Source organism: Paraburkholderia nemoris, from assembly GCF_905221015.1.
Taxonomy (GTDB): Bacteria; Pseudomonadota; Gammaproteobacteria; order Burkholderiales; family Burkholderiaceae; genus Paraburkholderia; species Paraburkholderia nemoris.
In genome coordinates this window covers 57672-115342 of record NZ_CAJNBO010000014.1, presented here as the reverse complement: position 1 = coordinate 115342, position 57671 = coordinate 57672, and the positions used below count along the sequence as shown (strand labels likewise).

Below are 57671 nucleotides of genomic sequence, written 5' to 3'. Positions count from 1 at the left end.
CGGTTTCGATGTAGCGCACGCACTTGTCAATCCACGCGCAGGCGTGGGTCTGCGCAATATGCGCGAACGGCTGGACGCATTGGGCGGCAAGCTCTCGCTCAACTCGCAGGCCGGTCATACGATCGTGACCGCGCGCGTGCCGGTCGTTGCCTCTGCGCATCAATCGCCGGCCTTGCAGGAAACCTCACTATGAACGACATGTCACTCGCTATCGCACGTCTGATTCTGGTCGACGACCACCCGCTGGTACGCGACGGCTTGCGTGCGAGGCTCGAAGCCGTGCGCAACATCGAGATCGTCGGCGAAGCGGGCAATGCGCAGGAAGCACTCGCGCTCGCCGCCAGCCAGGAACCCCATCTGGTGCTGATGGATGTTGGCATGAACGGAATGAACGGCATCGCGCTGGCCGGCATGTTTCATGAGCGCTTCCCGGCGATACGCGTGCTGATGCTCTCCATGCACGACAACCTCGAGTACGTGACCCAGGCGGTGCGCGCGGGGGCCAGCGGCTATGTGCTCAAAGACTCGCCCGCCACCGAGATCATTCAGGCAATTGGCGCGGTGCTGGAAGGCAAAACGTTTTTCAGCGCGGGGCTGGGTGCGCGATTGATTCAGGCATCGGCGACGCAATCTCCCATTGAAAGGCTCACACCGCGCGAGCGCGATATTCTCGATGCACTCGCGGAAGGTCTCTCGAGCAAGCAGATCGCTCAACGCAACGACCTCTCAGTGCGCACGGTGGAGACGCATCGGCTGAATCTGAAGCGCAAACTCGATATTGAAGGCCAGGCTGAGCTGATCAAGTTCGCCGTTGAAAATCGTCGCAAGAGTCAGTGAAGTTCTGGGCCGCCGCTGCATAATCTCGACTGGGTAGTCGAGAATCAAAACTGCCGATCCGTCTGCCCCACGCTCAAATCCCGGAGCCCAAGACGATGAAACGCCTGATCCAACAGCACCTGGCGAGTCTGCTGATCTGCATGGCCACGACGTATGCCCAGGCGCAAGCACAAGCACCGCGCGTCAATCGCGGCCACGATCCGTTCTTTCAGATATCCAAAGCAATCAACGACTGCCCGGTGCCCTTAGGTCCACTCGAGACCGAGCAGGAATGGCTCGGCGATAGTCATTACCGGATCGAGCGCGGCAATAGCTGCTGGGTGGAGGGCCGTTGCCGTCTGTCGAACGCGTACCTCTACGACGTGGAAATCGCCGATGCCGTCCAACGGCGCCTCACCAACATCAATTACGCCACCCACTGGCGCGAACAGTCAACGCTGTGGCTCACGCTGCAACGTCGTTTCATCTACGTGCAAGGCTGCGTTGCACCAGGCTTCGACAAACAGACGTTCCTCGCGGAAATCGCGAAAACTGCGGACGTCGATCGCGTGATCGACGACACCACAACCAACCCGCACGCAGCGTCACTACCTTATAAAACGCTGGCAGATCCGGACAAACCTGTGATCGACCCGGGCAACTAGCCGCGCACGAAAAACACACGAAGCAGCACACGGAGTTGCGTCGTGCGTTATATCGCCCATCACGCTTTAACACCTATATCGACAATCGAACATAGCAACGCAGAAATCGATCTTTGGCCACTCTGGCGTCATTGCTAACATCGGCGACCCGACATATCCGGTCAGCACAACAATGACAACACAACGATCGCAACGCCCCACTCTTCGTCTCGGCATAATCGGCGCGGCCGTCGCCAGCCTCGTCGTACTCGCTTCCTGCGGCGACGACAAGCTGCCCGGACCGACGGCGTCTGCGCCGGTGGCCGCGCAAAAGCGGCCGAACATTCTGTACATCATGGCCGACGACCTCGGCTATTCCGACATCCATGCCTTCGGTGGCGAAATCAATACGCCCAACCTCGACGCTCTGGTCCAGTCGGGCCGCATCCTGACGAATCACCATACCGGCACCGTCTGCGCGATCACGCGCTCCATGCTGATCTCCGGCACTGATCACCATCTGGTCGGAGAAGGCACGATGGGTGTGCCGACCGACGAACGCAAAGGCCTGCCCGGCTATGAGGGTTATCTGAACGACCGCGCGTTGTCGGTCGCGCAATTGTTGAAGGACGGCGGTTATCACACGTACATGGCCGGCAAGTGGCACATCGGCTCGGGCATAGTCGGCAGCACGACGGGTGGCGGGCAGACGCCGGATCAATGGGGCTTCGAGCACAGCTACGCGCTGCTCGGTGGCGCCGCGACCAATCACTTTGCTCACGAACTGGCGAACTCGCAGAACTACACCGAAGACGGCAAGTACGTGCAGCCCGGTCAGCCGGGACAACCGGGCGGCGCAGGCGGCAGCCCCGCCGTGTTCTATTCAACAGACTTCTACACGCAACGTCTGATCTCGTACATCGACTCGAACAAGGGCGACGGCAAGCCGTTCTTCGCCTACGCGGCCTACACGTCGCCGCACTGGCCGCTACAGGTGCCCGATCCCTATCTGCACAATTACGTCGGCAAATACGACGCCGGCTACGACGTGATCCGCAACGCGCGCATCGCGCGGCAAAAAACGCTCGGCATCATTCCGAATGACTTCGTGCCGTATGGCGGCGCATCGGAAACGCTCGTAGCGACAGCGGCCACGGCAAACAACGGCACTGCCAACGCGAAATATGTAAGCGCCGTGCATAGCGCCGCGCAAGGCTATACCGACTACGGTCCCGGCACCGTGAACAAGACATGGGCGAGCCTCTCGCCAGCCGAGAAGAAAGCCCAGGCGCGTTACATGGAAATCTACGCGGGCATGGTCGAAAATCTCGACCACAACATCGGCCTGCTGATCCAGCATCTGAAGGACATCGGCGAATACGACAACACCTTCATCATGTTCCAGTCGGACAATGGCGCCGAAGGCTGGCCGATCGACTCCGGCGCAGACCCGACCGCCACCGACACAGCGAATGCCGCCGACCCGGTCTATTCGACGCTCGGCACTGACAATGGCAAACAGAACGCGCAACGTCTGCAATACGGTTTGCGCTGGGCTGAAGTGAGCGCCACGCCGTTCCGTTTGACGAAGGGCTATTCGGGCGAAGGTGGCGTATCCACGCCATTGATCGTCCATCTGCCGGGTCAGACCGCACAGAAGCCCACGCTGCGCAATTTCACGCATGTGACCGATAACACTGCTACGTTCCTCGCCGTCGCGCAGATCTCGCCGCCCACGCAAGCCGCGCCGCCCCTGATCAATACGCTCACCGGCGTCGATCAGAACAAGGGCAAGGTGGTCTACAACAACCGCTATGTGTATCCGGTCACCGGACAGTCCTTGCTGCCTTTGCTGAACGATCAGACCACCGATGCCGTCCACACCGCTTCGTTCGGCGACGAAGCCTACGGCCGCGGCTATTTGCGCAGCGCCGACGGCCGCTGGAAAGCCTTGTGGACGGAACCGCCGCTGGGTCCGGTGGATGGTCACTGGCAACTGTTCGACATGAGCGCCGACCGCGGCGAAACGCAGGACGTGTCAACGCAGAATCCGTCGGTAATCGACGGCCTCGTGCAGCAGTGGAACAGCTATATGAGCAGCGTCGGCGGTGTCGAGCCGTTGCGTCCGCGCGGCTACTACTGAGTCCGCTATGTCCGTCCGATTCAAACTGAAAAGCACCGCGGCGTTGTACGGCGCCTATGCCGCAATCGCCACGGTCGCTTTTACCGCGGCTTTTACCGCCGCGATGGCCGCCTCGGCGGCATCGAGCGGCGGTAAGCAAAGCGCATTCGACAAGCTGAACCGCTCGCGCGCTTTAGTGGCGCTCGGCTCCGAACAGCAATGCGAGCGCTATGCCGGCCTGCCTTCGCGCTGGCGCGACGATCCGAAAGCCGGCATGGTGCATCTGCATGGCGGCAACTTCGTCTTCGGCAGCAAACTCGGGTATGAAGACGAGCGCCCTGCCGGCGACGGCCAAACCCACGTCGCCGGCTTCTGGATCGACCAGACCGATGTGACGAATGCGCAGTTCGCCGCATTCGTGAAAGCCACGGGTTACGTCAGCGATTCGGAGCGCCAGGGCGGCGCCGTGGTTTTTCATACGCCGACGCGCGAAGAACTGAACGCGCGTGACCTGGCGTGGTGGACGTGGGTCAAGGGCGCCGCGTGGAATCATCCGACGGGGCCCGGCAGCCATCTCGATGGCCGCATGAACCAGCCGGTGACGATGGTCACGCAGGCCGACGCGCTGGCCTACGCGCGTTGGCTCGGCCGCGATCTGCCGACTGAAGCCGAGTGGGAATATGCGGGCAAAGCCGGCCACGAAGGCGCGGATCTCGACACTGCACCACGCGACCAACGCGGCAAGCCAAGCGCGAATTATTGGCAAGGCGTGTTTCCCGTGCTGAACACCAATGAGGATGGTCACATTGGCCTCGCGCCGGTCGGCTGCTATGCGGCGAATGATTTCAAGCTCTACGACATGATCGGCAACGCATGGGAGTGGACCCGGGACGTCTACAGCGGCCCGCATCAGTCGCACACCAATGGCGATACGGCAGCAGTCGCGCCACCCAGCCGCAAACACGACACGCCGATGGTCATCAAAGGCGGCTCGTTCCTCTGTTCGCGCGACTATTGCGTACGCTACCGTGCGGCGTCCCGCGAACAGCAGGAAGCGGATTTACCGGCCTCGCATATCGGTTTTCGTACAGTCTTGAGGGATGCATCGTGAAGTCACGCGCGTTCATCGCAGCGGCGCTGCTGATTGCGGCTTCGTGGGTGCATCCTGCGCACGCCGCCGCATCGCAGGTAGTCAGGATCGGCGTCACCGCCGGTGCCCACGCACAGATCATGGACGAAGTACGGCGTATTGCCGCCACGCAAGGCCTCACGCTCGACGTCGTCGTCTTCGACAAGCCCGATGGCATCGACGCCGCGCTCGCCGCAAAACAGATCGATGCAGCGAGCTTCGAAGACGGGCCGAGCCTCGCGGCGCAGCGCAAACAACACGGCTATGCCTTGACGAGCGTCGCGACCACCGTCACGTTTCCGATCGCGCTGTATTCGCGCAAATTAACGAACCTCGGCCAGTTGCGGCGCGGCGCAACCATAGCGATTCCCGACGATCGTGAAGGCACTGCGCGCGCCTTGATCCTGCTGCAAAACTTCACGCTGCTGACGTTCAAGGACAGCGCCGGCTTGCATGCCACGCTTCCCGACATCACGAGCAACCGCTTGAACCTGAAGATCCGTCAGGTGCCGCGTGCTCGCCTGTTCGACAGCTTGAACAGCGTGGCCTTCGCCGTGATCGATAGCGGCGATGCGGCACGCGTGGGTCTTTACCCGGCACGCGATAGCCTCGGTCTCGAAGACGCGCGCTCGCCCTATGCCAACGTCCTGACCGTGCGCGACGGCGACCGCACTGAACCGTGGGTCGCGCAACTGGTCGGCGCCTATCACTCACCCGAGGTCGCGCATTTCATCCTGACGCACTATCAGGACTCGGTACGCCGGCCATGGTGAACACGTTTTCATTCGCGTGCTCGGCGTGCGGCAAATGTTGCAACAGTCCGCCGGCGATGTCGTTGCCGGAACTGTTCCGACATCGAGATCGGTTCATCGGCTGCATTGCAATTGGGCGTGTGCCCCGCAAGCGATTGCGTGAAAAGCTTCGGGTCGGCAAATACGAAACCGTACTCGAGGAGACTGACGTCGCTGCCTTCGATGCCATCGCGGATACGCTGCTGCATCGCGCGGGCGACACGTTCAGCCTCACGACGCAGGGTTACGACTACCCTTCTCTTGCACGCTGCCCAGCGCTAGAAGAGGATGGACGCTGCGCGATTCACTTTGACGGCAAACCGCTCACGTGCGAAGTCGTCCCGCTCGATCCACTCGTGCCGGATACGTTGCAACACCTGGTATTGGCCGGGCGCAATCAAAGTGCAGCCTATCTCGGTACCGATTGTATTCAGGAGGGCCAGCGCGCCGACGGCAAGTTGATGGTCACAGAAGGCCGCATTGAAGACGCGGCCGCGAGAGATGCACTCGCACGCCGCCGTGAGTCACTCGCAGCCGAAAGCAAGGTATGGGGCAAGGCCGTATTCGAAGCGCTGCGCAAAGAGCTATTCGAGTCGCCTGCGGCGTTGGAGCGCATTCCCGCGAGTGGCTTTCTGAGCATTTCGATCGTGCCGGCGCTATTGGCTGTAGCAGGTGTTTCAGTACGCTGCCGCCAGTTGTCGCTCGACTATATCGACAGCCAGCTCGCCTTGATCGAACGCTCGATTGCACAAGCGCTGCTACGCCGCCGGCTGGATGACCGGCCGATTACGCAGGAATTGCGAGGATTTGCCGGCGCTTATCAACGCGCGAAAACCATTCTTGCCGTACCTGTCCGCCCTGGCGACGAGAGCAGCAATCCGGCTCAGGTATCGGCGGTCGAAGCGTATCTCAGCGGTGCAGATCGCTAGTCAGCAGCACCGCCACGGTCACTATTGTCCCGAATGATTTGTGCGATCAGCGCATCGGCATCGCGCGAGACGTTATCGTGAACGCGGGTACTCTGCGTGGCCGCCGGCGTATCGTTGCCGATCAGATGGCCGCTGCGCACATGCGTATCCACCGACACCTGCATCGACAGCCCGAGCCGCAATGGATGCGCCGCGAGTTCGGCCGGGTCGAGCGAAATCACGATCGGCACGCGCTGCACGACCTTGATCCAGTTACCGGCGGCGTTCTGTGACGGCAGCATCGAAAACGCACTACCCGTGCCAGCCGAAAAACCCTCCACATGCCCCTGATACACCACTTGCGAGCCGTACACATCCGACACGATGCGCACCGGCTGCCCCACCCGCATGCTGCGAATCTGGCCTTCCTTGAAATTCGCCTCGACCCACAGACGCTCGAGCGGAATGATCGACATGAGTGCGAGCCCCGGCCCGACCTGCTGGCCGATCTGCACCGAACGCTGTCCGACCGTGCCGTCGACGGGAGAAACGACTGTGGTGCGTTGCAGATTCCGGTAAGCGAGCCGCAATTGCGCCGCGGCTTGCAGAACCGGCGGGCTGGCTTCGACCGGGAATTTGCCGCCGAGCGCGCGGGCGGCGTCGAGTTGGACTTGCGCCGAGGCGAGATTCGCTTGCGCGACTGCTACTGCTTCACGAGCGCGTGCCAACTCTTCCGGCGACACGACTTCCACCGACGCATGATCGCGCGCCGCCAGCGCACGTTGCGCCAACGCGAGTTCGGCGCGGCGTGCGTCGATCGATTGGACGTAGAGCTTGCGTGAAATCGTCGCGTTCGCTACCTGTCGCACGGCGAGCGTCAGTTGCGCTTTGGCCTGCGCGAACGCGGCGGCCGCTTCGGCATCGTCGAGTTTAACGAGCGGCTGGCCTGCGCGGACCTGCCGTGTGTTGTCCACCAGAATATCGGTGACCGTGCCGGGTATCTGCGCGGCGATCTGCACGACGTTGCCTGCCACATAGGCGTCGTCGGTCTCTTCGAAGAAGCGCGCCCTTAAGCCCCAGTACGTCAGCCACGCCACACCGGCGAGCGCCACCACGCCGAAGAAAACGGCAAAACGCCGCCGGCGCGCCGTACGTTTCGCATCATGCGCGTCGCTTGTTATGCCTGGCGCGTTTGCCGGGTTTGCCTGCTCCTCGGTCCAGCCCGCAGCATGTTGTGCCTGTTTATCGTTGTGCATTCAATCGAAGTGCGTATCCGTGATGCGTGCGTGGGAGGAAAAGGTGGTCTGATAGTGAGAAATCGGTGCGCCGCCCACCTTGCGTACGTCGAAGCCGCCACCGAGTGCGCCGACCAGCGCGACCTGCAGCATTCTGCGGCGGCCCTGCAAATCCACTTGCTGCGCGCGTTCGTCGAGCAAAGACAGATCGGCCAGCGTCACGTCCTTCTGCATGCCAATGCCGCGGCGATGCCGCTCTTCTGCAATTGCGACGATATGCGAAGCCGCTTCTACCGCACGCGTCTGTTCGGTCGCGAGCGTATCGACGGTGCGTAAGGAAGTCAGTTGGCGCGCGACCTCGCCGAGTGCTTCGTCGACGGTCTTGTTGTAGAGGCCGATCGCGGCATCTACATTCGCATAATCGCCGCCTAGTTGCGCGTGCAAACGGGTCCGGTCGAAAATCGGCAAGGAGATCGCCGGCCCCACCGAGCCGGTCAACGCCGCGCGCGAGAAAAGCGCGCCGGGCGTCAATGCTGTCAACCCGGCAAAGGCCACCAGATTCACGTCCGGATAGAACTGGGCTCGTGTGGCATCGGTGTTGGCGAGCGCCGCTTCAGCCCGCAAGCGCGCTGCCACGATGTCGGGCCGGCGGCCCAGCAGGTCGACCGGCAATTGCGCAGGCATCGGCGCATCGGCCGCCGCGGCCAGTTGCGGACGATGCAGCGACAAACCCCGCTCTGCGCCGCGTCCCGTCAACACACCGATCTGCAGCTCGGTCAACTTGATGCGCTCGTCGTTGAGCGCCTGCTGTGAGGCGAGCCGGCTTCGCTTGAGCGAGGCGTCCGCCGAGTCGTACGCGTTATCGATGCCGCGCGCGCCCCGCTCGCGCAAGACCGCATCGACCTTATCCGCGGCCTGTTGCTTCTGCAGCAGAATGTCCTGCATCGCGAAGGCGCGGTCGAGCTCGCAGTAGAGCGTCACGAGCGCGACCGTAAGCGTCAGCCGTGCCTGCTCCGCATCGATTCGTGCGGCGTCGCGCGTGGACAGCAGGCTGCCGGTCAACGCGGCATTTTTGCCCCAAAGGTCGAGCTGGTAACTCAGACCCGCGAACAACGCGGCCGGCGACACCACCGGATCGTTGAACAACTGCACTGGGATCTGCTGGCCGCCGACGGATACATTCGCAGCATCGTTCGGCTGCGGTAAGCGCGCCTTGCTCACCGTCGCGCCCGCCGTGCCGGTGAGGCCGGTGAGCGAGGCAAATTGTTCGAGTTGCGCCTGCGCGGCGCCCACTCGCGCCTTGGCAATCTGCAGGTCGGGATTGTTTTGCAAAGCTTCAGCGGTCAGCTCATCCAGTTGCGGATCGCGGTAGCGCTTGACCCAATCGGGCGCGGGCCATGTGCCGTTCGCACCTGGTCCGATGGTCTGCGAAAGCGCATCGGCGGATGGCTTGAGCGGTTTGACGTTCGCTTGCAGACCCGCATCGCTCACGCAACCCGTCAACGACGCAGCAATCAGCAGCAGCGACAGCAGTAACGGCAAGGTGCGTGGCGTAGAGAATTGCATAGACCGTCTCATGAGTGCCGGGTAAGGGACATTGCAGGTTCTCCTGCTACCGGCGTATTCGTCTCGCCTAGCCTTGCCGGGTTAGCGGCATTAACCGCATTCGTGGTCCTGGCCACTCTGGCCACTTTGGCCGCGAATCGAGGACGTGTCCGTTCGAGCGGCCCCATTCGTCCGAAGAACCCATCGAACAGGCCCAGCGCAATCGCGTTGAGCTTGGCCAGCTTTTCCTTTTCCAGCAGCACGATCTGCAGGATTTGCCAGAGCGTGAGTACGTTCGGCACGATGGCGACCGGCAAGCGCATTCCATATTGCAGCGCAAGCTGCATTGCGTTTCGCGCACTGTAATAGCGACGGAAACCGGGGTGGTTCATCGTCGTCATTTCCAGAGAACCCAGTTTGTGACGGCGCCGTGAGCCGATCCGATGCAGCAGCACGAGTGAAGGCACCACGTACACCGGCACATTACGCAGCAACGCACGCAGACAGTATTCGGTGTCGACGTGGTCGATGAAAAGCGTCTCGTCGAAGCGGCCGAGCCGCGCGAACGCCTCGCGCGAAATCACACAGCCGGACGAAATCAGAAACGCGCAGCGCTGCATCGCGGCGTCGGCGTGTATCGACAGCCGCTCCACCGCCAAACCACTCGTCGCGAGTTCAGGCAGGAAGCGTTGATCGTTTTGATCGAAAATGCGCGGGCCCGCTAAAAATGCCCGGCCATTCATCGACGTGCACCGGTCACGCATCACAGTAAAGTAAGCCTCTGGCGCCTCAGAATCCTGGTCGAACAGCGCGACCGCATCCGCGCCTGCGTCGAACAGCGCGCTCAAGCCGCAATTGAAGGCGCCAGCAATGCCGTTGCGATTGCCGTGATGCAGCAACGCGACGCCCGCCTCGCCCAGCACCATCGCGGCGCGCGCGTCCGGCAACGGCGAGTTGTCGACCACCAGCAAACGGTCGCACGCCGAACGCATCGCCGCCGCGCGCGCGAGCTGCTCTTCACTCGGATGAAACAGGATGATCAATGCGCCCAGGATCGTCATTCGAAGTTCCTCAGTGACCTAAAGCCATCGCCGCGCCGCGCTTGGGACGCGTGAGCCACATCATCGCGGCGAGCACGAGGCAGGTGATGCTTGCCATGTAGAACATGTCGCCGGTCGCCATCATGTAGGCCTGTTGCTGCACGACGTGATGCAAGGTGGTGAGTTCACGCGCGCCGTCGATGCCCATGCCGTGCAGACTCTGAACGAAGCGCTGCGTATTGCCGGACGATTTCGTCACGGACTGCGCGACGACGTCGTAGTGATACAACGCGCGGTTATCCCATAGCGTGACGCTCATCGCCGTGCCGAACGCCGCCGACAGCGTGCGCAAAAAATTCGACAGACTCGAGGCCGCGGCAAGCTTGTCGTCGGACACGCGCGAGAGCGTTGCAGCGGTCAACGGAATGAAGAAGCACGGCAAGCCGATGCCCTGAATCAGACCCGGCGTGATGATTTGCGTGAAGGTCATGGTCAGCGTGAAATGCGCATCCCACCACAGCACGCCCGCGAACACGAGAAAGCCGAAAGTCGCGAGCACGCGCGCGTCGAAGCGGGCCGCATAAATGCCGACCAGAATCGAGAACACCAGCGCGAGCACGCCAAGCGGCGCGGTGGCGAGGCCGGCCTGGTACGCGGTGTAGCCCATCACAGCCTGCAGCCAGAGCGGAAAGATCACGCCGACTACCGAGAAGCTCATCATGCCGAGCGAAATGATCAACACGCAGAACGAAAACGTGCGATCGCGGAACAGGCTCAGATCGATTACCGGATGCCGTTCGCCCGCCTCCCAGATCAACAGCGACACGATCGCCAGGCCGGCGACGATCGCCAGCGTCAGGATCAACGGCGAATCGAACCAGCCGCGGTCGTGACCGAGATCCAGCACCGTCTGCAGCGAGCCCACGCCGACGATCAGCAAGATAATGCCAGGCAGATCGATCGGCACCGCCTTGCCGACGGGTGCATCGCGGCGCAGCAGCGTCATGCACACCGCAAACGAGAAGATGCCGATCGGCAGATTGATCAGGAAGATCCACGGCCACGAAAAATTGTCGATGATCCACCCGCCCACCACCGGGCCGAAGATTGGCGCGAGCAGCACCGTCATCGCCCACAGCGCGAGTGCCACGACACGCTTATCCGGCGGAAAGGTCCGCAGCAGGATCGTTTGGGAGAGCGGCACCATCGGCCCGGAAAAGAGCCCCTGCAATGCACGGCATACCACCAGAAGATGAAAGTCGCCGGCCACGCCGCATAGCAGGGACGTCAATGTGAAAAGGATCACCGCGCCGAGGAACAGCCGCGTTTCACCGACCCGCCGCGAGAGCCAGCCCGTCAAGGGCACGGCGATGGCGGCGGCCACCGAGTACGAACTGATCACCCACGTGCCCTGGCTGTTGGACACGCCGAGGCCGCCGGAAATCGCGGGTACCGCGACGTTGGTTACCGTCGAATCCAGGACCTCGATGAAGGTGGCCAGCGAGAGCGCGAACGTCAGCAAGGCGAGCCGCGCGCCACGCATTCCGGGTGCGTTGCGCTCGTTGGCGGGGCCGGGGCCGACGCCATGTGCCTCGTCAGCCGACGCGGCGCGCTTTGGCAACGGCGTGGCGGCGCTCATACGCTCTGCCCGCTGTCTGCGAATGCCGGCACAGAAATGCGGCTGAGGGTCTGCGCACGCACGCCGGTGGGCATGAAACCTTCGATGTAGCGTGCGGCCGCCTCGCCACCATCCGGCGACGACGCGAGCCGGTCCTGCACGCGTCCGCACTGCGTCGCAATCGACGGGCTACCGAGCAAATGCCTCAGCGCACGCGCAAGCGCCTGCGGCTCCAGTGGCTTATCGAGCCGAACGCCGCAACCGCTCACGACGACACGCTGCGCGTTATCGAACTGATCGTGCGCAAACGGCGTCACCACTTGCGGAATGCCGGCAGCATACGCAAGCGCCGCCGTGCCGATGCCGCCGTGATGCACCAGCGCGCGGCAGCGCGGCAACAGCTTTTGCAGAGGCACGTAACGCCGCTTGAGCAGCGTGCGCTGTGCGTCTGTCGGTGCGTCGGTTTGAGTGGCCGGCGCCTCCGGCGTCAAAAGAATCCCACGCAACCCGCTTTCCGCCAGCGCCGCGCTCACCGCATCGGTATAGCGCGCCTGATCGATCAGGGTCGAACCCGCAGTGAAAACCACCGGCCGCTCTCCCGCGGCCAGAAAAGCGTCGAGTTGCGGATCGGCCACCTGCACGCCCGTGTCGTTGAACAGCGGAAAACCGCTGAGGCAACGCGGCGACGGCCAATCCGGCTGAGCTTGCGCGAACCAGTCCGGAAAGAGACACAGCACCCCGTCGGTCGAATGCAGCCACTCGCCGAAAATGCGCCGCGCCGGTGCGAGCCCCAGTTCCACGCGCAACGTATTCAATGCGGGGCCGCAGATCTTGTCGAGCACCTGGCGCTCGATCAGTCGCAGCAGCGCCGTTTTCACAGCCAGCGGCAAGCCGCGCGGAATCGTCAGCCGTGGGTGAGTGGGCGGCGCATGCGCGGAGAGCAGCGTCGACGGCGAGACCTGCACTGACACGAACGGCACCCGATACAGCTCCTGCATCAACCGCGCGGAAAAAGCCCACAACGTGCCGACCAGCACGGTGTCGCTATCGGTCAGCGCAACCAGCGTGTCGAAATGCGGACGCAGCGTCGGCGCAATCACCGCCCACAGCGTGCGGAACGACGTACGCGGATGCCATAGCGCCGGGTTCGCCATCGCCGCTTCATATTCCGCAGCGGTGCCGATCGGCACGAATGCGAAACCCTGGCGCGAGACAGCCTCCGCGAACGGCGGATGCGTGCAGAAGACGATCTCGTGACCGCGCGCAGCCAATGCTGCGCCGATGCCGAGCAAAGGATGCACGTCGCCCGCCGAGCCGATCGCGGTGATGATGACTTTCGTCATTCAGGTCGCTCAGAAGAGACCGGGAATCAGCGCGGCGACATCGCGACGGTACTGCGAATACGCACGGCCGAAGTGACCGGTCAGCCAGCTCTCCTCGACCCGGACCTTGTACGCGAGCGACGCGAAAATCAGCACCAGCCCAGCCACGCCACGCCACTGCGCGCCGATCAGCACAGCGCCGAGCAGCGCCAGCAGGCAGCCGGTATAGATCGGATGACGAACCAGTCCATAAGGTCCGCTGCGCACCAGTTCGTGGTCTTCCTTCAGCGTGACCGACACGCTCCAGTTGGTGCCGAGATGCAGGCGCGCCCACACGGAAAACGCAAGACCTGCCAGCAGCACGGCGAGGCCTGCCAACTGCAGCGGCCCGATCGCATGCGGATCGAAGGTCAACGCCGCTGTGTTGAAGTCCGGCAGGATGATCAACGCGCCTCCGCCGATCAACGGAATCGACTGAAACGTGCGCGACAGCGACGCCTCCTTGCGCGCGGTTTCCTTGACGCGGTTCGACGTCGCGATCCAATACAGCAACCACAGCGTCCACGGTACGACGATAGCGATGCTTTGAGCGATATTCACGGTGTTTCGACCTGTTGGAACGAGTGATCGGCGGTGGCTTGCAACGCGACATTCGCGACGTTCGCGATGGCGGGTTGTTGCACCGGCATGATGGGCGTGCGGGCAGCGAACGTGTCGAAAGCATCGAGTCCACGGCCTGGCGCCTGCACCCGCGCGGCGCCGAAGTAGTCGAGAATGGCCGTCCGAACCTGGCGCAGCGCGGGCCGCCCTTCGAGATCGAGGAAATGCCCGGCCTGCTCGATCGTGAGAAACTCGGCGCGCTTCAGATGCGCGCTAAGCGAGCGGGCGTCCTCGGGCGTGGTGTAGTCGTCGAGCTCGCCGTTGAGGAATTTCAGGCCGCACTCGATGTTGCGGAACTCGTGCAGATAGTCCTCTGGACGGATAGCCAGAATCTGGTTGACGTGAAAGGCCACCTGGTCCTGCTCATCGCGCGGCAGCGTGGAGAGGTAGCGGTAGTTATAGAGCTTCATGATGCGCGGCAGATGCTGGCCAACGGTATCGTTAAGCAACTGCGCGGCCTTCAAATTTTCGCCCGCGGCGATGTGGTCGCGTGCGGCAGTCACGTACGCGGTCATCGCTGCGTTGAGCCGCGGCGAGAACGACGCAATCACCGCGCGCCTCACGCTGGTGCGCGCCCGCGAAAGCGCCAGCAGCGACGCCACCCCGCCCCACGACACCGATAACAGGAAGCTCGGCTCGAATAAGCCTATTAGATGCAGCAGAATGTCGACTTCATCGTCCTTTGTCAGAACGAAGTCGCACACGTTATGCGTTTTCGATTGACCCGCATAAGGTAAATCGAAACAAATTGGGTTATAGCGTTCGCCGAGGTATTTGATTGTCTGTCCGAACGACGCCGTGGTGGCCAGCGCGCCGTTGATCAGAATGACACTCTCGAAGGCCGGATCGAATACGTGACGTTCAACGTAGACTTTCAGGCCCGCCGGTAGCGGAACAAGGAGTTTTTCGATGGGCATGGCGTATTCGCATGCACTTGCGCAACGCAAATGCGTACCGATACCGCGCCCGCACTCGCGGACGCCTTGCGGCCGTACTACCGGGGATCAGGCCCATGCGATTTGCCTTTACGTACCATCAGGTATCTTGACGCCGGCAAATCCGATCCACGACGACCGCTGCTGCACCGAAAACACGTACCACTCGACGTGATACCTGCCGGCTCTTCCTGACGCGCGCCTGAACTCAGGTCCGCTTCAATCGAGCGTTCGATGCCTCGTAATATATTTATATGTAATTTCGAATGCGTTGCTTCAATCTCTGCGGCACGCCATTCGTTGCTGCCACTCTGCCCTCACTGCGTGAAGACTTCATGTCAATATACGATGACGGAAAGCTTTTTAACATGTTTCAAAAATAAAAGCTAAAAAAAGTCATTGAGCATATGTTCGAAATTGACGGGAAAATGTTATTGAAAGGAAACGGCAGCGCGTTGCGCAGTCATCGCATCACAGTTGCGCATCCAGCAGCGACGCGAACTTCTCGATCAGCTTCTCCGAGAACGGCCGTCGCAGCCATGCGTCGAGCGTGACCTGGCGCGACTGCCTGATGTCGTCTGCGAAAGTTGCGGTTTGCAGCTTCGCGAAGTCGCGGTCGTAGATGTTCAGGTTCGCTTCGTCGTTGAGTTTGAACGAGCGGCTATCGAAATTGGTGGAGCCAACCGAGACCAGGTACTCGTCCACCACCAGCAACTTGCAATGAAACATGGTCGGCTGATACTCGAACATCTCGACACCCGCCCGCAGCATGTCGCCCCAACAGGCACGCGACGCTTCACGCACGGTATGGGTGTCGATACGTTTTCCGGGCGTGATGATCTGTACTTTCACTCCACGCCTTGCCGCCTCGACGATCGCATTGATCGTCAGCTTGTCCGGTACGAAGTAGGCACTCGCCAGATGAATGGAGCGGGTCGCCGCAGTGATCGCCATCAGATACATCAACTGCATGTCATCGCTGCCGCCTGAAGGCGAGCTGCTGAACATATGGGCGAGGCCATCGCCGACGCCCTCGACTTCTGGAAAGTAGTCGGGCCCATGCAGCACATTGCCGGTCGCTTTAACCCAGTTATCCATGAACACGGCTTGCATGTGGCCAACCACCGGACCGGCCACACGAAAATGGGTATCACGCCAATGTTTTTCGTCTTGTGCGTGGCCAGTCCACTCGGGTGCAATGCCCACACCACCGGTAAAGCCGATATGCCCGTCAATCACCAGCAGCTTGCGGTGAGTGCGATCGTTCATTCGCCCAAGACCGGTCCAGTGCGGCTTGTGATACTGGATCACTTGCGCGCCCGCATCGTGCAGCATGTTCAGATAACGCTTGTCCATTTTCGACGAGCCCACCCAATCGAGCAGTACATGCACGGCGACGCCTTCGCGTGCTTTGTCCGCCAGTGCGTGGGCGATCTGCTCGCCTATCTCGCCGGACCAGTAGATGAAGGTTTCAAACGTGATGGTTTTACTTGCGGAGCGGATGCCTTCGAGCATCGACGGAAAAATATGTTCGCCGTTCAGCAACATCTCGAAGCGGTTTCCGGACACGACGGGCGGCCCGAGCAGCAGACCCATCGAACGGAGAAACTGCGGGTCGTCACTCGCATAAAGCCGATCGATCTTGTGTTCGATCTTCTTTTCGCCACTCGACAGATTGGCAATCACCAATATGATGACGAGCGTGACAAAGGCGGTAATTGGAATCGTCAGCATGCGTGGCCTCGATGCTAATCGGCAGAACGCGCCGGGTAGGTACCCTGCGGTTTGGGGTTTGCCGTTGGGTGAGCACGCCGGAACCTTAAGCCCGGGTTTTTACTACCTGAGCAGGACGCATTGCGCGTGCCCGTTGTCAGGACCGCGTTTTGCTACGCAGTGTGCCGATTGACTTGAGAGGCAGGCATTGGAGCGCCTGAACGTTGCACGAGGCGAGCGTTCAGGCGATAGGACAGACTGGAAAGAGGCAGCATCACCCAGCGGCAATGAGCGGCAATAAACCGCAATAAACGGCCATAACTGCCAGGACGATTAACGGATCAGCGAGAAGGCTTCCCGGCAAGCGATCTCACCTGCGCCAAACACGCCAACCACCGTATAGTCAGACGCCACGCATTCGAACGTCGCGCCCTGAAACGTGATGACGAAATGGCGTTGCACAGGACCAGGCGACGTGACGTCCGAAATCTCGGCGGCCAGCGACGAATTCATGACTTCGTGAACCGAGTACCCAGTGAGCCCTTGCGACGCGAGGGGATGGATCTCGAGATCGACATCGCCGGGCGGCCCAAGACGATGAAACACGGCGTCGGGAAATAGCACCGTGCAAAACGGATCATCGTCGGAATCGAATGGTCCGAACCGTTCGAAGTCGGATTCAGCAATCGGATAAGCCAGAATCACCCGGCGGTCGCTGGCGACAATGAATGGTTCGGCGGCGTCGGCTGCCGGATGAGGAACGGAATCCAGCAGGACGACATGGTCCTCCTGCTGGGGTACTTCGAGCATGCTGGTCATCTACTTCGCGACTCCGTTGCGCTCACGCGCCGGCTTGCACCGTCGAGGTTTGCGGCGCTGCGGCAGCGCTCGTCACGCCAGCTTTGCCTCTACCGCCGGCCTTGCGGCCCGGCGCTTTCTTAGCCGTTGCGGTTTTCTTCACAGCAGTCTTCTTTACCGCGGCTTTCTTCGCAGCAGGTTTAGCCGCACTTTTCTTTGCCGCAGCCTTTTTAGTCGCCGCAGTACCCTTCTTCGCAGCTGCTTTGGACGCCACTGCCTTTTTCGCCATCACGACTTTTTTGGCAGCGACATTGCTGGTAGCCGCGGCGCCATCGATCAGGAATTTGGTGCGATCCTTGACCGTGGCAAGCCATGCCGGCGCCGGTCCGCGTCCGCTCCAGGTCGCACCGGTTTTCGGATTGAGGTACTTGGGCGGCTGTGCGCCTTTAGGCTGACCTTTACTTTTGCCTTTGGTCTGAGTGACCGCTGCCTTGGCCACGGACTTCAATTCGCTTGCACCTGCAATCAGGAATTGAGTCCGGTCTTTCACTGCAGCAATCCAGGACGGTGCACGCCCGTGACCTGTCCATGTCGCGCCGGTTTTATGGTCACGGTACTTCGCCACAGACTTACCCGCGCCGGTGGCTTTCGCCTTGCCAGGTGCAGCATGACCATTCAAGCCGCGCGCGGCGCGTCTCGCCTTTGCCTTTGCTTCGATATCTGCGGTAGTGAGGCCGTGCTTGAGCATCAGGTCGCGAATCTGGTCGACCGCGACTTGTGCTTTCCTGGCAATAAGGACGTCAGCTTGCGCCTGGAGCTTCTTAAGCTTCGCCTGGATTTGCTCTAACGTGGGCATTTGATTGCTCCTTATGTGGTAATCGAACGCACTATGCCATGAATAGCGCGAGAAAGGCAGATCTACGCGCCTATAACGGCATCAGGTTTACGCGGGAATGTATCCCGTGGAGTACGAACCTTTCGAGCTCGCTACTCGATAGCCGCATTCTTTAACCTTTCCAATTGCCGGCCAGCCGCTCAAATAGGAGTAAAAACGACAACCTGGCGGTCGGCGATATACCTCACACTGCGCATGAACCGATACTGCTGATCGTCGGCAGTTATCCGGTTGAGTCCCAACTGGGTCAGCGCCAGCATCTCGTCGGCTTGAAAGGCGGCCACTACGCCATGATCCGTCAAATCCTCAAGCGCGCCGGACGGATTGCCGACATAAATACTGCGCACCTGCGTGCCGATCCGCATCAGAACCACGCTTTCTCCCTCGTCGAGCGCCAGTTCGAGATAGGTGGCAAGGGTTCGTAATGAATCCGGCGTGCAAGCCTGAGCCTGATAGATCGCAGCATTCGATGGCGTCATTTCTGTTTCCCCGTCACCCATGTCAAGAGAAGCCGGCCGCCGTGCAATGCGGCAATAGTTGCTTCTACTATAGGCAAGCATCCGCAGATTCAAAGGGCGGCAGTTCATTTTTTTGCCGGTAACCCCACGTTACCAATCCCGCAGCGCTGTTTTAGCTGTGACTGGCGCGCGCGTGAGTGGCGCGAACGCCGGGAATGGTGTGAACACGAATGGCGTCGCGAGCAATGGCGCGAGCACGAATGGCATGAATGCAGCCGCGAGGCGGCTATTGAAATGACGCGCAAAAGCGTCTTCTTTTCAGGCGATCCGTAATCCGCGAGCCGGCAGAATCTCCTGCGTAATCACAAAACGGTGCTCTTTGACCGCGTCGTGAAAGCGCCGGTAATCACTTTTCTCAAAGATGTCGCTCCACCGGGGGCGATCCCCGCTGTCGTCGTCGGACTGCAAACCGGTGGCCTTATATTTCCAGGAGCCGAGCCCCTTGGCCACATAGTCGGGAACCGACTCCGACAGGCCCGGAATGACCTCGGTTTTCACCGCTTCGCAAATGGTCTGCAGGCGCTTGTTGTCGTCCAGGTTCCGATTGGTGTCGAGAAGCTTCGTGAGTGCGGCTTTGACATCTTCCGGCAGGCCGGGCTGGGATTCAAAATCTTCCCGTCCCGCGACATAGCCGCGCACCGCACGGCAAGTCATCTCGGCCGCCTGCATGAACTCCGGCAGATTGTGCCTGTCGACGCGCTCATTTCTGCCGTCGGTGTAATGCCATTTCGCCCACGGCTGATCGGGATAGTGCAAAGCGGCCCCATGACCGACGGGCAGCGCAAGCGTCAGCACATCTTCCTCGACGTGTTCGACCAGATGCCGGGTGGCGCGGGTAAGACGGGCAAGCCAGCTTTCCTTCGTGCAATCTTCCGCCTCCAGCATATGAACGCGGTTCATCGGGCTTTCGATACCGGCGAAGCCCTGGTGGGCCCACGTATCGACGTACGCGTGAAGCGTCACACCCAGGCGGTGCAATGCCGTATCGGTGCCCCGCTGCCGGATCGCCCGGCGTACCACCTCGCGCGCAACCGCGCTATCCGGCCGGCACACCGCTTTCTCTTCAAGCGTCTCCCCCTCGCCGGCAGGCAGAAAATGAAATGGCGTCCACACCAGACGGTTCTGGTCGTCTTCCGTATTGGTGTAGTCGAATAGCTTGTGCGCCGTAGCAAAGCGCTCGAAAGTCTCGCCACCGGCAAAACGCAGTATTCCTGAAGTGGTCGCGTCGTCGACATACTGGCAGGCATGGGCCACCGTGAGCGCCTCAGCGGGCGCCATCCCGCCGATACGGGCGACGATGTAGACCACCCCGTAGTGAAAGTCGATATTCATGGAAAACGCTCCTGAGGCGCGACGAATGACGAATGACAGCTAGATCTTCCGGAATGCGCCAAGCGGCGATTGCAGTGTCGCCGCACGCGCAGAGGGTAAACGACCGAGTGCAACAGGACTTTAAAAAGAACGACACTACTTTTTAGCGGAACGCATACGCCACGCCGACCCCATACGTGATCTGATTGCGCGTGCCGCGCTGCGTGACGACCGGACTTTCGGCGACCGGGTGAAGCGAGAACTTCCTTTCTTTTAGAAGATCCAGTCGATCGGCAATATGTCAGGTTCGATCATCGCGAGAGTAGCTCGACTTTTATCGCAAACGGATTTCAGTGAGCAAATGCAGTGCTCTGAAAAAGAAAAACCCCGCTTCGATCTCCGGGCGGGGTTCAGTCTCAGCGCATTTCGTACGGTATTACTTGACGATACCTACGAGTTCGACTTCAAACGTCAGATCGCTATTCGGCGGAATCGGGCCAACGCCGCGCTCGCCATAGGCCGTGGCCGACGGGCAGGTCAGCTTGGCCTTTTCGCCGACCTTCATCTTTTGCACGCCTTGCGTCCAGCACGGAATCACGCGATTGAGCGGGAAGGTTGCCGGACCGCCATGCTTCGCCGAGCTATCGAACTCGGTGCCGTTAGCGAGCGTGCCGCGATAGTTGACCTTGACGACATCGTCTGCGGCCGGCTGGGCACCCGTGCCCTGCGTAAGATGTTCAACGATTACACCGGAAGGCAGTTTCTCAGTGGTGGAAGCGGCCATCGCCGTCGAAGAAAGAACAGCCGCGGCGACCAAAGCAACGATAGATTTCAAAGCGAGTCTCCAGGTGGGTAGTGCGTGTCATTGTAGCGGATGACATGTTGCATGCCACCGACCGTCGATACGACGGCAATCACAAACGCAAAGGCAGTTGAGCGACAAGGCCCGTGGCACAGAGAATGCTACTTCCTGACGAGCGGCACGCAGGGTCGCCACCCGGCGCGCACGCTATGGAGGCACCTCAATACGGTTCCTTTCGCAGGCGGATGCCATGACCACTGAAAACCTGGAACCGGAACTTGTCGTTGAAGATATCGCCGAACGCTCGTGGATGAGGCGGCTAGGTCCCGGCCTGATTACCGGCGCCGCGGACGACGATCCGAGCGGCATCGCCACCTATTCGCAGGCCGGCGCGCAATTCGGCTTCGGATTGCTATGGACGTTGCTCATCACCTACCCGCTGATGGTGTCGATACAACTGGTCAGTGCGCGCATGGGACGGGTAACGGGCAGCGGACTCGCAACCAATCTGCGCCGCCACTACCCTGCTCCTCTTTTGTATCTCGCGATACTGGTACTGCTCGCGGCCAACACCATCAATATCGCGGCCGATCTCGCGGCAATGGGCGCCGCCGCCAAGCTGGTGATCGGCGGCCCGGTCCAACTCTACGTCGCGTTGTTCGGCACGGCGTCGCTTCTGATGCAGGTATTCATTCCCTACGAACGCTACGCGAGCATTCTCAAATGGCTGACACTTGCGTTGTTCGCCTACGTCGCCATCATCTTCGTGATTCCGATTGATTGGAAAGCAGTCGGGCTAAGCATCGTGAAACCGCCGGTTCAACTATCCGGCGACTATCTGACGACCGTGGTCGCGGTGCTCGGGACGACGATCAGCCCATATCTCTTCTTCTGGCAGGCTTCGCAGGAAGTCGAGGAGATCCGCTCGAATCCAGCGCAGCAATCGCTATTGCGCGCGCCGATGCAGGCGTGCGCACAACTGAAGCGAATCAACACGGACACGTGGGTCGGCATGGCCGTTTCGAACGGCGTGGCGTTTTTCATCATGCTCACGGCCGCCGCCACGCTGCACGCGCATCACATCGAAGTAAAAACCACCGCCGATGCCGCCAGTGCGCTCAAGCCGATTGCCGGCAACCTCGCGTTTGCGCTGTTCAGTCTCGGCATTATCGGCACCGGTCTGCTGGCGTTGCCGGTGCTGGCGGGTTCGGCCGCCTACGCGGCTGCGGGCACGATGAAATGGCGCAACAGTCTGGCTTTGCAGGTGAATCTGGCGAAGCAGTTTTATGGTGTGATCGCGGTGGCGATTCTCGGCGGCATTGCGCTCACGTTCATGCGGCTCGACCCGATCAAAGCGCTGTATTGGAGCGCGGTGATCAACGGCGTCGCGGCCGTGCCGATCATGGTGCTCGTGATGGTGATGGCGGCCAGCCCCAAGGTGATGGGCCAGTTCGTCGTGACAGGCTGGTTGCGCTGGCTCGGCTGGATCGCCACCGCAGTGATGGGACTCGCTGCGGTCGGCATGTTCTGGCCAGGATGATTGCTCGTGTGAACTTATTCAACATCCTCGCCGAGTGATGGTAACGGCCCGCTCTGGGCGATCTTACCGCGTGTGCGGTTAATCCAGACGATGAACCACGTACTCACCCGTCGTCTCAGCGACGTGCGCCTTGAAGTCCGCGAGCATTGTTTCGCGCTCTCGGACATCGGCCAGTACAGCCGGATCGAGTAGCGCGGCAATCACTTCCGCCCGATCGCGGCTCGCTTCCGATACCACGTCGCCATAGGGGCCCCAGATCGCGCTCGCGCCGCATGTTTCCCAGCCGCCGGTTGTGCCGACGTGATTCGACAAGAGTACGTACAGGGTGTTGTCGAAAGCACGCGCGGGGAACCAGATGCGTGACTGGTGATAGCCAGTCTTCACGCTGAAGAGCGCACTCACCAGATAAGCGTGTGCGCCGTTCACAGCGGCGTTGCGCGCGTGTTCAGGAAAACCGGAGTCGTAGCATACGCCGAGCGCGAGCCGCCATCCGTCGATCTCCAGCATGCAGCCTTGTGTGCCGGGCCGGTAAATCTTCGTCTCGCCGCTATAGAGATGCTGCTTGTGATACGGCTCGATCAGCTCGCCGGAACGGTTGAAGATCAGCGACGAAATATGAAGGCCGTCTACGCCGCCAATGCCACGTGTTGCCGCACCGACGATTACGGCGATCTCGCGTTCGCGGCAAACTTGCCGAATCGGTTCGAGTCGCGCGTCGTGTTCGTCGAAGGCGTATTTCGCGGGGTCGCCGGCAATCAGGTCAGGTTCGTAGCCGCTTAGGAATTTCTCGGGAAAGACCACCAGTTTCGCGCCGCGGTCGGCGGCGATGCGGGTCAGTTCGACTGTTCTGGCGATGTTCGCCGTGACGTCACCGGAAACCGGTTGCGCTTGCGCCGCCGCAATTCGCAATGGTGCTTGCGGTAGTGAGACCTGTTTGTTGTTCAACGCGGGCTCCGTTGTGAATGGACTGATGCGGTGTGACCGCCGAGGGCTGGCTTTGGCGTTTTACGCGGTTAGCGTGACCTGGCATTTAATCATGGACGGCACTTTATCAGGCGGATGTTGTTTGTGTTTTTGTGGGTCGCGTCGAGTGGATGTTTTTTGAACTTAAGAAGGCAGGTGATTGAAGCGGCGCGGGCGGCCGTTTGTCGGCCGCCCGCGCGCTAAGGATTGCAAGATGCGTTAGTGGCCGTGGCCGTGGCCGCCGCCGTAACCGCCACCTTGGCCGCCACCGCCGCCGAAGCCGCCGCCATGGCCCTGGCCGCTGCTGCCTTTGCCGCCGTCGCCGTGACCGCCGTCGCCCTTGCCGCCGTCTCCATGGCCACCGTTGCCATGACCGCCGTCACCGTGGCCACCATCTCCATGACCACCGTCGCCTTTGCCGCCGTCTCCGTGGCCACCGTTGCCATGACCGCCGTCACCGTGGCCACCATCTCCATGACCACCGTCGCCGTGGCCACCATCACCATGGCCGCCATCTCCGTGACCACCGCTACCATGACCGCCGTCTCCATGGCCACCGTCACCATGACCACCATCGCCGTGGCCGCCATCGCCGTGGCCACCGTCACCGTGACCGCCATCTCCGTGACCACCGCTACCGTGACCGCCGTCTCCATGGCCACCGTCACCATGACCGCCATCGCCGTGGCCACCATCGCCATGGCCACCGTCACCATGACCGCCATCGCCGTGGCCGCCGTCGCCGTGGCCACCATCACCATGGCCGCCATCTCCGTGACCACCATCGCCGTGGCCGCCGTCGCCATGGCCACCGTCGCCATGGCCACCGTCACCATGACCGCCATCGCCGTGGCCGCCGTCGCCGTGGCCACCATCACCATGGCCGCCATCTCCGTGACCACCGCTACCGTGACCGCCGTCGCCATGGCCACCGTCGCCGTGGCCGCCATCACCATGGCCGCCATCTCCGTGACCACCATCGCCGTGGCCGCCGTCACCATGGCCACCATCTCCGTGACCGCCATCGCCATGGCCGCCGTCACCATGGCCACCATCACCATGGCCGCCATCGCCATGGCCGCCATCTCCGTGGCCGCCGTCACCATTTCCGCCAGTTCCACCACTGCCTGTCCCGCCACTGCCTGTCCCACCACCACCCGTCCCACCACTGCCCGTCCCACCACTGCCCGTCCCGCCACCACCCGTCCCGCCACCACCCGTTCCACCACCACCCGTCCCGCCACCACCCGTCCCGCCACCACCCGTTCCACCACCACCCGTCCCGCCACCACCCGTCCCGCCACCACCCGTCCCGCCACCACCCGTCCCGCCACCACCCGTTCCACCACCACCCGTCCCACCACCACCCGTCCCACCCTTCCCCCCACCACCGCTCCCCGCACTCCCGGCACCGAGTCCCAACGCGCCGGACGTCGAGCCGCCTCCGCTACCGTTAGCGCCCACTCCGGTCGACGAAGTCCCACTGCCATTGCTGTTCTGCGAGCCCGAAGCCGATGTCGACCCCAGCCCCCCAGCGGCAGCCGCGGCCACTCCACTCCCACCAAACGCCCGCAATCCACCGTCGTCCTTCTTGCAGCCGAGCGTGTCGAATAACGGACAATCGATCGGCAATGCTTGCGCAACCATCAGCTTCGTCGAACTTGCGGACGGCGCCACAGGTGCAGCCGGATTCGTTTGAGCACCCGCCATCGCCGCATAAAGACCCACAGCAATTGCCAATACCGCTTTGCTTGTCCCCAACGTCCGCATGTCCCCGTTTTGCTTTTTCATTTCTTTCTCCTAATCATACAAATCAAAAAACAGATCCAGATAAAACGTGAATCTCTGTTCGCTGTTAAAAAATGAAACTTCAAAGCCCAGTCGACATTGCCTCGCGCCGCACGAAAAACGCGCGACGCCCGGCATCTCATCCGCAGATAGTCCCAGTCCGATTTGACGTGATCCGGGAGAAGCGACTGGCTGTGCGCGAACAAAGGCTTGAAAAGAGCACAGCAGGGGCCCGATGGAGATTGAAGTTATGCGGAGCGCCATCCAATGACCGTGCGCTACCCCACGCAATGCGAGATTGCCGGCCTGTTTCCGATTAATTGCGCAGCACGACTGTCAAATATCGTTAATTACCGTTTCTTAAAAACGTCGGAAAATCTCATCTCTAGATACGCAGTCCAAACTATTATTTTTACTTCACTTCCGGATCGCTTCATCAGATGATTCGAACTGACGCAAACAAACTATTTACCCAGGCGTGAGCAGTTTCGGCGGAGAAGCGAGCGAGAAAACGGAATCAGGCGACAATAGGCAGATCGCAACCTCATCGGCAACAGGAAGAGAAATGCTTTTATCCGAACAATGGGTGCTGGTAACGGGCGGCGCTCGCGGACTCGGCGCCGCGATCACACGCGCACTGGTACGCGAAGGCGCCGGCGTCGTGGTGAATTACCGCAAGAGCGAAACGCTGGCTCACGCGCTGCGGGACGAATTCGGCGATCGTGTCCTGCCGATCCAGGCGGACGTGACCGATGCGGCCGCGGTCGCGCGCCTGTTCGAAACGGCGCAGGCACAAACCGGGCAGCCCATCGTGTCGGTGGTCAACAATGCGCTGGCCGACTTTCAGTTCGACGGCGACGCCCGCCCGAAAATCGACTCAATCGACTGGGCGCGTTTCCAGCAGCAATTGGACGGCTCACTCAAGGGCGCGCTCAATGCGATGCAAGCGGCCGCCGCGGGCATGCGCTCGCGCGGCTTCGACCTGATCGCCAGTTCGACACCGGTAAGGCGTGTCACGACGCCTGAAGAGTTCGCCGACGCCGTGCTGTTCTTCCTGTCGCCGTGGGCGCGTGCAGTCGCGGGTCAAAATCTGATCGTGGACGGCGGACTCGTGAAGGGTTAATCCAAAAGCGCAGCAACGTTCCGCTCAGCCCACCTCGACCACAACCTTGCCTCGCGCGCTACCATCAACCAGTGCTTCATAAGCAAGCTGCGCGGTGCCCAGATCAAAGCGCCGCGCGTCGAGGCGCGGCGCGAGCCTGTTTTCTTCAGCAAGCCGCGCCGCCACACGCAGCATCTCACCGTGATGCGCGCGGCCTTTTCCCGAAAGCAACGCATGGAGCGTGAACACGCCCGAGTAGGTGGCTTCGCGAAACGACAGCGGTGCTAGCACATGCGTGCCCCAGCCGAGCGCGCTCACCACATGGCCGAAATGCCTCACGGCGGCAAACGATGCGTCGAGCGTCGCTCCGCCGACCGTATCGACAACCAGGTCGAAACCCACGCCATCCGTCGCAGACTGGACATATTGTTCGACCGACTGTGCACGGTAGTCGATCGGCCTGGCACCGAGCGCCTCCACCACGCTGCGGTCGCGCTCGCTCACTGTCGTAAAGACCTTCGCATCCAGCGCGAGCGCCAACTGCACTGAGACGTACCCGACACCACCCGCCCCGCCGTGCACGAGCACCGTTTGCCCTGCCTGCAGATGCGCACGATCGACAATGCCCGAGTACGCCGTGATGAAAGCAAGCGGCAGCGCAGCGGCTTCGCGCATCGAGAGATTGGACGGTTTCAAGGCCAGCAGATCCGCATCAACCGATGCGTATTGCGCCAGTGACCCTTGCAGGCCACCCACGCCACCGGTCATTCCGTACACCTGATCACCCGCCTTGAGCCTCTCGACACCCGCACCCACCGCCTCGACGACGCCGGCCATGTCGATCCCCAGCACCGCCGGCAATGGATGTTTCGCGTGCCCGGCGGCGCCGGCGCGGATCTTGGTGTCGAGCGGATTCAGGCCGCTCGCGGCGATTCGCACCAGCACCTCACCGCGCGCAGGCTCAGGGCGCGGTAGCTCGGTCAGTTCGAGCGGGCCGTTGTGCTGCCTGAGAACAAGAGCTTGCATGGACATCACGCCTCCCCAGCGATTGGTCGTAAACGAGTCGATACGGGCATATTCCTCCGTGCGAAACCGCATGTAAATCGACTCCTCCGCACGGCACGCAAACGAAAGGGCCACCGCTTGTCCACAAAAGTGTCGCCGCGCAGCCACCACCGCGGCGCGCAACCAACACTTCCTCTCGCGGTCTTTTCCCGGAGCATTTGCACCATACGCAGCAGTCGTGACAGCCATGACTCGTGCCGCGGCGCGCGAACACTTGCCGCACGTGCCTTCCCGCGGTGTCGATCGTGGACGCGGGTTTACCTTCGTTTGACTTACCGAAGCAGGACCGTTTACTGGACGCAACTCGAACCTGTCCAGACGCTTTCAATTTGCTTTGTTCAGCTGATTGGTGTCCCGAAAGCGTCTCCTATTATGTCTGGAGGTATGTCATGGTAAGCGTGTCCAGCAGCGCCGCTGAAGAACTCAAAGCCGCGATCCGAGGCGAACTGTTGCGGCCCGGCGAAGCGGGTTTCGACGAGGCCCGCAGCATCTGGAATGCAATGATCGACCGGCATCCGGCGCTGATTCTGCGCTGCGCCGGCGTCGCCGACGTGCGCCGCGGCGTAGCATTCGCGCGCGACAATAATCTGCCGCTGGCTGTGCATAGCGGCGGCCATAACATCGCCGGCACCGCACTCTGCGACGACGGCCTCGTGATCGATCTGTCGCAGATGAAATCCGTATTCATCGATCCGGTCGCGAAGCGCGCGTATGTCGAGCCTGGCGCTACGCTCGCCGATTTCGACCACGAAGCGCAAGCATTCGGACTCGCCACGCCGCTTGGCATCAACTCGACCACCGGCGTGGCAGGTCTGACGCTAGGTGGCGGGTTCGGCTGGCTGAGCCGCCGATACGGCATGACCGTCGACAATCTGATTTCAGCAGACGTAGTCACCGCCGACGGCGAGTTGCTGCACGCAAGCGCGGACTCGCACGACGATCTGTTCTGGGCGATTCGCGGTGGCGGCGGCAATTTCGGCGTCGTGACGCGCTTCGAGTTTGCGCTGCATCCGGTCGGGCCGCTCGTGTACGGCGGCCTCGTCGTGCTGCCGATCGATCAGGCGAAAAATGCCCTGCTCCAATATCGTACGGCTGCGGAACAGATGCCGGAGGAGCTGAGCGTATGGGCCGTTCTACGGCTTGCGCCGCCGCTGCCGTTCCTGCCGCCCGAAGTGCATGGCAAACCGGTCATCGTATTCGCGATGTGCTACTCGGGCCCCATCGAAAACGGGCCGTCCGTGGTGGAGGCCGTACGCGGCTTCGGCACGCCGGTCGGCGAACATCTCGGGCCGATGCCGTACGCCATGTGGCAACAGGCGTTCGATCCCCTGCTCACGCCGGGCGCTCGTAACTACTGGAAGTCGCACAATCTCGACAAAATATCGGACGGTCTCATCGACGCGCTGCTCGATGCGATCGGCAAGCTGCCGTCACCGCAATGCGAAATCTTCTTCGGCCAGATCGGCGCGCAGACGAGCCGGGTGCCGGTCGAAGCCACGGCCTATTCCAGCCGCGACACGAAATATGCAATGAACGTGCACGGCCGTTGGGACGACGCAAGCGATGACGAGCGCTGCGTTGCCTGGGCTCGCGCTTTCTTCGACGCAGCCGCACCGTTCGCGCTAGGCAGCGTGTACGTCAACTTCATGACGCAGGAGGAAGGCGGCCGCATCGCGGACGCGTATGGGCCGAACTACGCGCGTCTCGCCACCGTGAAGAACCGCTACGATCCGCACAATCTGTTCCGCCACAATCAAAATATCCGCCCGGCGGCGTAGGGATCGAGGAGGAGGTTGAGGGGCGACGCGGCGTTGAACACCGTGAAGCTCCTCGCGAACGTCAGCGCATGACGGTTGTCTATACACAGGCTGCGGCGTCAGGCACGCTAAATGCTGATTAGCAGGCGTACGGGCTGCAGACGTACGCGTGTGCCGGCGTCACGGCACTCACTGTCAGACAAGAAAACACAATCTTCACTACGCACCTGGAGAACAATTATGCGCAGACGACATTTCATCATGACCACGAGCGCCGCTTTGGCTACGGCGGGTCTTGGCCTCGCCGGCTGCACGACCACGTCGCCATCCTCGAGCGCGTCGCCGTCGGCGAACGCCGGCAAGCGCGACACGATCAACGCCGGCGTCGATTCCACCTTGTCGCGTCTCTATGCGAACGTCACCGGCTCGCGTGAACTGGTCGCCAAGGCGCGCGGCGTGCTCGTGTTCCCGTCGGTGATTTCCGCGGGCTTCTGGGTTGGCGGGCAATACGGCGAAGGGGCGTTGCGCGTCGGCGGACGCACAACGGGCTACTACAGCACCGTCGCGGGCTCGTTCGGTTTGCAGATCGGCGCGCAGTCCAAAGCACTGGTGTTCCTGTTCATGACGCAGGAGGCGCTGGACAAATTCCTCAGCAGCCAGGGTTGGGCAGCAGGGGCCGATGCAACGGTCGCCGTCCTGAAGGTCGGTGCGAATGGCGCTGTCGATACGTCGACCGCCACCAGCCCGGTCGAAGCGTTTGTGCTGACGAACGGCGGTTTGATGGCCGGTGTGTCGCTCGAAGGCACCAAGGTCTCGCGTCTGATCATCTGAGCGCGCGCTCGTTAGTGCAGTATCAGGCGCTGTCATGCAGCGGGTTGCGTGACGCCTCCATCAGGCGGCGTCACGCGCACCAGGATCACAGCGCTGCTCGTATCACCAGTCATCACCAGTCAGCCTCACCAGTCATATTGACCAGGTCGCGGTAAAACTCACCCGTTTTACAATTCCGCCTGGCCACCGTGTCACCTTGTCCACGGCATTCAGTCTCTACCTCGTGCCTCGTGTGCCCTCGTGTTCCCCCGCGCTGTTCACGCCCCTTCCGGCAGCGTGAACACGGCAATCGCAGCCGCGAGTTGCCCGGTCTGTGCTTTCAGGACGTCGGCCGACGCGCTGGCCTCTTCCACCAATGCAGCGTTCTGCTGGGTCGTTTGATCCATGCTCGCCACCGCAATGTTGACCTGCTCGATGCCCGAGCTTTGCTCGACCGACGCCGCGCTGATCTCGCCCATGATGTCGGTCACGCGGCGCACCGCATGCACCACTTCCTGCATCGTTTCACCGGCCCGGCCCACGTACTGCGAGCCGCCTTCGATCTGCGCGGCCGATTCTTCGATCAGCGTCTTGATCTCCTTGGCCGCCGCCGCGCTGCGCTGCGCGAGGCTGCGCACTTCGCCGGCCACCACCGCAAAGCCGCGCCCTTCCTCACCGGCGCGCGCCGCTTCGACGGCCGCGTTCAAGGCAAGAATGTTGGTCTGAAATGCGATCCCCTCGATCACGCCAATGATGTCGCCGATCCGGTGCGATGACTGCGAGATGCCTCGCATCGTCTCGACCACCTGGCCCACCACTTCACCGCCGCGCGCCGCCGTCTCCGAGGCGTTGTGCGCCAGTTGACTGGCCTGCTTGGCGTTGTCGGCATTCTGCTTCACGGTCGCGGTAATCTGCTCCATGCTGGAAGCGGTTTCGCCGAGCGCGGTTGCCTGCTGTTCCGTGCGGCGCGACAGGTCCGCGTTGCCGGCGGCGATCTCGTTGGACACCGTCGAAATCAGCGTTGCGCCGCTGCGAATCTGCATGATCGCCTGCGCGAGTCGATGCTGCATGCGCTGCATCGCGGCGAGCAGGCTAACGTTGTCGCCGGCTTTCGTCTCGACGACCACATCGAGGTCGCCATCGGCGATACGTGAAGCGATCTGCGCTGCGTAAGCCGGTTCACCGCCGAGTTGCCGCAAGATGCTGCGCAGGATCACACCGATCACGAGCCCCACCACCAGACACAGAATCAGCGCGGCGCCGACGTACTGCATGAGGGTGGTGTAAAACACGGCGTCGATGTCGTCGGTGAACACACCGGTGACGATGGTCCAGTCCCATGGCTTGTAGAGCCGCACGTAGTTGATCTTCGGCGCCATCTGATTGGAGCCCGGCTTCAGGAACTGCAGGTGAATGAAGCCTTCGCCTTCGCGCTGGGCGAGATCCGAGCCGTCCTTGAACACGTGACGGCCTTGCGGGTCCGTGAAGCCACTCATGTCCTTGCCTTCGAGATCGGCCCGCACGCCGTGCATCAGCACTCTTGCATGCGCGTCCTCGAGCACGAGGTAGCCGCCGGCGCCGTCGTAGCGCATCGCGCGCAGGTCGGCCATGGCCGTGCGTTGCGCGTCGGCGAGCGGCATCGTGCCGGCCGCGACGAGGCCGTTATAGCGATCCAGCACGCTGTAGGCCACGCTCACTACGCTTTTCAGCTCGGCCTGCCGGTTGGCGATCATCGTGTCGCGCGTTTTGAACGCGCCCCACAGGCCAATGGCCAGAATTCCCATGCACATTACCGCTAGCGCGAGCCAAAGCCGCACTTTCAGGCGAAAGCGTTCCATCTCCGTATTCCTTTCTACTTATAGTCGGGCGCCGCGCGGACGGACACCGTAACTGTTCATGTCAATCTTCGGAATAACGGCGGAGCGGGGGAAAACTTCAGCGTTTGATTGATGCCTGCGTGCGTCGACCGATGGGGTTGAGCGTGACTGGTGCTGCTTGCCGGGGCTGCGGCGCCCCGAACCTTCACTCGGCCGGCAGCGCAAGCGAGGCAACTTCACAGCGCGGCCACTGCTTCAGCACCTCGGGCGCCAACAGCAACTTGGCCGCCCGCACCCCTGCCCCCATCACGATCTGAGCACGCTCCATGACCGCGGCATCGACGAGAACGCGCCAGTCTTCCGGCAAGCCGAAGGCCGTAATTCCGCCAAACTCCATCCCGCTATGCTCCACGGCGGCTTCCCGTTTGGCGAACGAAAGGCGCTGCGCGCCCAGCGCCGCCTTTACCGCGCCATTGATGTCCAGACGCAGCGACCCCAGCGAGACCAGCGCCGCGTAATGCTCGGCGCCCTCCTTCTTGTAGCGGACCACGATCGTGTTGGCGCAGTCTTCAAGGCCGAAGCCGTAGCGCGCGCTGAATTCGACGGTGTCCGAAGCGTCGTCGCTGACGGCAAATACGGTCACGCCCTGGGCCGGCAGATTCTCGACGACATGCGCGGGCAAATGCGCGCCCAGTTGTTCCGCGGGGATGATATCCAGTTGCTTGACGAGTTCGTGCGAGTGCATAGCGATAAAAGTGTGAAGGTCCATCGGCATTCTAACGGCACACACGCTTGCGGCGTATCACGCGCATGGGCATGAAGCGCTTGTTATAGTGACAGGCACAAGGTTTGCGAAAGGCGTCGATGTGGAGGCTGTCAATGCTCGCATTGAGGCGAGCTCAGCGGCACGCACGCGGCGCTTCTCTGCTTCTCTGCTTCTCGCGCCAGTACCCCCTTGAGAAACACGACCATGGACATCGACACGCTCTCCGCCGAGAACCTCCAACTGGTAGCGCGCAGGCAGGCCAATTGGGCAATCGGCGCCTTCAAACAGTTTGCCGACGACCGCTGCGCGGCCATGGCCGCCAGCATCGCCTTCTATGCGGCCTTCTCGCTCGCGCCCACGCTGGTCATGGTGATCGCCGTGGCAGGCTGGTTCTTCGGCGCCGCCGCCGCGCGCGGCGAACTGTTCACCCACATTCACGGCCTGCTCGGCGACCAGGCCGCCGCGGGCGTGCAAACGATCGTCGAGAACGCTCATCACAGCGGCAGCGCCGGCGGTATCGCGGCAATCATTTCGTTCTCGATGCTGGCGATCGGCGCCTCGGCTACCTTCTCATCGCTCAATAGCGCGCTCAATCTGGTGTGGCCGTATACCGGGCCGCGCTCGTCGAGCGTGATTGCGATGGTGCGCGTGCGGCTGATTTCGTTCGGCCTCGTGCTCGGCGTCGCCTTCCTGCTGATCGTCTCGCTGGTGCTCGATACGGTCATCACATTTATCGGCAAATGGCTGTGGGGCAACTCGCCGTATGTGATGATCGGCAACCTGCTGCAACTCGGCGTCGGCCTGCTGGTGCTGGCCTTTGCGTTTGCCGGACTGCTGAAGTTTCTGCCGGACGCCAAGGTGCAGTGGCGCGATGCGTTCGTCGGCGGGGTCGTCGCGGCTGTGCTGTTCTCGGCGGGCAAGAAACTGTTCGCGCTGTATATCGCGCATGCCGGGATGGCGAGCTCGTTCGGCGCGGCCGGTTCGCTGGCCGTGCTGCTGATGTGGCTGTACTTCTCGGCCGCCGTGCTGCTGCTCGGTGCGGAGTTTTCGGCGGCGCGCGGGCGCATGCACGATCCGCGCGGCGGCTGGGGCATGCAGGAAGACTCGCCGCCGGGCAGCCGCGCCATGCTTGCTTCGGTGCTGGCGGCATCGACGGTATCGGCCGATGCTGTCCCTCACGTGGACAACCGCGAAACCGCCGCTGCCGGGCTTGCGCCAGCAACCGGAGCGGCTGCCGCCGCGGCGCGTGCCGCAGCAACGCCAGCGTCAGCTCTACCACTGCGGGAACCGCGCAAAAAGACTTCAGCGCGGGCAACCGCGGTCAAGATCGGCCGCACTGTCGTCCTTGCCGAAGCGCAAGCGACACATGCCGCCGCGGTCACATTGGTCGAAGCGGGCCGCACGGCCGCAGCCGCTGATCGTTACGTCAAACGGCATCCGTGGACTTCGGTGTTGTTTGCGGCAGCGGCCGGACTGGCCGCCGCGGCTGTGGCGCGCCGCAGCGGGGGACGATAACGTCCGTAGCGCGTGAAGAATGAAGCGGGCGGCGGCCCACGACCACACACTTCCGCGTCGAATCTGCCCCAAGGGTTGCAACCGCAGCGGTTGCGGCCTGCCCACAACGCATAAATTCTGTCTAGCGCGTCCGTCAAGCGAAACCCGGCTCCGTTTTTATATGGATACTGCAAAGCGGCGAGAACAGCTAGACGACTAGATTACAAAGGCCATTCAAACAAGTGTCTAAATTGAGGGTGGCAAGGCCTTCACTGTCAACAAAACAACAATAATGCGCGGTCAACCAATCAATATTGCGGAAATAGCAACAATCGTTAACGGGCTTTAAATACAAGGCTTTGCGTCGTTTGTCGGTTTTTGGAGACACTCTTTTTTTTCCGGTTCTTGCCGGTTGAGGCAGTGAGCTATTCTCCTTTCCGCAACAACAAACTAATCATCTGCGTGGAGAAATGGATGAAACGAGTCGCACTGTCTACCCTCTCGCTGGCGCTTCTGGGCGTCACCGGCATGGCGCATGCTCAAAGCAGCGTTACCCTTTACGGTTTGATCGACGAGTCGATCCAGTACGTTCATAACACGACGGCCACTCCCGGCGGTGCGAACAAAAATCTGGTCGCGATGTACGCCGGCAACCTGCAAGGCGATCGTTTTGGCCTGAAGGGCACGGAAGACCTCGGCGGTGGCCTGAAGGCAATCTTCCAGTTGGAAAACGGCTTTGACGTGAACACCGGCAAGCTGGGTCAAGGCAACCGTATGTTCGGTCGCCAAGCCTACGTCGGCCTGACGGGCGATCAGTGGGGTATGGTCACGCTGGGTCGTCAGTACGACCCGGTGGTCGACCTGGTTCAGGGGCTGACGGCTGACAACTACTTCGGTTCCACCTTCACCACACCGGGCGACGTCGACAACAACGACAACTCTTCGCGCACGAACAGCGCCGTCAAGTACACCTCGCCGGTGTGGGGCGGCTTCCAGTTCGAAGGTATGTACGCTCTGGGCGGCGTGGCTGGCTCGACGGGTTCGGGTCAAACGTGGTCGGCCGCTGCAACGTATGCAACGGGTCCGTTCAGCGTCGCTGCAGGCTACTTCCGCGCCGACAACTCGAACGCGACGGCTACGCGCACGTCCTGGAGCACCACGGCCACGTCGGACGCCACGTTCGACAGCCAGGTCAACTCGGCCTACGCAGGAGCGAAGTCGATCGGTATCGCTTCGGTCGCAGCGCAATACGTGACAGGCCCGTTCACGGTCAACCTGCGCTACAGCAATGCACAATACAAGCCGGATGCGAATTCGGGCTTCGGTTCGACCGAGAAGTTCAACGTCGGCGGCGTGTACTTTGGCTACCAGGCAACGCCGGCTATGCTGGTGGGCGTGGGCTACATCTACACGAAGGGTACGGGCGACACGAGCGCAACGTATAACCAGGTTTCCCTGGGCGGCGACTACAACCTGTCGAAGCGCACGGACATCTACCTGGTCGGCGCATGGCAACACGCAAGCGGCCAACAACGTACCTCGCCCACCTCGGTGGTCCCGGCTGTTGCATCGATCGGTTCGTACGGCAACAACTCGGCTTCCAACTCGCAAGAAATGGTTAGCCTGGGCATCCGCCACAAGTTCTAATCGAACTTGAGCAACTGCTGAAGCAACATGCAGTTGAAAATCAGCCACGGGCGCAAGCCGGTGGCTGGTTTTTTTTCGTCTGCTGGTTCTGGCGCATGCGCGCGAACCCTGGCATACGCAAAACACGTAGCGGATAGACGGACAACCGCGCACGCGCCGCACGTCCATCGTGATCCACTGAACGGACGATGCAACAGAAAAGGCCGCCAGCAAGCCCCTAGCAGGCTCGTGACGACTTTGATGTGATGCGCACAGCCGTTTTTACACAACGCACAATCCGTACGATCCAGATGCCGGCTGCAGTCCCTAGTGTGGCCAGCCTACCCTCAACTGAAACCGCCTAGCGCCGCTGGGCCTTGCCCTTTTCCGCCTGCGCCAATGTCTGCGCCGGCTTCGCATCGAGCTCATGCTCCACACCGTCCGCCCCCACCGGCGCGCGATGCAGCACCAATGCACGCTCGCGCTGCAGCAGCGGCACATCGGGCGATTCCTGCCAGTCCGGATCGGGAATCTCGCCAAATACCTGACGCAGCCGCTCGCCCCACGTGCGGTGAATCATCTCGAAGTACGCGTTGTCGTGATCGATCGAGACAAAGCGCGTGACATGCAGCGAATCTTTCTCGTACACCAGCAGATCCAGTGGCAACCCGACCGAGAGATTCGAACGCAGCGTCGAATCCATCGAAATCAGTGCGCACTTGGCCGCTTCGTCGAGCGGCGTGGACGGCGTCAGCACGCGATCGATGATTGGCTTGCCGTACTTGGCCTCGCCGATCTGGAAATACGGATTCACGGCCGACGCTTCGATGAAATTCCCCGCCGCGTAGATCATGAACAGGCGCGGCCGGTTGCCGGCGATCTGGCCACCGAGAATAAAGCTGCAATTGAATTCGACGCCGAATTCCTGCAACGCATCGGCTTCGCGCTGATGCACGCGGCGGACCGCGCGGCCAATCACGCGAGCCGCGTCGGCCATGGTCGGCGCGCTCCAGAGCGTGGGCTGCGAAGGATCGACGGGCTCGGACAGCTCGTGCAGCACCGCTTGCGTGAGCGACAGGTTGCCGGCGCCCAGCAGCACAAGCATGCGTTCGCCTGGCTGCTCGAACACCGACATCTTGCGCGCGGTGCTGATGTGATCGACGCCCGCATTGGTGCGCGTGTCCGACAGGAACACGAGCCCGTCGTCGACGGACATCGCTACACAGTAAGTCATAAGGAAAAGTACCCGCAAAAAACGACTGAACGGCGCTATTGTAATGCGGCGCGCATGCGCCTTAGCCCGTTTTACGGCCGCCGCGCGCCGAATCTGAATGGCTATGCGGGCTGACGCTCACTTAAACGCCTCGCGAGCCCTTCCGGCGAGCTGTCATGTGACGTGATCACCGAGGCGGCCGCGGGCGGCCTGTCATGCAGCCCCGGCATCCTGTCGAGTCGACCATCAGTCCCCGCCCCGCCATGCTATTGCGGCATCTGCCCGCTGACCGTGACGGACACCTTCAACTGCTCCTCCAGCCCACCGATCCGCCGGCCGCGCACCGGTGCGGCGGCTTCGTAGTCGCGCGCCACGGCGAGCCGGCAATAGATCTCGCTGGCAAACGCGGCATGCGTGACGTCGACGGAAATCCAGCCCTTGCCGTCGAGCCACACGTCGACCCATGCATGGCTCGCGCCGTGGTCCGCCCCAAGGGGACTTACTCCGCCGCTCACGTCGCCGGGTTCGATGTAGCCGCTCACGTAACGCGCCGGGATGCCGCGCGCGCGGCAGCAGGCCAGCATCAGATGCGCGTGGTCCTGGCACACGCCGTTGCCGAGCGCGAGCGCCTGGGCGGCCGTGCTGGTGACTTCGGTGATGCCGGTGTTGTACTTCACGCGCTGCACGATCTGTTCCGCCAACTCGATCAGATTGCCGGAAGTCGCCAGGCTCGGCACCGATGCGGCCAGCTCCCGGACTGCCGCATCGGCCTCGGTGAGACGCGTCGAGCAGGTGAAATGCTCGAGCGGAATCGGGCCGACCGCGTCGGGCAATTGACCATCTTTCAGTGCAATCGTGTCCACTTCGCCCGCTACGTGCAGACGAATCTCGCTGTGCGGCTTGTTGATGACGAGCGTATGCAGCACATTGCCGTAGGCGTCGAAGGTGGCGTCGAGCTTGCCGGGCGCATCGATGCTCCAGCGCCGCACCACCTGCGAGGCGCCGCTTGCCGGCGTCAGACGCAGTTGCTGGATCGAATAATGGACAGTCGCTTCGTAGCGATAGGACGTGTCGTGGCGGATCGTCAGGTACATAAAAAGAACTCCGTCAGGCGACTGGCAACATCAGATAGGTACGCGCAACCAGATTGCCGAGCTCGAACACGCGAGCAAGGAACTGTGTCAGATAGGCGTGCAGGCCGGCTTCGAAAATCTGCCGGATGTCGGAATACACCAGTTCGGCGCGCAGCTTGCCGGCGAACCGCTCGCACTGGTTCGAGCCGGGCGTGCGGAGCATCGCCAGATTCGTGCAGACGCCTTCGAGCGAAGCCAGCAGCGAGCGCGGCATCTGCTGGTTCAGGATCATCAATTCGACCACCCGCGCCGGCGTGACGACATCGCGATACACCTTGCGATAAATCTCCAGCGCCGACACCGAACTGAGAATCGAGGTCCAGTAGTAAAAGTCTTCGAGCTGGCGCGCGGCATCGCGTGAATTCGGCTCGACGTCGGCAAAGCGCACGTCGAGAATCCGCGCGGTGTTGTCGGCGCGTTCGAGGAAGGTGCCGAGTTGCGTGAAGAAGAACGCGTCGTCCTGCAACGCGGTGCCGATCGTCACGCCGCGCGACAGATGCGAGCGGAACTTCACCCACTCGAATAGCGCGCCCGGATTGCTCACCGCCTGACCAGACTGGCTGCGTTCGTTGAATTCGAGCCAGGTGTCGTTGATGGTTTCCCACCATTCGGTCGTCAACGTGCCGCGCACGGCGCGGGCGTTTTCGCGCGCGGCCTGCAAACACGAGTGAATGCTCGACGGATTGTTTGCATCAGCCACCATGAAATCGAGCACATGTTCGCGGGTCGGTTCATCGTAGCGCTGCGCGAAGGCGCTTTCGAGCTCGGAAATGCGCAGCACCGAGCGTTGTGCGCGCGCCTCCTGTTCGGGCGTTTGCGGCAGCAGCAACGCCTTCAGGTTGATGTCGAGCATGCGGGCGGTGTTCTCCGCGCGCTCCATGTAGCGGGCCATCCAGAAGAGGTGATCGGCGGTTCGGCTTAGCATGACGGCGTTCCGTATCTGATGACGCGAGACCCTGGTAAAAGTAAAAAGGCTCGCGCTGGTTATCCGTGTGCACCGGCGGCGGTTCGACTACTTCGCCGGCACGTTGGGTTGCGGGTGCGGTTGCATGAATTGCTGAACAAACGCCAGCATGAGCAACCGCATTGGCAACCGCGTCAGTCGACCATCCACGTATCTTTGGTCCCGCCTCCCTGCGACGAATTCACGACGAGGGAGCCCTCCTGCAGCGCCACGCGCGTCAGACCACCCGCGCACATCGTTACGCTCTTGCCCGACAGCACGAAGGGCCGCAAGTCGATATGGCGCGGCGCGATGCCGGATTCGACAAACGTCGGACATGCCGACAACGCGAGCGTAGGCTGCGCGATATAACCCGCGGGCCGCGCAATCAGGCGCTCCCGGAACGATTCGATTTCGGCTTTCGTCGACGCCGGTCCCACCAGCATTCCGTAGCCGCCCGCACCGTGCACTTCCTTCACGACCAGCTCGGGCAGATGCGCGAGCGTGTACGCGAGATCGTCGGCCTTGCGGCACTGGAACGTGGGGACGTTGTTGAGAATCGGCTTCTCGCCGAGGTAAAACTCGATCATTTCCGGCACGTACGGGTAGATCGATTTGTCGTCGGCGATACCGGTGCCCATGGCGTTCGCCAACGCGACACGTCCGGCTCGATAGGCGGTCAGCAGACCCGGCACGCCCAGCGCCGAATCGTTGCGAAAAGCGAGCGGATCGAGAAAATCGTCGTCGACGCGGCGATAGATCACGTCGACGCGCTTCGGTCCCTGCGTGGTGCGCATGAACACATAGTTGTCGTCGACAAACAGATCCTTGCCTTCCACCAGTTCGACACCCATCTGTTGCGCGAGGAAGGTGTGCTCGAAATACGCTGAGTTGTACATGCCCGGCGTGAGCACCACCACGACCGGATCGTCGACGCCTTCGGGCGCCACCGAGCGCAGGGTGTCGAGCAGCAGATCGGGATAATGCGCGACCGGCGCAATGCGGTTCTGCACGAACAGCTCGGGGAAAAGCCGCATCATCATCTTGCGGTTTTCCAACATATAGGACACGCCCGACGGCACCCGCAGGTTGTCTTCGAGCACGTAGAACTCGCCTTCGTCGCCTGCGCGCACCACGTCGACGCCGGCGATATGCGCGTAAACACCGAGCGGCACGTTGACGCCCTGCATTTCAGGCCGGTATTGCGCGTTGGTATAGACCTGTTCGGCCGGCACGATCCCGGCACGCACGATGTTGCGATCGTGATAGACGTCGTGGATAAACAGATTGAGCGCCTGCACCCGCTGGCGTAAACCGGCTTCCAGCGTCTGCCATTCGCTGCGCGGAATGATGCGTGGAATCAGATCGAAGGGAATCAGCCGCTCGGTGCCGGACAAATCGCCGTTCACCGCGAAGGTGATACCGACCCGGCGGAACAGCAGGTCGGCTTCCGCACGCTTGCGTGCAATCGCCTCATTGCCCTGCTTTACCAGCCACCGCTCAAAGCGCGCGTAGTGTGGCCGCACGGCATCGTCATGATGACGCATCTCGTCATAGCATCGCATGTCACGCCCCGCTCTTGTTGTCGGATAGAAGGCGAATGCGCTGCGCATTCGGTGTTCGACAATCGTTCAAGCAAGCGCTATGCCATTGAGCTCTTCGCGTGCCAAATACAGTGCATGCACGCCAACAGCGCATCCCGACCGGCATGGCTTCGCTGCCATCGTACTGCGGCGGCTCATGATGCGCTAGTACGGTGCATAAGCGGCACCTTGGCGGGCAGCGGCGAGTTCGCCAAACCACGGCAGGCGCGCATAAAAAATCCCCGTGGATTCGCATCCACGGGGATTCGGACAACTCGCACTGCGGGTCGGCTTAAACGTTAACGAGAGTTAAAAGCGGAGGGCTAAAAGCCCACGGTTAAAAACGCACCGTTAAACCACCACGCTCAAAACCCGCGGCAACGCATGAAGCGCGATCAGCCTGCTGCTGCGTCTTTCAGCTTCTTCAGCGGACGTGCCTTGATGCGCACGCTAGCCGGCTTGGCCGGGAACCAACGCTCTTCACCCGAGAACGGGTCTTTGCCGAAGCGCTTCTTCTTCGCCGGCACAGCTTGCACGACGATCTTCAGAAGACCCGACAGCGTGAATTCGCCAGCGCCCTTCTTGTGCACAGCGCCGAGGATCGTGTCTTCGAGCGCGGCCAGAACGGCCTTGGCGGTCTTCGGTTCCACAGCAGCGCGTTCAGCAACGTGTGCAGCCAGCGAGGCCTTCGTGAAGGTGTCCTTGATCGGCGACGGAGCGCTGGACGCCTTCACGGCGACCTTCTTAGCTGCGACGGCTTTCTTCGCAGGGACTTTCTTTGCAGCAACCTTCTTGGTCGGTACCGGGGCAGCAGCCTTCTTGGCCACCTTTTTTGCGGAAGTCGGCATGTTTCTCCTACCTGTAGTGGTCAGTGAATTGCACGAAGCGCGCACGGTATGTGCACGCTTCAACGCCGGATTCTACAAGCGCTAATACGATTTGCGCGAATCTTTTGTGTATAACAGCGAAGGTTTGTTGCGCGGCGCAGACTGCGCAACACATTTTGATCCTTGTTTTAGCGGGTAAACGTGCGTCGGCAAGCCTCGGACTGGTCTGCAACACGAACACGTAACGTGCGTTACAAGTCATTTCGATGCCTGAATAGAGGCACTTTCGGCACCGGGCGATCGTCGACGGATATCAGCTCGATGCCAAAACCAAGGCTCGCCGACACGTTCGCCACGCCGATTCACGCGACGGAAAAAACACGCCCCCTGCAGCGAAAGTCTCTGCAGGGGGCGGCTAACGTTGTTCTGCGACAGAAAATCGCAGGCGGTTTCAAGGATCGGCTTAAGTAATATTCGAGCGAGCTTTGGGTCGTCAGCGGGTGAGGCGCGGCAGGATGTCCGCGAGCCTGGTAAGCGCCGCGTCGATATGTTCGACAGCGATGCTGCCGTAACCCAACATCAAGCCGGGCTGCGGCTTCGCACGCTGATAAAACGGCGCGAGTCCATACAAACCGATCGACGCTTCTCGCGCGGCGCTCACTAACGCCTCCTCGGTCAACGGCGCCTTCAGCCACGTCGCCATGTGGATGCCGGCGGTCGGCACGATCGGTTCGAACCACGGCGCGAGGTCGCCCTGCAAGTGCTTCAGCAGCATCGCGCGGCGCGCTGCATAGGTCTTGTGCATGCGCCGCAGATGCTTGGCGAAGTCACCGTTGAGCATAAAGGTCGCGAGCGCGGTTTGCGTGAGGGTGCAGCCGTGACAGTCGGCAATCTGGCGAGCCTTGAGAAGCGGAGCATAAAGGGAGGCCGGCGGCACCACGTAGCCGACCCGCAGTTCCGGAAAAATCGTTTTCGAGAACGTGCCCACGTAGGCAACCAGACCGGCGCGGTCGAGACTTTTCAGCGGCTCCATCGGCCGGCCTTCGAAACGGTACTCGCAGTCGTAGTCGTCTTCGATGATCACGGCGCCGCGTTTCTGCGCCCATTCGAGCAACTCGACGCGCCGCTCCAGACTCATCGGCATGCCGAGCGGGAACTGATGCGACGGCGTCACGTAGACGAGCCTCGCCTTGTCCGGGAGCTTGCTTACGATCAGGCCTTCGGCGTCCACCGGCACCGGCACCACGCGTGCGCCCGTGGCCGTGAAGCATGCCTGAACCGGCGGATAGCCAGGGTCTTCGAGCGCCGCGATCTCGCCAGGCCGCAATGTGATGCGCGCGATCAGATCGAGCGCGTGCTGCGCGCCTTGCGTGACGATCACGTCGTCCCAGTTGCTCGCGACCGCCCGGTTGAACGCCAGGTAGCGCGAGATCGCGAGGCGCAGTTCCTGTTCGCCGGCCACGTCGCGATACGTGCCTGGGCCACGCGCCTGCACACGCAATGCGTGGTTCACGCAGCGGCGCCAGACGTCGAAGGGGAACAGCGATTTGTCAGTCGCGCCGCCGACGAAATCCTGCGGCGAGGCCACCGTGGGCCGCGGCAACGGCAACGTCTCGGGCATTTCCTCCCACAGCGGCTGGGCGCGCGCCGCGGTTTTCTGTTTCGCCTTCGCCCGCTCGCGCGCCGACTCGGCCGCCCGTGCATGCGACGAGCGCTCCGCCGGCAGACGCTCCAGACCATCGGCGACGAAGGTGCCCGCCCCGGCTCGCGCACTCAGATAGCCTTCAGAGAGCAGGCGTTCGAACACGTCGAGCGTCGTCTTGCGCGAGACGCCCAGTTGCGTGGCGAGATCGCGCGTGGAAGGCAAACGCGTGCCGCCGGCGAGGCGCCCTTCGAGTATGCCGGCACGCAACTGCCGGTAGATCTGTCCGGACAGATCGTGGCGCCCGTCGACCGCGATATGGATATCCATCCGAGTGGTTACCTTAAATATCCGAGAAATGCTTGTTCTGAAAGGCCAATAGCGATCGTAAGCTTACCTCCTTCGCCGCCATCGGAGCAGAAACGTACCGGACATCTACGATAAGGAACCGCGCATAAAACGCAAAATGGCGCGCCTCTGTAATACGAGGCGCGCCATTTTTGTTGTACTACCGGGAGCGATTACTCCGCCACTGCCCCATTCAATGCAGCCGTTTGCCGCGCATTTTCACGCGCTTCATCGCCGCAACGCTGATGCTCACGCGAGAGCTTGCGCATCAGCGGCAACAGCAGCACCGCGATCAGCGCGCCCAACGCCGCAAGCCAACCCAGGCCGTTAAACAACTTGGTGTACAACGGCAGCGATTCGAGCGGATCGAGATTGCCCGCCGGCATCTGTGCGAAATTCGCCACCACGCTGCCCAGATACTGCGACACACCGGTCGCCACGAAGTAAGCGCCCATCATGAAACCGCTCATCCGCGCCGGCACGTAGCGCGCGATCATCGCGAGGCCGAGGCCGCTCACCAGCAGTTCGCCGAGCGAATACAAACCGTAGCCGCCCACCATGAACCACGACGACACGCGGCCGTTCACCGCGTAGTTACCGCTCGCCGCATAGACGAAGAAGCCGGCCGCCACCACCGTGAAGCCGAACGCATACTTCACCGCCACCGGCACGTCCTTGCCGCTTTTCGCGAGCTTCGTGTAGAGCAGCGCGAGCACCGGGCTCAGCAACATGATCCAGATCGGATTGAGCGCCTGGAACTGCGCGGCGCTCCACGTGAACCACGTCTGGCCGAACAGGATGAAACGCGGATCGACGTTGCGCAGCGCAAACAGCGTGAGCGACGTCGACATCTGCACGTAGAACACGAAAAACAGGATCACCTGCGCGGTCAGGATCAACGCCGCCACCAGACCCGAGCGTTCCGAGCGTTCGCACTTCAGCAGCATGTAGCCGAAGATCGCCAGAATCGCGACGCCCGCCGTGTACACGCAGGCCACCGCAATCGCCTTGTGCTGCAGCACGAACATCGTGACCGCGCCGAGCACGATACCGCCCAGCGCAACCGCGCCGACGCGCTTCCAGCGGATCGGTTCGGCGTCCGGCGCGGAGCCGATATGCGCGAGCGTGCGGAACATGACGAAGTAGTTCAGCACCGACAACAGCATGCCGGCGCAGCAAACCGCGAATGCCGTATGCCAGCCCCAATGGTCCTTGATCCACGGCGTTGCAAGCATCGACACCGTCGAGCCGATATTGACCGCCATGTAATAGATCGTGAATGCGCTGTCGATGCGCGCGTCGTCGCCTTCATAAATGCGGCGCACGAGGTTCGCGGCGTTCGCCTTGAAGAGGCCGTTGCCCACCACGATCACGCCGAGCGACGCGTACATGTAGCTCAATTGCTCATTAGGCAACGCCAGCATCAGATAGCCGGCCGCCAGCACGCCGGCGCCGAAGATCATCGTGCGCCGCGCGCCGAGAATCTTGTCGCCGATCCAGCCGCCGATCGACGGCGATGCGTACACCAGCGCCGTAAACGCGCCCCACGTGAGAGTGGCATGGCTGTCGGTGAAGTTCAGCTTGTCGATCATGAACAGGACCAGCAGCGCGGCCATCCCGTAGTAGCCAAAGCGCTCCCACATCTCGATCAGAAAGACCGTCGAGAACGAACGGGTCTGCGAGACCGGTGCGTTGCGCGGATTGGACGAATTCATCATGTACCTCTTGTTCTTACGGTTGCGGCGGCGCATGGACTGGCCACGCGCCGCGAAAAACTGGATCTGGGAAAACGGTCGGCGAAGCCCACGCGACGCGGCACACGCATTTTCATAGGCATGTGCGCAGCCAACGGCGCGCTCATCTGCAAACCAGGCCGCAAAGTGAGGCGCCTATACCGGCAGAACCAGCAGAAAAACCAGGGAATGGGATGGAGGCCCGCCACGCGGGACGTCCCGAAGGAACTGCCCTTGGGGGACGCTGCGCCACATCGGGCTCGGGTTCCGGCACGCGGAACGGGCTCAATGATAAAGCATTGTGGGGAACAGCTATCCGGCGGGCGGCAGATGGCGGCCGCGCCAGGCGGCGGGCACACGGCCCGCGGCAAGAAAAATCGGTAGTGATAGTCATGTCCTCATGCCGGCGAGCGTTCTGATGGAACGTGCCGGACAATGCTCCGCCGCGCAGGATCGCTGCGTGCGGAATAAAAAACAGCGGCCGGCGTCGCGTCTGATACAAACACATGCGCCTATCCGCCAAGCGGGCCTGATTCTGCAAACAGAAATACCGTTCGTCACTCAGGGAATTCACTGATGCCACGCCAATTACCTGTTCTTACACGCCATATTCCATCGCTCCCCAGTCGGGCGTGGCTGAAAATAGTCTTTGATGTCATGCATTTAACGTCTCCTGATACTCAATCCGAATCAATGCCGACACCCTTATGCATACAGCAGTCTTTACCGCATCCGCTTTCAGTTTCTCGTCAATGACCGGTCAAAACGGCTGGCGCGGTTTTCGGTTCTGGCAACATAGAGCGTTGTCTCGAATTGCGGCCCCTTGCACGACCGGGCGCTGAACGGCCCGCCACCCCCGGCCTGGACCGCAATCAAACCATATTTACTTATATCAAACAAATTTTGACGGGCTAATTTCCTCCTGCTATGGTCACGACAATTCAAAAGAAGAATCCGGCACTCGAACTCGGCAGTAAGATCCGCGCGCTGCGGCAACGCCTCAAGCGCACGCTGGATGACACGGCAACAGCAGCGGGTATTTCCAAACCGTTTTTGTCGCAAGTCGAACGGGGTCTGGCGTCACCGTCCATCACTTCGCTGGCCGGGATTGCCCACGCACTCGGGGTGACGGTGCAGTATTTCGTCGACACGCCAAGCGAAGAACGCTCGGTGTGCCGCGGCGATCAGTTGAAGTTTTTCGGTTTTGCGGACTCGGCCAATCTGTTTGCACGGCTGACCAATCTGACGGGCGGCCGTCAGCTCGAAGCGATCCTCGTGAGGATGCCGCCCGGGCAGAAACGCTCCGAAGTCACCACGCATGCCGGGGAAGAATTTGTTTATGTGATCGACGGCGAAGTGTCGTTGACGCTGGAAGGCAAGACGTTCGTGTTGCACGCGGGAGACAGCGCGCATTACGAATCGACGGTGCCGCACAGCTGGGTGAATACCGCGCGCAAAGAGTCGGTAGTCGTCTGGGTGGGCACACCAAGACTGTTCTAAGAGGCAGGCACCTTTTCCGGTTGATCCGGCCAGGGTTTGCCTGCATTACGAAATGTAAGGAATCCTGCATGTCGCGCAATCAACACGGGCAACAAGGGCCGCCCCGGCCCGAGCACCGCAGATAACCGGGCGCCCTGGCGCCAGCGCGTTCTTCTCTCGACCTTTCCTGCGACCTCAACCGATGAAAACCCCGTTTGCTTACGCGACGGCGCTGACCGCGCTCGTCCTTACGTTTCAGCCCTCCGCCTTCGCCGTCAACGTACCCGCAGGTGTCACCCTCGCCGCCAGCCAGGAGATGACCCGTCAGGTGCCGGCCGAAACCGAATCGCTCGACCCCGCGCATATCGAATCCTGGACCGGCGACACGATCGCGCTCGACATGTTCGAAGGTCTGACGCGCATCGACGCGGCCGGCGCGATCGTGCCGGGCGTTGCGCAATCGTGGACGCGCACCGGGCCGACTACGTGGGTGTTCAAGCTGCGCCACGATGCGCGCTGGAGCAATGGCCAGCCGGTCACGGCGGCTGACTTCATCTATGCATGGCAACGCGTGCTCGATCCGAAGACCGGTTCGAAATACACAGTGCTGGTCGAATTCGTGAAAAACGCCAAGGCGATTCTCGCCGGCAAAGCGCCGCTGACGAGCCTCGCAGCACGCGCCGTCGATCCGTACACGCTCGAAGTCACCACCGAGGTGCCCGCCGCCTTCTTCCCGCAACTGACCGCCATGCCGGCCATGGCCCCGGTCAATCGCGAGACCGTGACCAAATTCGGCGGCGACTGGACCCGCCCGGGCAACTTCGTCGGTAACGGCCCGTATGTGCTGACCGACTGGCAGCCGAGCAACCGGCTGGTGGCGTCCAAAAGCAGCACGTACTGGAACGCCAGCAAGGTCGTGATCACGAAAGTGACCTATCTGCCGATCGAAAATGACGAAACGGCGATGCGTATGTATCAGGCCGGCCAGTTCGATTACACGTATTCGATTCCGTCGGGCATCTATGCGCAGGTGAGCAAGCAGTTCGGCTCCGAACTGAAAACCGGCCTGCAGATCGCCACTTACTACTACAGCCTGAACAACGAAGACCCGGCATTCAAGGACAAGCGCGTGCGCCAGGCGCTGGCGATGGTGCTCGACCGCGACCTGCTGACCAAGCGTCTGACGGCCGACGGTGAGGTGCCGATGTACGGCCTGATCGCCAAGGGCACTGAAGGCGCGAACGTCTTCACGCCTGACTGGGCAAGCTGGCCGATGGCCAAGCGCGTCGATTACGCGCGCAATCTGCTGAAGGCCGCAGGCTATTCGGACGCGAAGCCGCTGACGTTCACCCTCACCTACAACACGAATGACCTGCACAAGAAGGTCGCGCTCTTTGCCACCTCGGAATGGCGCACCAAGCTCGGCGTGACCGCCAAGCTCGAAAACGTCGAGTACAAGGTACTGCTCAAGCAACGCCACGACGGCAAGGTGCAGGCCTCGCGCGACGGCTGGTTTGTCGATTACAACGACGCCAACTCGTTTTTCGATCTGATACGCTGCAACAGCGTGCAGAACGATCAGCGCTACTGCAACCCGCAAGTCGACAAACTGGTCGATGAAGGCAACCAGCAGCTCGACGACGCGAAGCGCACCGCCCTGCTCACGCAGGCGCACGATCTGGCCATGAACGACTACCCGTTGGTATCGCTCTTCCAGTACTCGGCGGACCGGTTGGTCAAGTCGTATGTCGGCGGCTACACGTCGACCAATTACGTCGACCAGCGCGCCACGCAAGACATGTATCTGATCAAGCACTAAGCGCGGGAGCACCGTCATGCTGGCTTACACGCTGCGCCGCACGCTCTGGGCGATCCCGACGATTCTCGCCGTGATCACCGCGTGCTATCTGTTGCTGCATCTCACCCCCGGCGGGCCGTTCGACACGGAGAAACACCTGTCGGCGGCCGTGCTCGCGAACCTCAACGCCAAGTATCACCTCGACGAGCCGTTGTGGCTTCAGTACCTCCACTACCTCGGCTCGCTGCTGCATGGCGACCTCGGCCCGTCGTTCCGCTACGCCGACTGGAGCGTCAACGATCTCGTGTGGAAGGCCTTGCCGGTGAGTCTCGGCGTCGGCGGCGTATCGGTGCCGATCGCGCTGGTGATCGGCGTCGCGCTCGGCACGTTGGCCGCAGTGCGGCGTGACCGCTTCGTCGATCACTTTGTGATGGTGCTCGGCAATATCGGCAACGTGGTGCCGCCGTTCGTTCTTGGACCGGTGCTGGTGTGGATCTTCGCGATCCTGCTGAAGACTTCCGAAGGCCACGGCTGGCTGCCCGCCGGCGGCTGGGGCGAAGGCGAGTGGCGCTATCGCGTGCTGCCGATCGTGCTGCTCGTCATCATCAACGTCGCCGGGATCGCACGCGTGATGCGCGGCAGCATGATCGAAGTGCTGTCGGGCAACTTCATCCGCACGGCGCGCGCCAAAGGACTGCCGGGCCGCACGATCGTGTTGCGCCACGCGATGAAGCCTGCGCTGATGCCGGTCGTGTCGCTGCTCGGCTCGATCTGCATCTCGTCGATCACCGCGGCCGTGGTCACCGAATCGGTGTTCGCGCTGCCGGGTCTCGGCCAACTGGTCGTCAACGGCGCGATCAATCGCGACTACACCCTCGTGCTCGGCCTCGTCGTGCTAACGACCGCCGTCGCCGTGCTGTTCAATCTGCTGGTCGACCTCGCGTATGCATGGCTCGATCCGCGCATCCGGTACTGATCCATGGCCCGCTCATTTCAAACGACTGCCGCGGCGCTCGATCCGCTCGCGGCCATTGCCAACGCGCCGCGTTCGCGCGGCCCGCTCGCCACCGCTGCCGCGCGCTTCGTGCGCAACCGCGCGGCGTTCACCGGCTTCGTCGTCCTGCTGCTGATCGTGATTGCCTGCGTGGCCGGTCCGTGGTTCCTGTCGAACAATCCGATCGATAGCGACTGGAGCGCAATCAGTCTCGCGCCCACGCTGCAAAACATGCACTGGTTCGGCACGGACGAACTCGGCCGCGACCTCCTCGCGCGCACGCTGCAGGGCGGGCGCGTATCGCTCGAAGTCGGCCTGCTCGGCACACTGGTGTCCGGGCTGATCGGCGTGGCGTATGGCGCCACCGCCGGGTATCTGGGTGGCCGCGTCGACGCGGTGATGATGCGTATCGTCGACATGATGTACGCGATCCCCTACATGCTGATCGCCATCCTGATGATGACGCTGTTCGGCCGCGCATTCTATCTGGTCGTGCTCACCATCAGCGCGTTCTCGTGGCTCGACATGGCACGCGTGGTGCGCGGTCAGACGCTGTCGCTGCGCTCGCGCGAATTCATCGACGCCGCCCGTGCAATCGGCGTGAGTTCGCGTTCGATCATCGCGCGCCACATCGTGCCGAATCTGTTCGGCGTGGTGGTGGTGTACGCGAGCGTGACGGTGCCGAATATCGTGCTGACCGAATCGGTGCTGTCGTTCCTCGGCCTCGGCGTGCAGGAACCCATGACGAGCTGGGGCGTGCTGATCCAGGACGGCGCACAGAAACTCGATTCGATGCCCTGGCTGCTGCTGTGCCCGGCCGTGATGCTGTGCATCACACTGTATTCCGTGAATTTCGTCGGCGATGGTCTGCGCGACGCGTTCGACCCGAAGGACCGCTGACATGCCGCTACTCGAAGTCAAAGACCTGAGCGTGCGCTTTACGCGCCGCGAGGGCGCACCCGTCGACGCGGTGCAGCGCGTATCGTTTTCGCTCGAAGCGGGCCGCACGCTTGGCATCGTCGGTGAATCGGGTTCGGGCAAAAGCCAGACGGTGATGGCGCTGCTCGGCTTGCTGGCCGGCAACGGCAAGGTGTCGGGCGCCGCGACCTACCGTGGCGAGAACCTGCTGACGATGAACGAAGCCGAGTTGAACAAGATTCGCGGCGACCGCATCGGCATGATCTTCCAGGACCCGATGACCTCGCTCAATCCGTTCCTGACGATCGAACGGCAGATGACCGAGACGCTGCAACTGCATCGCAAGATGTCGCGCCGCGAAGCGCGCCGCCGCGCGATCGAAACGCTAGAAACGGTGCGTATTCCCGATGCCGCGCGGCGCATCAACATGTATCCGCACGAGTTCTCCGGCGGCATGCGGCAACGCGTGATGATCGCGATGGCCCTCCTCTCCGAGCCGGAAATCCTGATCGCCGATGAGCCGACCACCGCACTCGACGTGACCGTGCAGGCGCAAATCATCGAGCTGCTGCGCGAACTGAACCGCGAGCGCGGCACCGCGATCATTCTGATCACGCACGACATGGGCGTCGTGGCCGGTTTGTGCGACGACGTGATGGTGATGTACGCCGGCCAAACCGTCGAGCAGGCGAATGCCGCCACGCTGTTCGCGGCACCGACCCATCCGTACACGATCGGTCTCCTGAATGCGCTGCCGCGTCTCACCGACGACGATGACCTTCCGCTGCAAACCATTCCCGGCAACCCGCCCTTGCCCGGTGAAGTCGGCGAGGGCTGCGCATTCGCACCGCGCTGCACGTATTGCTCCGACCGCTGCCGCGAGTCGCGGCCTGCGCTTATCGCGTCGCCTACATCTGCCGATGCGTTGCGCGCGTGCCACCGCCCGGTGCATGAAATCATGGAGGTACAACACGTATGAACGCCACTTCCATTGCAAGCCAGGGTCATGGTCAGGATCCGGCAACGCTGTTGTCGGTCGACAATCTCAAGGTGCAATTCGGCGTGCCGCGCGGCGGCTTTCCGTGGTCCGGCAAAGCGACGCTGCGCGCGGTGGACGGTGTGTCGTTCAGCGTGCGGCGCGGCGAAACCGTGGGCCTCGTCGGCGAATCGGGCTGCGGCAAATCCACTCTGGCGCGCGCCATCATCGGCCTCGCGCCGGTGGCGAGCGGCAGCGTGCGCTGGCTCGACAAGGAAACCGTACTGACGGGCGCGCAGCGCGATACCTCGCGCTTGCGCCGCGACGTGCAGATGATTTTCCAGGACCCGCTCGCCTCGCTCGATCCGCGCATGACGATCGAACAGATCGTCTCCGAACCCTTGCGCACGCATGGCCAGGACATAGCTCGCGCCGACGTGCAACGGCGCGTGCTAACCATGCTCGAACGCGTCGGCCTCAATGCGCAGCATCTGCGCCGCTATCCGCATGAGTTTTCCGGCGGCCAGTGCCAGCGCGTCGGGATTGCGCGCGCGTTGATCGGCGAACCGCAACTGGTGATCTGCGACGAGCCGGTGTCGGCGCTCGACGTGTCGATCCAGGCGCAAATCGTCAACCTGTTGCGCGATCTGCAGCGCGAGTTGTCGCTGTCGCTGCTGTTCGTCGCGCACGATCTCGCGGTCGTCAAGGCGATCAGCCACCGCGTGCTGGTGATGTATCTGGGTCGTGTGATGGAGTTCGGCGACAAGCGCGACGTGTATGGCACGCCGCGTCATCCGTACACGCGCGCGTTGCTGTCGGCCGTACCGGTGCCCGATCCGGTGATTGAACGCGCACGCCGTCATCTGCTGTTGCGCGGCGAGATTGCGTCGCCGCTCAGCCCACCCTCCGGCTGCGCGTTTCGCACGCGCTGCCCGGATGCGATCGAGGCCTGCGCCAGTGAGATTCCGCAGGCTGTCACGCATGGCGCGAGCGCAACACGCGTCGCGTGCATTCGCGTGGGGGACGCCGCGTAGGACGTCTCCTCGACGGGTCGCTAAAGAACCAAGTCTGAAAACTTAAGACCGTATTCCCCGGCGCGACGGGCCGTCGCGCCGATGGATTCGTTCGTCCTGCCATCAGCGGAGCGAACGATAAACGTGGACTGGCTAACCGCCAGCCAAAGACTCACCAAAATAACAGAGACGTACACCATGAAAGATAGCCGAACAAAAAAGTGGTCAAAAAAAACTAATGCAGCCACCTTCTTTTACTGCGCATTCACGCTGCCCGCGCTGAGCATCAGTGCGTGTGCCTGCGCCGATGACGCCGTATTGGAGCCCACCTCCGATACGGCGAAAACTCAAACACTCGCGCAAACGTTTTCTTCTCCTACGCAACGGTCGCAAGCAACGCCCTCTTCACAAACTCCGCAAGCCAACACGCCCGGCAAGCGCAGAGCCGAACAGGGCGGCCAGGTGCGCAACGATCAACCCGACACCACCAACGCCGTCGTCAATGCGGAAGCCAACCAGACGGTCACGCCACCCACCCCGCCGTCGAGCCAGGCAGCGAGCAAGGGCTTTATCGCGGATAGCCATCTGAACCTGCAGTTCCGCAACTATTCCGATTACTTCCAGGCGCCCACCTCGATCTATCGTCACGCGTGGGTTCAAGGTGCGCAAGTCAACTATGAATCGGGCTTCACACAGGGCCCGGTGGGCTTTGGCGTCGACGCATCGCTATTCGCCGCGCTGAAGCTCGACGGCGGCAACGGCGCCGGCAACATGGTGCACGTCGGCAAGGACGGCGGCGGCTCGCAGCAGCTCGCGTGGGCTTACCCTGGCATGTATGACATCAAGGGACGCATTTCGGAAACGGTCGTGAAGTACGGTCTGCAAACCGTCACCAATCCGTTCCTCGAACCGCATGACAACCGCGCATTGCCGCCGACTTTCCTCGGTGTCTCGTTGGTCAGCAACGATCTGGTTCATACGACGCTCGAGGCCGGCAGTTTCACCAAAGTCGACGCACGCGGCCACACGAACCTGACTAACCTGACCACCTCGTACGGCGGCACGCGCATCGACCGCCTGACCTACGTGGGCGGTACGTGGCACTACGCGAAGAACGGCGAAATGGCGCTGTACGTCGACCAGGCGGACGACGTCTGGCGTCAGTACTACGGCTCGGTCGCGCAATCGTTCGGCGACCCGACCACGATCAAGTGGAGCGGTCTCGCGAATATCTACTCGACGCACGATACCGGCGCATCACGCCAGGGGCATATCAACAGCAACGCGTACAGCCTGTCGGTTTCCGCACAGCACGGCCCGCATGCGCTGCTGCTCGGCTATCAGCAAGTGCTCGGCGACCAGTTCTTCGACTATGTCAACGAGACCAACGGTATCTACCTGACCAACTCGATGGACGTCGACTACAACGCGCCGCATGAGCAGTCGCTGCAATTGCGCTATACGTTCGACGGCAAATACGCCGGTGTGCCGGGGCTCAAGGCGATGTTCTGGGGCGAGTATGGGTGGGGTGCGGACGCGTCGGCGGGCGCCGCTGATAATGCTTCTGAGTCGGCGCCGCTGCATAACCTGTACTGGAAGAATGGTGAACCGGTGCACGGCCACCATCACGAGTTCGGGTTTATTCCGAGCTATACGCTGCAAAGCGGCCGCTTCAAGGACACCAAGGTCACGTTCATCGCGATGTGGCACAACGCCTCGCGCTATTACTCCGATGGCAACAATATGGAGTACAGGTTGGTGGTGAATGTGCCGGTGAAGGTGTTCTGAGCGGGGGGTTCCCAAGCCCTGTGCTTAAGCGCATAAGAGCGTTGTTATCTCCGCCTACAAGGCCGGGGCCTCGATTCTCGATCAATCGTGGCCTCCTTCGTTGACTATCCTGTTGCGGTCGCGGTTGTGCGTGGGAGCGGAAACATCTACAACCCCGCCAAGGGCAGTTCATTCCAACCGTGGGTGATGAAGCATAAACGCGGGGGCGACTTTGTTGGTCTTTCGAACTATCGTTTTGTGCCGATTTACCCACCCATGACGGTCTACCTATAATGGGAATGCAAGGATATTCCGAAGGCATGATGGCCTTCTACGCGTTCGTCCTTGTTGCGTTAGTTGTGTTGGTTAGCGTCGTCCGGTCGCTGGTCATCATTTTTTCGCAGTCAACGAAACGGGCTGCACGCGTCAGGCGCATCGCCGGGTTGTGGGTCACACGAATTGCCAGCGTGGCCGTGCTATGGATTGCCGTCAATTACTGGATCGGTGTTGACCTGAGGTCAAAGGCACACGACTGCAAAAAAACGCCCTCGGATGGAGGACGTTACATAGCCGAAGTTTGATTCGCCCCTACGAGCCATCTGAAGCAGTTTTTCGAGACGTGTTTACCGACTAGCATGTTCTTCCCGATTTGCCGGTAGCGAGGAGCCGCCAGTAAACGGCATTCGAAAAACCGCGTGGTGATAACAAACATGCCGTCCACTTACTACAAAAAAATCCCGTATTACAAGATCAACAAGATCCTATGGCGCTGGAAACGATGCGATGCCGAGAACGGCTGTTACATCATTCCTAATCTGGCTATATCGATGAACAAAGCGCCACCGCCCCCTCAGGACCAACCTCCGAGATCTCCTCCGCCGCCGAAACCTCCGCGCCAAAAGAAAGAGGTTGGCGAGGGGCTTTTGGCGATTCTCGAGGCGCAAGCCCGTTTCCGAAAGTGGCTCGATACACCATCCCCACCCAAGCCGCCGAAAGCGGCGCCAACAGAAAAAACTGAAGTTGTGCCGCCATTCGACCTTCAGGAGATTCCCGGTGCGATGCGCAAGGAGTTTATGCCCGTCTCGGCTAAGCTTATGGAGAGATGGTTTGCGGGGGCGCTTAACTATTCACCCACAACCGACGATGAAAAGGCGGGGATCAATCAGAACAGTGAACCTTATCCGGCAAGCATGATTGATACGACGACGATAAAGCTTGACTGGATTCTAAAATTTCCGCGAGCCAAAGCGCAGTATGACTTTTTGGTCAATTCTGCGATCAGGGCACCTAAGGCAGTTGATATGATTGGCCAAAAGTTGAAACCGCTTCGCGCGCCGTATGGAAGGGTAGACGGTTTAGCTACAAGCGCAAAAGTTCTGCCTACGCTACACAAACATTTTCAATTCCAGTTTGCCGGAGTCGAAAGCAGCATAAGTCAAAAATTCGACCAATTCATCGTATCGGAAAGGGACAATGGCGGTGTACCGGACGATCTCACAGGTTCGCTCGGCTCGTTCAACTTCTACGCGGCTATCGGTAATGCGACGTTCGACTTGGACGCACGACACGCGACAGTTACAAGCATTGTTGTCTACGTAAAAGACAATTACACCTTTACCGACGATACTGGCAAGCCGTCTCAATACCTAGGTCACTGGAGCCGAGACGGCGTGATTATTGTTCCAGCAACCGCCGCTGCAGGCATCGCCGACATAGCTTGGATTGATTATCCGGTAACAGTTGGAAACGTGCGCGTACCCGGTAACGTCCACTATCCGGTTAGAAACCGTTCATTCAGGCAGTGGCAGCTAATGCACCAACGTGGCGGGGATTTTATCGTGTATTCCGACTACCGGGTTATTGGACTGAATCCACCAATTGAATTGGGGTTTCTATGAAAGGGCTGCAAGGATATAGCGAGAGCATGCTGATGCTTTGCATCCTCGCCATTGTCGTCACGGTCACGTTGGTCAGTTTTGTCCGATCAGTCATGTTCATCTTTTCGAGCAGTGACGGCAGGACCATGCGGACTCGCCAGATTGCCCTGCTCACGGCCAAGCGCCTCGCCATCGTGGTCGCGTTGGCCTATACGGGCAATTACTTGCTGGACGTGCGACAGCGGTCGCACGCTGCGACGTGGCACAACGTGCCATCCGATGCGGATGCCCGCTACACGGCCAGGTACAGTTATCTGTGGAACAACAAGATTCTTCTACGTCTATACGACGCACAGTCCAAGAAGCTGTTAGCGGAAAGGACCTATTTCAATCTTGATGCACCGAACCTTGCCTGGACAAACCACTCGCTTATCTACGACACGTCAGCGGACGGCGATGACGGTGAAATCAGTCTGCCGCCGTCACTCCTGGACACTCTACTCGCCAAATTGCCCTAGCGCCGTGGCTTCCGTTTTGCGTTGGCAGAGTGCACTTGACAGGCAAAACCGCTTCGGCTCAACGTAACGCCCTTTCCGTCTCCGCTTACCCCGCGATCCGCTCGGTAGTCATAGCCCGCGACAAACCATGCATCGGCCGGCGCAGCGCGACGTCGAAGGGATTGGTTTGCGGGCCGATCGCATCCGCCTGTCGCCTCAGCAATTCGACCACCATCGGCAGACGATCGTCGCCTAGACGCGCCGCCAGGGTGCCCACGCTTAGCGCCGCCACCGCGACACCCGTGCGATCCAGAATCGGCACCGCCACACCCGCCATGCCGTCGAGTACCCCGCTATTGCGGCCCGCGTAACCGAGTTGGCGCACACGCTCGATCTCGGTGCGTAAATACACTTCGTCGAGCACGCCATAGCCACGAATGCGCGGCACGTTAAAGCGGATGATCTCTTCGCGCTCCGCTTCCGGCAGGAACGCGAGAATCGCCAGACTCCCCTGACCGACACCCAAGGCCACGCGCCCGCCAATATCGCCGGTGAACGAGCGAATCGGAAACGGCCCTTCACAGATGTCGAGACACACCGCGTCGAAGCTGCTTTTGACCAGCAGAAAAATCGTGTCGCCAAGACTCGCGCACAGCCGCAGCAACGCGGGACGGCACAGCGTGCGCATGCCGCTCGGATTGCCGGCCTGCGCGGCGAGCGCGAAGAAATCGACGCTCAGCCGATACAGCTTCGAGCTTTCGTCCTGTTCGACGATGCCTTCCGCGATCAGCGCGTGAAGAATGCGGTGCACGGTGCCTTGCGTGAGACCCACCGCCTTCGCGAGACGCGTGACGCGGCCGCCGTCAGGTTGCGCTTCGGATAACGCACGGATCACCGCGAAGGCGCGCTCCAGCATCCCCGGTCCGGGTGGACTGCCCGTATCGGCAAGTGCGGGTTCGGCATCTCGTTTGGTGGCAGCATTCATCTCAGGCGCTCCGAATTATTTCATTGACCGGAACACTATAGAGGGAATTATCCGTGAATGGAATATTCCCGGCACGCCCGTTCCATTTGCACTTCATTCTGATTCATAGGGATTTTCCGGAGATCACGGAACGGAAGAGTTGGTGCCAGTCCTGCCAAATACATTCCGCTCATCGGAATTTTTTCTAAACTTATACCGGCAAACGGAATTTGAAATTGACGCCATGCAATTTGGCTGGATAGAGTCGGCTCCATCGAGGCAGTAGCCGATTGAACCGGTGTCGATCCATCCAAAGGCCAGATCATGTCGTTCCTCACACTCACGGACGTAGCGAAATCGTTCGGCGATCTGCAGGCAGTCGCCGACGTGAACCTGTCGGTCGAGAAAGGCGAGTTCGTTTCGCTGCTCGGGCCGT

The 57671-nt window shown here is 61.5% G+C and carries 50 protein-coding genes and 2 pseudogenes (2 of these 52 cut by a window edge); 26 read left to right on the top strand and 26 right to left on the bottom strand.

From position 1 onward, the window contains the following. From KHO33_RS22345 to KHO33_RS22315, 7 genes are all read left to right on the top strand, one after another. Nucleotides 1-193, top strand: the 3' end of a protein-coding gene (locus tag KHO33_RS22345; RefSeq protein ID WP_200566386.1) for a cache domain-containing protein. Its footprint begins 1223 nt before the window's first position; only the last 193 of its 1416 coding nucleotides appear in the window; its start codon lies beyond the left edge, outside the window; it ends in the stop codon at nucleotides 191-193. Next, nucleotides 190-837 (top strand): response regulator, encoded by a 648-nt coding sequence (locus KHO33_RS22340; RefSeq protein ID WP_054041920.1) that lies wholly within the window; start codon nucleotides 190-192, stop codon nucleotides 835-837. The genes KHO33_RS22345 and KHO33_RS22340 overlap by 4 nt, the downstream gene beginning before the upstream one ends. A gap of 95 nt (nucleotides 838-932) precedes the next feature. Then, nucleotides 933-1481 (top strand): hypothetical protein, encoded by a 549-nt coding sequence (locus KHO33_RS22335; RefSeq protein WP_200566377.1) that lies wholly within the window; start codon nucleotides 933-935, stop codon nucleotides 1479-1481. Between the two features lie 172 nt (nucleotides 1482-1653). Next, nucleotides 1654-3603, top strand: a complete 1950-nt coding sequence (locus tag KHO33_RS22330; protein ID WP_200566375.1) for an arylsulfatase — start codon at nucleotides 1654-1656, stop codon at nucleotides 3601-3603. 7 nt (nucleotides 3604-3610) lie between these two features. Then, entirely contained in the window at nucleotides 3611-4693 is a 1083-nt protein-coding gene (locus tag KHO33_RS22325; protein ID WP_200566373.1) for a formylglycine-generating enzyme family protein, read from the top strand. After that, nucleotides 4687-5484 carry a MetQ/NlpA family lipoprotein gene (locus tag KHO33_RS22320; protein WP_407946192.1) on the top strand — a complete coding sequence of 266 codons (798 nt, stop codon included), beginning with the start codon at nucleotides 4687-4689 and terminating at the stop codon, nucleotides 5482-5484. Before KHO33_RS22325 ends, KHO33_RS22320 begins: the two co-directional genes overlap by 7 nt. Further along, nucleotides 5478-6431: a hypothetical protein gene (locus KHO33_RS22315; protein ID WP_200566369.1), complete on the top strand. Its 954-nt coding sequence runs from the start codon at nucleotides 5478-5480 to the stop codon at nucleotides 6429-6431. The genes KHO33_RS22320 and KHO33_RS22315 overlap by 7 nt, the downstream gene beginning before the upstream one ends. Here KHO33_RS22315 and KHO33_RS22310 read toward each other — a convergent pair. The 13 genes and pseudogenes from KHO33_RS22310 to KHO33_RS22250 all read right to left on the bottom strand — a co-directional run bounded on the left by KHO33_RS22310 (nucleotide 6428) and on the right by KHO33_RS22250 (nucleotide 20784). Beyond that, nucleotides 6428-7666 carry an HlyD family secretion protein gene (locus tag KHO33_RS22310; RefSeq protein ID WP_200566367.1) on the bottom strand — a complete coding sequence of 413 codons (1239 nt, stop codon included), beginning with the start codon at nucleotides 7664-7666 and terminating at the stop codon, nucleotides 6428-6430. The genes KHO33_RS22315 and KHO33_RS22310 overlap by 4 nt on opposite strands. Next, the gene (locus KHO33_RS22305; RefSeq protein WP_234480680.1) at nucleotides 7667-9211 is read right to left on the bottom strand and encodes an efflux transporter outer membrane subunit; all 1545 of its coding nucleotides are present in this window, start codon (nucleotides 9209-9211) and stop codon (nucleotides 7667-7669) included. It abuts the gene before it with no gap. Nucleotides 9212-9354: 143 nt separating this feature from the next. Further along, nucleotides 9355-10251: pseudogene (locus KHO33_RS22300) on the bottom strand (glycosyltransferase family 2 protein); the annotation flags it as partial. Between the two features lie 10 nt (nucleotides 10252-10261). Next, on the bottom strand, nucleotides 10262-11869 hold the full coding sequence (locus tag KHO33_RS22295) for a DHA2 family efflux MFS transporter permease subunit (protein ID WP_200566361.1): 1608 nt from the start codon (nucleotides 11867-11869) through the stop codon (nucleotides 10262-10264). Then, entirely contained in the window at nucleotides 11866-13191 is a 1326-nt protein-coding gene (locus KHO33_RS22290; protein WP_200566353.1) for a glycosyltransferase, read from the bottom strand. Before KHO33_RS22290 ends, KHO33_RS22295 begins: the two co-directional genes overlap by 4 nt. Before the next feature lie 9 nt (nucleotides 13192-13200). Further along, on the bottom strand, nucleotides 13201-13770 hold the full coding sequence (locus KHO33_RS22285) for a methyltransferase family protein (RefSeq protein WP_200566351.1): 570 nt from the start codon (nucleotides 13768-13770) through the stop codon (nucleotides 13201-13203). Between the two features lie 140 nt (nucleotides 13771-13910). Further along, a pseudogene (locus tag KHO33_RS22280) lies at nucleotides 13911-14747 on the bottom strand (alpha/beta fold hydrolase); the annotation flags it as partial. A 489-nt stretch (nucleotides 14748-15236) separates the two neighbouring features. Then, nucleotides 15237-16499, bottom strand: a complete 1263-nt coding sequence (gene cls / locus KHO33_RS22275) for a cardiolipin synthase (protein ID WP_200566347.1) — start codon at nucleotides 16497-16499, stop codon at nucleotides 15237-15239. 312 nt (nucleotides 16500-16811) lie between these two features. Further along, nucleotides 16812-17297, bottom strand: coding sequence for a hypothetical protein (locus KHO33_RS22270; RefSeq protein WP_054041940.1), 486 nt, complete (start codon nucleotides 17295-17297; stop codon nucleotides 16812-16814). A gap of 22 nt (nucleotides 17298-17319) precedes the next feature. Next, on the bottom strand, nucleotides 17320-18132 hold the full coding sequence (locus KHO33_RS22265) for an H-NS family nucleoid-associated regulatory protein (protein ID WP_200566345.1): 813 nt from the start codon (nucleotides 18130-18132) through the stop codon (nucleotides 17320-17322). Nucleotides 18133-18311: 179 nt separating this feature from the next. Next, complete coding sequence (locus tag KHO33_RS22260; RefSeq protein WP_054041955.1) at nucleotides 18312-18650, bottom strand: hypothetical protein; 339 nt, start codon at nucleotides 18648-18650, stop codon at nucleotides 18312-18314. 297 nt (nucleotides 18651-18947) lie between these two features. Continuing rightward, nucleotides 18948-20021 (bottom strand): DUF6765 family protein, encoded by a 1074-nt coding sequence (locus KHO33_RS22255; RefSeq protein WP_200566343.1) that lies wholly within the window; start codon nucleotides 20019-20021, stop codon nucleotides 18948-18950. Nucleotides 20022-20436: 415 nt separating this feature from the next. After that, entirely contained in the window at nucleotides 20437-20784 is a 348-nt protein-coding gene (locus tag KHO33_RS22250) for an FKBP-type peptidyl-prolyl cis-trans isomerase (protein ID WP_233465191.1), read from the bottom strand. Between the two features lie 268 nt (nucleotides 20785-21052). On the opposite strand from KHO33_RS22250, the gene KHO33_RS22245 reads away from it, so the two are divergent. Further along, nucleotides 21053-22342 carry an NRAMP family divalent metal transporter gene (locus KHO33_RS22245; protein ID WP_054041946.1) on the top strand — a complete coding sequence of 430 codons (1290 nt, stop codon included), beginning with the start codon at nucleotides 21053-21055 and terminating at the stop codon, nucleotides 22340-22342. A 78-nt stretch (nucleotides 22343-22420) separates the two neighbouring features. On the opposite strand, the gene KHO33_RS22240 is transcribed toward KHO33_RS22245, so the two are convergent. Then, nucleotides 22421-23287, bottom strand: a complete 867-nt coding sequence (locus KHO33_RS22240) for a carbon-nitrogen hydrolase family protein (RefSeq protein ID WP_200566342.1) — start codon at nucleotides 23285-23287, stop codon at nucleotides 22421-22423. A 252-nt stretch (nucleotides 23288-23539) separates the two neighbouring features. On the opposite strand from KHO33_RS22240, the gene KHO33_RS42640 reads away from it, so the two are divergent. Further along, nucleotides 23540-24919: a hypothetical protein gene (locus tag KHO33_RS42640; RefSeq protein WP_211629226.1), complete on the top strand. Its 1380-nt coding sequence runs from the start codon at nucleotides 23540-23542 to the stop codon at nucleotides 24917-24919. Between the two features lie 739 nt (nucleotides 24920-25658). Continuing rightward, entirely contained in the window at nucleotides 25659-26216 is a 558-nt protein-coding gene (locus KHO33_RS22230; protein WP_200567252.1) for an SDR family oxidoreductase, read from the top strand. A gap of 24 nt (nucleotides 26217-26240) precedes the next feature. Here the strand turns inward: KHO33_RS22230 and KHO33_RS22225 are convergent, their stop codons facing one another. Beyond that, complete coding sequence (locus tag KHO33_RS22225) at nucleotides 26241-27227, bottom strand: zinc-dependent alcohol dehydrogenase family protein (protein WP_054043644.1); 987 nt, start codon at nucleotides 27225-27227, stop codon at nucleotides 26241-26243. 422 nt (nucleotides 27228-27649) lie between these two features. Here KHO33_RS22225 and KHO33_RS22220 point away from each other — a divergent pair, with 422 nt between their 5' ends. After that, the gene (locus KHO33_RS22220; RefSeq protein WP_200567253.1) at nucleotides 27650-29038 is read left to right on the top strand and encodes an FAD-binding oxidoreductase; all 1389 of its coding nucleotides are present in this window, start codon (nucleotides 27650-27652) and stop codon (nucleotides 29036-29038) included. A gap of 219 nt (nucleotides 29039-29257) precedes the next feature. Then, nucleotides 29258-29848 (top strand): BPSL1445 family SYLF domain-containing lipoprotein, encoded by a 591-nt coding sequence (locus tag KHO33_RS22215; RefSeq protein WP_054043642.1) that lies wholly within the window; start codon nucleotides 29258-29260, stop codon nucleotides 29846-29848. A 257-nt stretch (nucleotides 29849-30105) separates the two neighbouring features. Here KHO33_RS22215 and KHO33_RS22210 read toward each other — a convergent pair whose 3' ends face one another. Together KHO33_RS22210 and KHO33_RS22205 are read right to left on the bottom strand one after the other, a co-directional pair. Continuing rightward, nucleotides 30106-31665, bottom strand: coding sequence for a methyl-accepting chemotaxis protein (locus tag KHO33_RS22210; RefSeq protein WP_200567254.1), 1560 nt, complete (start codon nucleotides 31663-31665; stop codon nucleotides 30106-30108). Between the two features lie 184 nt (nucleotides 31666-31849). Beyond that, a complete protein-coding gene (locus tag KHO33_RS22205; protein WP_054040400.1) occupies nucleotides 31850-32389 on the bottom strand; it encodes a YbaK/EbsC family protein in 540 nt (179 codons plus the stop codon). Nucleotides 32390-32614: 225 nt separating this feature from the next. Between KHO33_RS22205 and KHO33_RS22200 the strand changes: the two genes are divergently transcribed. Continuing rightward, entirely contained in the window at nucleotides 32615-33925 is a 1311-nt protein-coding gene (locus KHO33_RS22200) for a YihY/virulence factor BrkB family protein (RefSeq protein WP_200567255.1), read from the top strand. Nucleotides 33926-34378: 453 nt separating this feature from the next. After that, the gene (locus tag KHO33_RS22195) at nucleotides 34379-35551 is read left to right on the top strand and encodes a porin (RefSeq protein ID WP_200567256.1); all 1173 of its coding nucleotides are present in this window, start codon (nucleotides 34379-34381) and stop codon (nucleotides 35549-35551) included. Nucleotides 35552-35891: 340 nt separating this feature from the next. Here KHO33_RS22195 and KHO33_RS22190 read toward each other — a convergent pair whose 3' ends face one another. The 7 genes from KHO33_RS22190 to KHO33_RS22160 form a co-directional block, all read right to left on the bottom strand. Continuing rightward, on the bottom strand, nucleotides 35892-36764 hold the full coding sequence (locus tag KHO33_RS22190; RefSeq protein ID WP_054040399.1) for a proteasome-type protease: 873 nt from the start codon (nucleotides 36762-36764) through the stop codon (nucleotides 35892-35894). Nucleotides 36765-37009: 245 nt separating this feature from the next. After that, nucleotides 37010-37837, bottom strand: a complete 828-nt coding sequence (locus KHO33_RS22185; protein WP_054040398.1) for a transglutaminase family protein — start codon at nucleotides 37835-37837, stop codon at nucleotides 37010-37012. Nucleotides 37838-37850: 13 nt separating this feature from the next. Further along, the gene (locus tag KHO33_RS22180; protein WP_054040396.1) at nucleotides 37851-38801 is read right to left on the bottom strand and encodes an alpha-E domain-containing protein; all 951 of its coding nucleotides are present in this window, start codon (nucleotides 38799-38801) and stop codon (nucleotides 37851-37853) included. Between the two features lie 173 nt (nucleotides 38802-38974). Next, a complete protein-coding gene (locus tag KHO33_RS22175) occupies nucleotides 38975-40384 on the bottom strand; it encodes a circularly permuted type 2 ATP-grasp protein (protein WP_054040394.1) in 1410 nt (469 codons plus the stop codon). A 413-nt stretch (nucleotides 40385-40797) separates the two neighbouring features. After that, a complete protein-coding gene (locus KHO33_RS22170) occupies nucleotides 40798-41250 on the bottom strand; it encodes an HU family DNA-binding protein (protein WP_007177969.1) in 453 nt (150 codons plus the stop codon). A gap of 472 nt (nucleotides 41251-41722) precedes the next feature. Next, nucleotides 41723-43201 (bottom strand): MocR-like pyridoxine biosynthesis transcription factor PdxR, encoded by a 1479-nt coding sequence (gene pdxR / locus KHO33_RS22165; protein ID WP_200567257.1) that lies wholly within the window; start codon nucleotides 43199-43201, stop codon nucleotides 41723-41725. 191 nt (nucleotides 43202-43392) lie between these two features. Further along, nucleotides 43393-44934: a peptide MFS transporter gene (locus KHO33_RS22160; protein ID WP_200567291.1), complete on the bottom strand. Its 1542-nt coding sequence runs from the start codon at nucleotides 44932-44934 to the stop codon at nucleotides 43393-43395. A 945-nt stretch (nucleotides 44935-45879) separates the two neighbouring features. On the opposite strand from KHO33_RS22160, the gene KHO33_RS22155 reads away from it, so the two are divergent. The 11 genes from KHO33_RS22155 (at nucleotide 45880) to KHO33_RS22110 (ending at nucleotide 56292) form a co-directional block, all read left to right on the top strand. Continuing rightward, entirely contained in the window at nucleotides 45880-46452 is a 573-nt protein-coding gene (locus KHO33_RS22155; RefSeq protein WP_054040392.1) for a cupin domain-containing protein, read from the top strand. Nucleotides 46453-46633: 181 nt separating this feature from the next. Beyond that, entirely contained in the window at nucleotides 46634-48250 is a 1617-nt protein-coding gene (locus tag KHO33_RS22150; protein ID WP_200567258.1) for a peptide ABC transporter substrate-binding protein, read from the top strand. A 16-nt stretch (nucleotides 48251-48266) separates the two neighbouring features. Continuing rightward, nucleotides 48267-49205: an ABC transporter permease subunit gene (locus KHO33_RS22145; protein ID WP_054040391.1), complete on the top strand. Its 939-nt coding sequence runs from the start codon at nucleotides 48267-48269 to the stop codon at nucleotides 49203-49205. A gap of 3 nt (nucleotides 49206-49208) precedes the next feature. After that, nucleotides 49209-50123 carry an ABC transporter permease gene (locus KHO33_RS22140; RefSeq protein WP_054040389.1) on the top strand — a complete coding sequence of 305 codons (915 nt, stop codon included), beginning with the start codon at nucleotides 49209-49211 and terminating at the stop codon, nucleotides 50121-50123. A gap of 1 nt (nucleotide 50124) precedes the next feature. Next, entirely contained in the window at nucleotides 50125-51120 is a 996-nt protein-coding gene (locus KHO33_RS22135; protein WP_054040387.1) for an ABC transporter ATP-binding protein, read from the top strand. Further along, entirely contained in the window at nucleotides 51117-52151 is a 1035-nt protein-coding gene (locus tag KHO33_RS22130) for an ABC transporter ATP-binding protein (RefSeq protein ID WP_054040385.1), read from the top strand. The genes KHO33_RS22135 and KHO33_RS22130 overlap by 4 nt, the downstream gene beginning before the upstream one ends. A 177-nt stretch (nucleotides 52152-52328) precedes the next feature. Further along, a complete protein-coding gene (locus KHO33_RS22125; protein WP_200567259.1) occupies nucleotides 52329-53918 on the top strand; it encodes an OprD family outer membrane porin in 1590 nt (529 codons plus the stop codon). A gap of 87 nt (nucleotides 53919-54005) precedes the next feature. Next, nucleotides 54006-54191, top strand: coding sequence for a DUF6402 family protein (locus KHO33_RS42950; RefSeq protein WP_407946189.1), 186 nt, complete (start codon nucleotides 54006-54008; stop codon nucleotides 54189-54191). A 26-nt stretch (nucleotides 54192-54217) separates the two neighbouring features. Continuing rightward, on the top strand, nucleotides 54218-54478 hold the full coding sequence (locus KHO33_RS22120; RefSeq protein ID WP_200567260.1) for a hypothetical protein: 261 nt from the start codon (nucleotides 54218-54220) through the stop codon (nucleotides 54476-54478). A gap of 129 nt (nucleotides 54479-54607) precedes the next feature. Further along, the gene (locus KHO33_RS22115; RefSeq protein WP_200567261.1) at nucleotides 54608-55795 is read left to right on the top strand and encodes a DUF6402 family protein; all 1188 of its coding nucleotides are present in this window, start codon (nucleotides 54608-54610) and stop codon (nucleotides 55793-55795) included. Further along, a complete protein-coding gene (locus tag KHO33_RS22110; RefSeq protein ID WP_054040376.1) occupies nucleotides 55792-56292 on the top strand; it encodes a hypothetical protein in 501 nt (166 codons plus the stop codon). Before KHO33_RS22115 ends, KHO33_RS22110 begins: the two co-directional genes overlap by 4 nt. An 85-nt stretch (nucleotides 56293-56377) precedes the next feature. On the opposite strand, the gene KHO33_RS22105 is transcribed toward KHO33_RS22110, so the two are convergent. Beyond that, a complete protein-coding gene (locus tag KHO33_RS22105; protein ID WP_054040375.1) occupies nucleotides 56378-57256 on the bottom strand; it encodes an IclR family transcriptional regulator in 879 nt (292 codons plus the stop codon). Nucleotides 57257-57303: 47 nt separating this feature from the next. Beyond that, on the bottom strand, nucleotides 57304-57561 hold the full coding sequence (locus KHO33_RS22100; protein ID WP_200567262.1) for a hypothetical protein: 258 nt from the start codon (nucleotides 57559-57561) through the stop codon (nucleotides 57304-57306). Between KHO33_RS22100 and KHO33_RS22095 the strand changes: the two genes are divergently transcribed. Then, nucleotides 57560-57671 carry the start of an ABC transporter ATP-binding protein gene (locus KHO33_RS22095; RefSeq protein WP_200567263.1) on the top strand. It continues 980 nt past the right edge of the window, so 112 of the gene's 1092 nt are visible here — the first part of the coding sequence; its start codon is at nucleotides 57560-57562; its stop codon lies beyond the right edge, outside the window. The two genes, KHO33_RS22100 and KHO33_RS22095, sit on opposite strands and share 2 nt — an antisense overlap.

Bases quoted from the DNA above. Each gene is read 5' to 3' on its own strand.
- KHO33_RS22340 (WP_054041920.1), top strand. From the start codon at position 190: ATGAACGACATGTCACTCGCTATCGCACGTCTGATTCTGGTCGACGAC.
- KHO33_RS22335 (WP_200566377.1), top strand. From the start codon at position 933: ATGAAACGCCTGATCCAACAGCACCTGGCGAGTCTGCTGATCTGCATG.
- KHO33_RS22330 (WP_200566375.1), top strand. From the start codon at position 1,654: ATGACAACACAACGATCGCAACGCCCCACTCTTCGTCTCGGCATAATC.
- KHO33_RS22325 (WP_200566373.1), top strand. From the start codon at position 3,611: ATGTCCGTCCGATTCAAACTGAAAAGCACCGCGGCGTTGTACGGCGCC.
- KHO33_RS22315 (WP_200566369.1), top strand. From the start codon at position 5,478: ATGGTGAACACGTTTTCATTCGCGTGCTCGGCGTGCGGCAAATGTTGC.
- KHO33_RS22310 (WP_200566367.1), bottom strand. From the start codon at position 7,666: ATGCACAACGATAAACAGGCACAACATGCTGCGGGCTGGACCGAGGAG.
- KHO33_RS22305 (WP_234480680.1), bottom strand. From the start codon at position 9,211: ATGCAATTCTCTACGCCACGCACCTTGCCGTTACTGCTGTCGCTGCTG.
- KHO33_RS22295 (WP_200566361.1), bottom strand. From the start codon at position 11,869: ATGAGCGCCGCCACGCCGTTGCCAAAGCGCGCCGCGTCGGCTGACGAG.
- KHO33_RS22290 (WP_200566353.1), bottom strand. From the start codon at position 13,191: ATGACGAAAGTCATCATCACCGCGATCGGCTCGGCGGGCGACGTGCAT.
- cls (WP_200566347.1), bottom strand. From the start codon at position 16,499: ATGCTGACGATTCCAATTACCGCCTTTGTCACGCTCGTCATCATATTG.
- KHO33_RS22270 (WP_054041940.1), bottom strand. From the start codon at position 17,297: ATGACCAGCATGCTCGAAGTACCCCAGCAGGAGGACCATGTCGTCCTG.
- KHO33_RS22265 (WP_200566345.1), bottom strand. From the start codon at position 18,132: ATGCCCACGTTAGAGCAAATCCAGGCGAAGCTTAAGAAGCTCCAGGCG.
- KHO33_RS22260 (WP_054041955.1), bottom strand. From the start codon at position 18,650: ATGACGCCATCGAATGCTGCGATCTATCAGGCTCAGGCTTGCACGCCG.
- KHO33_RS22255 (WP_200566343.1), bottom strand. From the start codon at position 20,021: ATGAATATCGACTTTCACTACGGGGTGGTCTACATCGTCGCCCGTATC.
- KHO33_RS22250 (WP_233465191.1), bottom strand. From the start codon at position 20,784: ATGGCCGCTTCCACCACTGAGAAACTGCCTTCCGGTGTAATCGTTGAA.
- KHO33_RS22245 (WP_054041946.1), top strand. From the start codon at position 21,053: ATGACCACTGAAAACCTGGAACCGGAACTTGTCGTTGAAGATATCGCC.
- KHO33_RS22230 (WP_200567252.1), top strand. From the start codon at position 25,659: ATGCTTTTATCCGAACAATGGGTGCTGGTAACGGGCGGCGCTCGCGGA.
- KHO33_RS22225 (WP_054043644.1), bottom strand. From the start codon at position 27,227: ATGTCCATGCAAGCTCTTGTTCTCAGGCAGCACAACGGCCCGCTCGAA.
- KHO33_RS22220 (WP_200567253.1), top strand. From the start codon at position 27,650: ATGGTAAGCGTGTCCAGCAGCGCCGCTGAAGAACTCAAAGCCGCGATC.
- KHO33_RS22215 (WP_054043642.1), top strand. From the start codon at position 29,258: ATGCGCAGACGACATTTCATCATGACCACGAGCGCCGCTTTGGCTACG.
- KHO33_RS22210 (WP_200567254.1), bottom strand. From the start codon at position 31,665: ATGGAACGCTTTCGCCTGAAAGTGCGGCTTTGGCTCGCGCTAGCGGTA.
- KHO33_RS22205 (WP_054040400.1), bottom strand. From the start codon at position 32,389: ATGCACTCGCACGAACTCGTCAAGCAACTGGATATCATCCCCGCGGAA.
- KHO33_RS22200 (WP_200567255.1), top strand. From the start codon at position 32,615: ATGGACATCGACACGCTCTCCGCCGAGAACCTCCAACTGGTAGCGCGC.
- KHO33_RS22195 (WP_200567256.1), top strand. From the start codon at position 34,379: ATGAAACGAGTCGCACTGTCTACCCTCTCGCTGGCGCTTCTGGGCGTC.
- KHO33_RS22190 (WP_054040399.1), bottom strand. From the start codon at position 36,764: ATGACTTACTGTGTAGCGATGTCCGTCGACGACGGGCTCGTGTTCCTG.
- KHO33_RS22185 (WP_054040398.1), bottom strand. From the start codon at position 37,837: ATGTACCTGACGATCCGCCACGACACGTCCTATCGCTACGAAGCGACT.
- KHO33_RS22180 (WP_054040396.1), bottom strand. From the start codon at position 38,801: ATGCTAAGCCGAACCGCCGATCACCTCTTCTGGATGGCCCGCTACATG.
- KHO33_RS22175 (WP_054040394.1), bottom strand. From the start codon at position 40,384: ATGCGATGCTATGACGAGATGCGTCATCATGACGATGCCGTGCGGCCA.
- KHO33_RS22170 (WP_007177969.1), bottom strand. From the start codon at position 41,250: ATGCCGACTTCCGCAAAAAAGGTGGCCAAGAAGGCTGCTGCCCCGGTA.
- pdxR (WP_200567257.1), bottom strand. From the start codon at position 43,201: ATGGATATCCATATCGCGGTCGACGGGCGCCACGATCTGTCCGGACAG.
- KHO33_RS22160 (WP_200567291.1), bottom strand. From the start codon at position 44,934: ATGAATTCGTCCAATCCGCGCAACGCACCGGTCTCGCAGACCCGTTCG.
- KHO33_RS22155 (WP_054040392.1), top strand. From the start codon at position 45,880: ATGGTCACGACAATTCAAAAGAAGAATCCGGCACTCGAACTCGGCAGT.
- KHO33_RS22150 (WP_200567258.1), top strand. From the start codon at position 46,634: ATGAAAACCCCGTTTGCTTACGCGACGGCGCTGACCGCGCTCGTCCTT.
- KHO33_RS22145 (WP_054040391.1), top strand. From the start codon at position 48,267: ATGCTGGCTTACACGCTGCGCCGCACGCTCTGGGCGATCCCGACGATT.
- KHO33_RS22140 (WP_054040389.1), top strand. From the start codon at position 49,209: ATGGCCCGCTCATTTCAAACGACTGCCGCGGCGCTCGATCCGCTCGCG.
- KHO33_RS22135 (WP_054040387.1), top strand. From the start codon at position 50,125: ATGCCGCTACTCGAAGTCAAAGACCTGAGCGTGCGCTTTACGCGCCGC.
- KHO33_RS22130 (WP_054040385.1), top strand. From the start codon at position 51,117: ATGAACGCCACTTCCATTGCAAGCCAGGGTCATGGTCAGGATCCGGCA.
- KHO33_RS22125 (WP_200567259.1), top strand. From the start codon at position 52,329: ATGAAAGATAGCCGAACAAAAAAGTGGTCAAAAAAAACTAATGCAGCC.
- KHO33_RS22120 (WP_200567260.1), top strand. From the start codon at position 54,218: ATGATGGCCTTCTACGCGTTCGTCCTTGTTGCGTTAGTTGTGTTGGTT.
- KHO33_RS22115 (WP_200567261.1), top strand. From the start codon at position 54,608: ATGCCGTCCACTTACTACAAAAAAATCCCGTATTACAAGATCAACAAG.
- KHO33_RS22110 (WP_054040376.1), top strand. From the start codon at position 55,792: ATGAAAGGGCTGCAAGGATATAGCGAGAGCATGCTGATGCTTTGCATC.
- KHO33_RS22105 (WP_054040375.1), bottom strand. From the start codon at position 57,256: ATGAATGCTGCCACCAAACGAGATGCCGAACCCGCACTTGCCGATACG.
- KHO33_RS22100 (WP_200567262.1), bottom strand. From the start codon at position 57,561: ATGATCTGGCCTTTGGATGGATCGACACCGGTTCAATCGGCTACTGCC.